Origin of the sequence: Nocardiopsis ansamitocini, from assembly GCF_030268225.1 — a bacterium.
Lineage (GTDB): Bacteria > Actinomycetota > Actinomycetes > Streptosporangiales > Streptosporangiaceae > Nocardiopsis_D > Nocardiopsis_D ansamitocini.
In genome coordinates this window covers 1-56,969 of the sequence record NZ_BSQG01000009.1, presented here as the reverse complement: position 1 = coordinate 56,969, position 56,969 = coordinate 1, and the positions used below count along the sequence as shown (strand labels likewise).

General features: G+C 69.1%; 50 protein-coding genes and 1 riboswitch (1 of these 51 running past the window's edge). Of the genes, 18 read left to right on the top strand and 32 right to left on the bottom strand.

The genetic code is table 11. The features are described 5' to 3' along the window. On the top strand, nt 1–177 hold the 3' portion of the coding sequence (locus QSJ59_RS20355; protein WP_285761321.1) for a GntR family transcriptional regulator. 549 nt of this gene lie to the left of the window's left edge; only the last 177 of its 726 coding nucleotides appear in the window; its start codon lies off the left edge, out of view; its stop codon occupies nt 175–177. 9 nt (nt 178–186) lie between these two features. Here QSJ59_RS20355 and QSJ59_RS20350 read toward each other — a convergent pair whose 3' ends face one another. The 10 genes from QSJ59_RS20350 to QSJ59_RS20305 form a co-directional block, all read right to left on the bottom strand. Then, nucleotides 187–951, bottom strand: coding sequence for a sulfite exporter TauE/SafE family protein (locus QSJ59_RS20350; RefSeq protein WP_285761320.1), 765 nt, complete (start codon nt 949–951; stop codon nt 187–189). Nucleotides 952–979: 28 nt separating this feature from the next. Next, nucleotides 980–2,488 carry a tripartite tricarboxylate transporter permease gene (locus tag QSJ59_RS20345; protein WP_285761319.1) on the bottom strand — a complete coding sequence of 503 codons (1,509 nt, stop codon included), beginning with the start codon at nt 2,486–2,488 and terminating at the stop codon, nt 980–982. 58 nt (nt 2,489–2,546) lie between these two features. After that, nucleotides 2,547–3,092, bottom strand: coding sequence for a tripartite tricarboxylate transporter TctB family protein (locus tag QSJ59_RS20340; protein ID WP_285761318.1), 546 nt, complete (start codon nt 3,090–3,092; stop codon nt 2,547–2,549). Then, nucleotides 3,089–4,087, bottom strand: coding sequence for an aminopeptidase (locus tag QSJ59_RS20335; RefSeq protein WP_285761317.1), 999 nt, complete (start codon nt 4,085–4,087; stop codon nt 3,089–3,091). The genes QSJ59_RS20340 and QSJ59_RS20335 overlap by 4 nt, the downstream gene beginning before the upstream one ends. A 10-nt stretch (nt 4,088–4,097) precedes the next feature. After that, nucleotides 4,098–5,537, bottom strand: coding sequence for an NAD(P)/FAD-dependent oxidoreductase (locus QSJ59_RS20330; RefSeq protein ID WP_285761316.1), 1,440 nt, complete (start codon nt 5,535–5,537; stop codon nt 4,098–4,100). 3 nt (nt 5,538–5,540) lie between these two features. Continuing rightward, nucleotides 5,541–6,542, bottom strand: a complete 1,002-nt coding sequence (locus tag QSJ59_RS20325) for a tripartite tricarboxylate transporter substrate binding protein (RefSeq protein ID WP_285761315.1) — start codon at nt 6,540–6,542, stop codon at nt 5,541–5,543. Between the two features lie 106 nt (nt 6,543–6,648). Beyond that, nucleotides 6,649–7,947, bottom strand: coding sequence for an aspartate aminotransferase family protein (locus tag QSJ59_RS20320; protein WP_285761314.1), 1,299 nt, complete (start codon nt 7,945–7,947; stop codon nt 6,649–6,651). Next, nucleotides 7,947–8,549 (bottom strand): gamma carbonic anhydrase family protein, encoded by a 603-nt coding sequence (locus QSJ59_RS20315; protein ID WP_285761313.1) that lies wholly within the window; start codon nt 8,547–8,549, stop codon nt 7,947–7,949. The genes QSJ59_RS20320 and QSJ59_RS20315 overlap by 1 nt, the downstream gene beginning before the upstream one ends. Nucleotides 8,550–8,562: 13 nt before the next feature. Further along, nucleotides 8,563–9,324, bottom strand: coding sequence for an enoyl-CoA hydratase/isomerase family protein (locus QSJ59_RS20310; RefSeq protein ID WP_285761312.1), 762 nt, complete (start codon nt 9,322–9,324; stop codon nt 8,563–8,565). Beyond that, nucleotides 9,321–10,508 (bottom strand): CaiB/BaiF CoA transferase family protein, encoded by a 1,188-nt coding sequence (locus tag QSJ59_RS20305; RefSeq protein WP_285761311.1) that lies wholly within the window; start codon nt 10,506–10,508, stop codon nt 9,321–9,323. The genes QSJ59_RS20310 and QSJ59_RS20305 overlap by 4 nt, the downstream gene beginning before the upstream one ends. A 116-nt stretch (nt 10,509–10,624) precedes the next feature. On the opposite strand from QSJ59_RS20305, the gene QSJ59_RS20300 reads away from it, so the two are divergent. Both QSJ59_RS20300 and QSJ59_RS20295 read left to right on the top strand, forming a co-directional pair. Continuing rightward, nucleotides 10,625–11,383, top strand: coding sequence for a FadR/GntR family transcriptional regulator (locus tag QSJ59_RS20300; protein ID WP_285761426.1), 759 nt, complete (start codon nt 10,625–10,627; stop codon nt 11,381–11,383). Next, nucleotides 11,380–12,759: an aldehyde dehydrogenase family protein gene (locus tag QSJ59_RS20295; RefSeq protein WP_285761310.1), complete on the top strand. Its 1,380-nt coding sequence runs from the start codon at nt 11,380–11,382 to the stop codon at nt 12,757–12,759. The genes QSJ59_RS20300 and QSJ59_RS20295 overlap by 4 nt, the downstream gene beginning before the upstream one ends. A 39-nt stretch (nt 12,760–12,798) precedes the next feature. On the opposite strand, the gene QSJ59_RS20290 is transcribed toward QSJ59_RS20295, so the two are convergent. Next, complete coding sequence (locus QSJ59_RS20290; protein WP_285761309.1) at nt 12,799–13,500, bottom strand: hypothetical protein; 702 nt, start codon at nt 13,498–13,500, stop codon at nt 12,799–12,801. 232 nt (nt 13,501–13,732) lie between these two features. Here QSJ59_RS20290 and hisC point away from each other — a divergent pair, with 232 nt between their 5' ends. Beyond that, nucleotides 13,733–14,815, top strand: coding sequence for a histidinol-phosphate transaminase (gene hisC / locus QSJ59_RS20285; protein ID WP_285761308.1), 1,083 nt, complete (start codon nt 13,733–13,735; stop codon nt 14,813–14,815). A gap of 57 nt (nt 14,816–14,872) precedes the next feature. On the opposite strand, the gene QSJ59_RS20280 is transcribed toward hisC, so the two are convergent. The 8 genes from QSJ59_RS20280 to fbaA all read right to left on the bottom strand — a co-directional run bounded on the left by QSJ59_RS20280 (nt 14,873) and on the right by fbaA (nt 24,905). Continuing rightward, nucleotides 14,873–16,123: a transcriptional regulator gene (locus tag QSJ59_RS20280; protein ID WP_285761425.1), complete on the bottom strand. Its 1,251-nt coding sequence runs from the start codon at nt 16,121–16,123 to the stop codon at nt 14,873–14,875. A gap of 262 nt (nt 16,124–16,385) precedes the next feature. Next, nucleotides 16,386–17,681, bottom strand: coding sequence for a UDP-N-acetylglucosamine 1-carboxyvinyltransferase (gene murA / locus QSJ59_RS20275; RefSeq protein ID WP_285761424.1), 1,296 nt, complete (start codon nt 17,679–17,681; stop codon nt 16,386–16,388). Nucleotides 17,682–18,044: 363 nt separating this feature from the next. After that, nucleotides 18,045–18,950 carry a phosphoribosylaminoimidazolesuccinocarboxamide synthase gene (locus QSJ59_RS20270; protein WP_285761307.1) on the bottom strand — a complete coding sequence of 302 codons (906 nt, stop codon included), beginning with the start codon at nt 18,948–18,950 and terminating at the stop codon, nt 18,045–18,047. 94 nt (nt 18,951–19,044) lie between these two features. Next, the gene (purB, locus tag QSJ59_RS20265; RefSeq protein ID WP_285761306.1) at nt 19,045–20,352 is read right to left on the bottom strand and encodes an adenylosuccinate lyase; all 1,308 of its coding nucleotides are present in this window, start codon (nt 20,350–20,352) and stop codon (nt 19,045–19,047) included. A gap of 254 nt (nt 20,353–20,606) precedes the next feature. Continuing rightward, nucleotides 20,607–21,857, bottom strand: a complete 1,251-nt coding sequence (gene purD / locus QSJ59_RS20260; RefSeq protein ID WP_285761305.1) for a phosphoribosylamine--glycine ligase — start codon at nt 21,855–21,857, stop codon at nt 20,607–20,609. A gap of 77 nt (nt 21,858–21,934) precedes the next feature. Beyond that, complete coding sequence (locus QSJ59_RS20255; RefSeq protein ID WP_285761304.1) at nt 21,935–23,218, bottom strand: adenylosuccinate synthase; 1,284 nt, start codon at nt 23,216–23,218, stop codon at nt 21,935–21,937. A gap of 157 nt (nt 23,219–23,375) precedes the next feature. Next, nucleotides 23,376–23,804, bottom strand: coding sequence for a DUF3151 domain-containing protein (locus tag QSJ59_RS20250; RefSeq protein WP_285761303.1), 429 nt, complete (start codon nt 23,802–23,804; stop codon nt 23,376–23,378). 78 nt (nt 23,805–23,882) lie between these two features. After that, the gene (gene fbaA / locus QSJ59_RS20245) at nt 23,883–24,905 is read right to left on the bottom strand and encodes a class II fructose-bisphosphate aldolase (protein ID WP_285761302.1); all 1,023 of its coding nucleotides are present in this window, start codon (nt 24,903–24,905) and stop codon (nt 23,883–23,885) included. Between the two features lie 342 nt (nt 24,906–25,247). Here fbaA and QSJ59_RS20240 point away from each other — a divergent pair, with 342 nt between their 5' ends. Further along, complete coding sequence (locus QSJ59_RS20240; protein WP_285761423.1) at nt 25,248–25,631, top strand: DUF4115 domain-containing protein; 384 nt, start codon at nt 25,248–25,250, stop codon at nt 25,629–25,631. Between the two features lie 70 nt (nt 25,632–25,701). Here the strand turns inward: QSJ59_RS20240 and pyrE are convergent, their stop codons facing one another. Continuing rightward, nucleotides 25,702–26,235, bottom strand: coding sequence for an orotate phosphoribosyltransferase (pyrE, locus tag QSJ59_RS20235; protein ID WP_285761301.1), 534 nt, complete (start codon nt 26,233–26,235; stop codon nt 25,702–25,704). 52 nt (nt 26,236–26,287) lie between these two features. Between pyrE and cutA the strand changes: the two genes are divergently transcribed. Continuing rightward, nucleotides 26,288–26,632: a divalent-cation tolerance protein CutA gene (cutA, locus tag QSJ59_RS20230; RefSeq protein ID WP_285761300.1), complete on the top strand. Its 345-nt coding sequence runs from the start codon at nt 26,288–26,290 to the stop codon at nt 26,630–26,632. After that, complete coding sequence (locus QSJ59_RS20225) at nt 26,629–27,219, top strand: hypothetical protein (protein ID WP_285761299.1); 591 nt, start codon at nt 26,629–26,631, stop codon at nt 27,217–27,219. The genes cutA and QSJ59_RS20225 overlap by 4 nt, the downstream gene beginning before the upstream one ends. An 84-nt stretch (nt 27,220–27,303) precedes the next feature. Here the strand turns inward: QSJ59_RS20225 and QSJ59_RS20220 are convergent, their stop codons facing one another. The 3 genes from QSJ59_RS20220 to QSJ59_RS20210 form a co-directional block, all read right to left on the bottom strand. After that, the gene (locus QSJ59_RS20220) at nt 27,304–28,491 is read right to left on the bottom strand and encodes an acyltransferase family protein (RefSeq protein ID WP_285761298.1); all 1,188 of its coding nucleotides are present in this window, start codon (nt 28,489–28,491) and stop codon (nt 27,304–27,306) included. Between the two features lie 33 nt (nt 28,492–28,524). Next, nucleotides 28,525–29,169 carry a TetR/AcrR family transcriptional regulator gene (locus tag QSJ59_RS20215; protein WP_285761297.1) on the bottom strand — a complete coding sequence of 215 codons (645 nt, stop codon included), beginning with the start codon at nt 29,167–29,169 and terminating at the stop codon, nt 28,525–28,527. Between the two features lie 379 nt (nt 29,170–29,548). Next, nucleotides 29,549–30,298, bottom strand: coding sequence for a hypothetical protein (locus QSJ59_RS20210; protein WP_285761296.1), 750 nt, complete (start codon nt 30,296–30,298; stop codon nt 29,549–29,551). Between the two features lie 309 nt (nt 30,299–30,607). On the opposite strand from QSJ59_RS20210, the gene QSJ59_RS20205 reads away from it, so the two are divergent. The 3 genes from QSJ59_RS20205 to QSJ59_RS20195 all read left to right on the top strand — a co-directional run bounded on the left by QSJ59_RS20205 (nt 30,608) and on the right by QSJ59_RS20195 (nt 36,183). Beyond that, nucleotides 30,608–33,418, top strand: coding sequence for a sigma-70 family RNA polymerase sigma factor (locus QSJ59_RS20205; protein WP_285761295.1), 2,811 nt, complete (start codon nt 30,608–30,610; stop codon nt 33,416–33,418). A 504-nt stretch (nt 33,419–33,922) separates the two neighbouring features. Further along, a complete protein-coding gene (locus tag QSJ59_RS20200; protein ID WP_285761294.1) occupies nt 33,923–35,584 on the top strand; it encodes an NYN domain-containing protein in 1,662 nt (553 codons plus the stop codon). 44 nt (nt 35,585–35,628) lie between these two features. Then, nucleotides 35,629–36,183: a hypothetical protein gene (locus QSJ59_RS20195; protein WP_285761293.1), complete on the top strand. Its 555-nt coding sequence runs from the start codon at nt 35,629–35,631 to the stop codon at nt 36,181–36,183. Nucleotides 36,184–36,413: 230 nt separating this feature from the next. Here the strand turns inward: QSJ59_RS20195 and QSJ59_RS20190 are convergent, their stop codons facing one another. Continuing rightward, a complete protein-coding gene (locus tag QSJ59_RS20190; protein WP_349497226.1) occupies nt 36,414–37,037 on the bottom strand; it encodes an HAD family hydrolase in 624 nt (207 codons plus the stop codon). Nucleotides 37,038–37,128: 91 nt separating this feature from the next. Next, nucleotides 37,129–37,351: riboswitch (cobalamin riboswitch) on the top strand. 137 nt (nt 37,352–37,488) lie between these two features. Here QSJ59_RS20190 and QSJ59_RS20185 point away from each other — a divergent pair. The 4 genes from QSJ59_RS20185 (at nt 37,489) to QSJ59_RS20170 (ending at nt 43,756) form a co-directional block, all read left to right on the top strand. Then, nucleotides 37,489–39,990: a ribonucleoside-diphosphate reductase subunit alpha gene (locus QSJ59_RS20185; RefSeq protein WP_285761292.1), complete on the top strand. Its 2,502-nt coding sequence runs from the start codon at nt 37,489–37,491 to the stop codon at nt 39,988–39,990. 106 nt (nt 39,991–40,096) lie between these two features. Next, on the top strand, nt 40,097–41,164 hold the full coding sequence (locus tag QSJ59_RS20180) for a ribonucleotide-diphosphate reductase subunit beta (protein ID WP_285761291.1): 1,068 nt from the start codon (nt 40,097–40,099) through the stop codon (nt 41,162–41,164). Between the two features lie 897 nt (nt 41,165–42,061). Then, the gene (locus QSJ59_RS20175; RefSeq protein WP_285761290.1) at nt 42,062–42,637 is read left to right on the top strand and encodes a putative glycolipid-binding domain-containing protein; all 576 of its coding nucleotides are present in this window, start codon (nt 42,062–42,064) and stop codon (nt 42,635–42,637) included. A 261-nt stretch (nt 42,638–42,898) separates the two neighbouring features. After that, nucleotides 42,899–43,756, top strand: coding sequence for an alpha/beta fold hydrolase (locus QSJ59_RS20170; protein ID WP_285761289.1), 858 nt, complete (start codon nt 42,899–42,901; stop codon nt 43,754–43,756). Between the two features lie 92 nt (nt 43,757–43,848). Here QSJ59_RS20170 and QSJ59_RS20165 read toward each other — a convergent pair whose 3' ends face one another. The 3 genes from QSJ59_RS20165 to QSJ59_RS20155 all read right to left on the bottom strand — a co-directional run bounded on the left by QSJ59_RS20165 (nt 43,849) and on the right by QSJ59_RS20155 (nt 48,392). Continuing rightward, a complete protein-coding gene (locus QSJ59_RS20165) occupies nt 43,849–45,996 on the bottom strand; it encodes an MMPL family transporter (RefSeq protein WP_285761421.1) in 2,148 nt (715 codons plus the stop codon). A gap of 299 nt (nt 45,997–46,295) precedes the next feature. Beyond that, nucleotides 46,296–47,822, bottom strand: a complete 1,527-nt coding sequence (locus tag QSJ59_RS20160; RefSeq protein ID WP_285761288.1) for an SDR family oxidoreductase — start codon at nt 47,820–47,822, stop codon at nt 46,296–46,298. 3 nt (nt 47,823–47,825) lie between these two features. Further along, nucleotides 47,826–48,392: a DUF4383 domain-containing protein gene (locus QSJ59_RS20155; protein ID WP_285761287.1), complete on the bottom strand. Its 567-nt coding sequence runs from the start codon at nt 48,390–48,392 to the stop codon at nt 47,826–47,828. 227 nt (nt 48,393–48,619) lie between these two features. Here QSJ59_RS20155 and QSJ59_RS20150 point away from each other — a divergent pair, with 227 nt between their 5' ends. From QSJ59_RS20150 to QSJ59_RS20140, 3 genes are read left to right on the top strand one after another with little or no spacing between them, the layout of a single operon-like run. Continuing rightward, entirely contained in the window at nt 48,620–49,156 is a 537-nt protein-coding gene (locus QSJ59_RS20150) for a MarR family winged helix-turn-helix transcriptional regulator (RefSeq protein ID WP_285761286.1), read from the top strand. Beyond that, nucleotides 49,128–50,126, top strand: a complete 999-nt coding sequence (locus tag QSJ59_RS20145; RefSeq protein ID WP_285761285.1) for a glutathione S-transferase family protein — start codon at nt 49,128–49,130, stop codon at nt 50,124–50,126. The genes QSJ59_RS20150 and QSJ59_RS20145 overlap by 29 nt, the downstream gene beginning before the upstream one ends. Before the next feature lie 47 nt (nt 50,127–50,173). Further along, a complete protein-coding gene (locus tag QSJ59_RS20140; protein WP_285761284.1) occupies nt 50,174–51,229 on the top strand; it encodes an LLM class flavin-dependent oxidoreductase in 1,056 nt (351 codons plus the stop codon). Nucleotides 51,230–51,240: 11 nt separating this feature from the next. Here QSJ59_RS20140 and QSJ59_RS20135 read toward each other — a convergent pair whose 3' ends face one another. Genes QSJ59_RS20135 through QSJ59_RS20125 form a run of 3 tightly spaced genes read right to left on the bottom strand, consistent with a single transcriptional unit; the run spans nt 51,241 to nt 53,134 of the window. After that, complete coding sequence (locus QSJ59_RS20135; protein ID WP_285761283.1) at nt 51,241–51,864, bottom strand: hypothetical protein; 624 nt, start codon at nt 51,862–51,864, stop codon at nt 51,241–51,243. Further along, entirely contained in the window at nt 51,864–52,475 is a 612-nt protein-coding gene (locus QSJ59_RS20130; RefSeq protein ID WP_285761282.1) for a hypothetical protein, read from the bottom strand. The genes QSJ59_RS20135 and QSJ59_RS20130 overlap by 1 nt, the downstream gene beginning before the upstream one ends. Next, a complete protein-coding gene (locus QSJ59_RS20125) occupies nt 52,472–53,134 on the bottom strand; it encodes a hypothetical protein (protein WP_285761281.1) in 663 nt (220 codons plus the stop codon). Before QSJ59_RS20125 ends, QSJ59_RS20130 begins: the two co-directional genes overlap by 4 nt. Nucleotides 53,135–53,579: 445 nt before the next feature. Between QSJ59_RS20125 and QSJ59_RS20120 the strand changes: the two genes are divergently transcribed. Then, nucleotides 53,580–55,466, top strand: a complete 1,887-nt coding sequence (locus QSJ59_RS20120; protein WP_285761280.1) for a DUF7927 domain-containing protein — start codon at nt 53,580–53,582, stop codon at nt 55,464–55,466. 361 nt (nt 55,467–55,827) lie between these two features. On the opposite strand, the gene QSJ59_RS20115 is transcribed toward QSJ59_RS20120, so the two are convergent. Then, a complete protein-coding gene (locus QSJ59_RS20115) occupies nt 55,828–56,427 on the bottom strand; it encodes a GTP-binding protein (protein WP_285761279.1) in 600 nt (199 codons plus the stop codon). Then, the gene (locus QSJ59_RS20110; RefSeq protein WP_285761278.1) at nt 56,408–56,782 is read right to left on the bottom strand and encodes a DUF742 domain-containing protein; all 375 of its coding nucleotides are present in this window, start codon (nt 56,780–56,782) and stop codon (nt 56,408–56,410) included. Before QSJ59_RS20110 ends, QSJ59_RS20115 begins: the two co-directional genes overlap by 20 nt. Between the last annotated feature and the right edge of the window lie 187 nt (nt 56,783–56,969).

Sequence of the window (56,969 nt, the reverse complement as noted above, 5' to 3'; positions counted from 1 at the left end):
ATCGAGACCGAGCACCGCCCGGTCGTCGAAGCACTGCGCGCCGGCGACCCAGGCGCGGCCGAGCAGGCCATGCGCGACCACCTCACCCGTACGGGACGGCTCCTGGTGGCGCAGGCGCTCGGCGATGCCGACCACACGGACGCGCTGGACCGGTTGTGGACCGAGGTCGTCGGCTGAGCCGACGGCTCACCCCGTCCACCACAGGTGGCCGGCCAGTCCCAGCCCGGCCGCTGCCACGCCCCCGCGCAGCAGGCGGTCGTCCACCCTGCGCACCACCGAGGGACCGATCCAGCTCCCCACGAAGCAGCCCAGGGCGAGGACACCCGCCACCGCCCAGTCGACCGGTGCCAGAAAGGCGAACACCGTCCCGGCGACGACGTTGGCCGCGCCCATCACCACGTTCTTCACCGCATTGCTCACCGCGATGGGCTCCACGGCCGACACCGACAACAGGGCGAGCATGATGATGCCCGCAGCCGCTCCGAAGTACCCGCCGTAGACCCCCAGCACCGCCGCACAGCACAGCAGGCTCCAGGTCGGCCGCCTTCCCGCGTCCGAGCGGGCCAGGAACGGGGCGAGGACCGACCGGAGGCGGTCGCGCGCCAGCAGCGACAGCGCCCCGATCGCGATCAGCCACGGCACGATCCGGGCGAAGACGGCCTCAGGGGTGGTGAGCAGCAGAACGGCCCCCACCGCGCCCCCGGCGCCCACGGCCAGGGAGACGATCGCGAGCCGCGGCCCCTGGCCCCGCAGCTCCGCGCGGGACCCGGCGACGGAGCCCGCCGTGGTGCTCAGGATCGCCACGGTGTTGGTGACCGTCGCGGCCACCGGCGCCAGACCGTAGGCCAGCAGCGCCGGGTAGCTCACCAGAGACGCCAGCCCGGCCACCGATCCGACCAGGCCGGCGCCCACCCCTGCCAGGATCAGGAACGCGAACGACCACGCGTCCACGACTCACCCCGTCCCCACCGTGCCCCGATCACTTCCTGAGCAGGGTCGGGTCCTCCTCGGCCTTCTGCATCCTGCGGATCTTGGACGCCCGCGACAGCAGGTAGACCAGGGTGACCACCAGCACGCCGAGCAGGCCCAGCGAGACGGGGCGCTCGACGAAGATCATCGCCCCGTCCATGGCCAGCGCCTGGCCCAGGCTCGACTCGATCTGCGGCGCGAGCAGGAACGTGATCAGCAGCGGCTCCCGGGGAAGGCCCAGGACCATGAAGACGTAGCCGACCAGGCCGAAGACCATCATCACCACGACGTCGAACAGGGAGTAGTTGATGGCGTAGGCGCCCACGAAGGAGAACAGGATGGCCGCGGCGAGCATGCGGGTGGCCGGGAGCTTGGACAGCATCGCCACGTACTTCAGCGACACCACCCCGACCAGCAACAGCACGAGGCTGCTCAGGATGAACACCAGGAACATCGCGTAGATGACCGGGCCGTGCTCCTGGAAGATGTTGGGCCCCGGAGAGATCCCCTGCACCAGCAGGGCGGCCAGCAGCACCGCGGTGATCGTGTCGCCAGGGATGCCGAAACTGAGCAGCGGGATCATGGACGGCCCGTTGACCGCGTTGTTCGCGGTCTCCGTCGCGGCCACGCCCTTGAGTGAACCCTTCCCGAACTCCTCCGGGGTCGAGGAGCGGCGGCGCTCATTGCTCCAGGCCAGGAAGGACGCCACGATCTGGTTCAGGGCGGGCAGCATCCCCACGGCGGTGCCGATGACCGTGGCCCGGCCCATCGTGGGAAGGGTCGAGACCAGTTCCTTGCGGGTCAGCCGCTCACCCATCGACGTGCCCGAGCTCATCGGCTTCAACGTGGTGGCCCGCCCCATCCGCAGCAGCTCCGCCACCGCGTACAGCCCCAGCACCATCGGGATGAAGTCGATGCCGCTGCTGAGCTCGATCCAGCCGAACGTCAGCCGGCTCGTGCCGTGGATCGGGTCGATGCCGATGGTGGCCAGCAGTAGTCCCAACCCGGCCGCCACGCACCCCTTGGTGAAGGAGCGCCCGCTCAGGAAGGCGATCAGCAGCAGGCCGAAGACCATCACGACCACCAACTCGGGCGGCCCCAGCTTCAACGCGACCGAGGCCACCAGCGACGCCAGGAAGATCGCGACGATGTTGGAGATGATGTCGCCGACCACCGACCCGTAGAGGGAGACCTCCAGGGCCTTGCGGGCCTTGCCCTGCTTGGCCAGCGGGTACCCGTCGAGGACGGTTGCGGCGGCGGCTCCCGTCCCCGGTGTGGACATCAGGATCGCCGGGATCGAACCGGAGTAGAAGGCCCCCTTCGTGATCGCGATCAGGAAGGGGATGCCCACGTGCGGCGGCAGGTAGAACGCGATCGGCAGCAGGACGGTCACCGCCATGGTGGCGGTGAGCCCCGGGATCGCGCCGACGAACATGCCGAGGACGATGCCGACGAACACGTACAGCCAGACCTGTGGATCCAGCGTGAGACTCAGTGCCTCGGTCAACAATTCGGCCATTGAGAATCGCCTCTAACCAGGGATCCCCCCGGAGCGCGCGAAAGGGCGCGGGGGTCGTTCAGAAGGGGAGGGCCAGGTACGGCGACCGTGCGAGCGGCACCTGGAGGAGGACTTCCATGCCGTAGTGCAGGAAGGCGACGTAGACGACCGCGCTGATCAGGATGAACGCCACACCCCGGTCGCGGTAGTAGAGCATCACGGCGATGTAGGTCAGGGCCGCGGCGGGCAGCAGCCCCAGCCAGCCCGCGGAGTAGGCCCCCACGAGCAGGATGGCGAAGACCGGCAGCACCTCCGGGAAGGGAGCCACCCCGCCCTCACCGTCCGGGGCCCGTTTGCGCAGCGCCTGGATGAGCCAGCCGAGAGAGGCGAGGCCGAGCACGGCGGCGGCCAGCAGGATCGCGCCGTGCGCGGGAAACGCCCCCGGCCGTGCGAGAGCGGACTGCGAGATGAGGGACTCGGCGCGCACGAGCAGGAAGACGGATCCGGCCAGGCACACCCCCGCGGTGATCCGCTCGAAGAGGAGACTTCCATGGGTCTGCTCGTCCGGCTCGCCGGCGCCCTCCCCCGCGATCTCCGGCGCCTCCCGGCCGTGCGCGGCCGTCACCGCTGGGACTCCGCGGCAGGGTCCAACAGGAAGACGCCGTCGGCGAAGACCTCGGAGCCGTCGATCGTGATCGTCGGCCGGTGGAAGACCATGTCGAGGTGGATCCCGGCGTTGATCATCTCGATGTCCAGGTCGGCAGGGGTGGAGCCCAGGGCGATGTGCGCCGTCCCGTAGAGGGATTCGGCGCTGGTGACGTTGTCGATCAGCAGGGCGGAGTCGTTGAAGCCGATCCCGACCTCGGAGACGTTGTGGGCGTTGGCGTTGCCGGTCCCCTCCAGGAGGCCCCGTAGTTTCTCGGCCTCGGGCCCGCCCTCGATGCTCACCGCCCGTCCGTTCTCCACCTCGACGGTGATGGGGGTGTCGATCAGTCCCACGCCGACGCAGTAGGCGTCCACGACCACCCGGCCGCTGCTGCCGCCCGGTTTGGGGATCACCCCGCCTTCGAGGCAGGGGGGAGCGCCGAAGGTGGAGGGGGCATCGGCCAGGCCGGTGAGGGCACGACCGTTGCGGCCGACCAGGTCGAAGGTCATGTCGGTGCCGCCGGGCGCGGTGATGCGCATGGTCGAGCCGGCGGTGATGGCCTCCGAGAGCCGGACGATCCGGGGGGCGATGGCTTCGAAGTCGGCGTAGACGGCGCCGGGACCCTCCAGCATCTCGCGGTCGATGTCGCCGATGAAGAGGTAGCGCAGACCCGCACGCTGCGCGGACTGGCGGGCGATGCTGTGGTGGACGAACTCCGAGGTCAGTTCGATTGCCAGGTCGGCGCCGCGCATCCCCTTGGCGAGGATCTCCGGGGGCGACTGCCCGGGGCCGCTTCGGGCGGCCATGGTGGCCACGACGAGGTCGGCTCCCTCCTCGCGCACCGCCTGGGCGAATGCCTCGACGACCTCGGCGTCCATGCGGGTGTCGGTGATGATCAGGACTTCTTCGCCGGGCTTGATGCGTCCGCAGCCGATGAGCCGCCGGGCGCCTTCGAGTAGTCGTGCGTCACTCATATGGTCTCCTTCAGGGGTTGGGAACGGAGTCGGGTTTGCTGTTCACCCGGACCGGGACGAGCCCGGGCGGGGCGAGTTTGGACAGGGCGCGGGTCACGGGCCCGGGGGCGCGTCCCTGGTCCTCCAACTTCTCCTTGTGCTCCAGGACGGCGCCGATGGTGGTGCCGCCGATGTATTTGAAGGGCTCGGGAGGGTAGGTGCCGACGGGGCCCTTGGCGATACGACCGCTGCCCCACTCGTCGTCGAGGCCCAGTGCTCGCGAGGCCAGGATCTTTCCGGCGAGGTGGCTGGGGCCGACACCGTTGCCGGAGAACCCGACCCCGTACAGGACACGGCCGGTGCGGCCGAGCTGGCCGAAGAAGGGCAGCGAGCTGATCGATCGGTCGATCGGCCCCGTCCAACTGCGCACGACCGCGTCCCGGGACAGTTCGGGGTAGAGCTGGACCATCGTCTTGGTCACGGCCTCGGCACGGGCGGAGGCGCCGTTGAACTGTTTGCCGACGCGTCGTCCGAACCCGAAGTTCCCGCCGCCGTGGCCGAAGGCCAGCCGGCCGTCGGCGGTCGTGTGGTAGTAGTTCACGAGCATGCGGGAGTCCGACACCCCGATCCCGCCGCGCGGCCCCACGTGGGAGAGCTCCGGGGGCAGTGGGTCGGTCACCACCATGTCGCTGGTCACGACGATCAGTGCCTTGGCGATCCGGGGCTCGCGTGTCATCCAGGCGTTTGTGGCGAGGACGACCTTGTCGGCCCGGACGCTGCCGTGCGGGGTGCGCACCACCACCGTGCTGCCGTCCTGCCAGCCGGTCATGGGGGAGTGCTCGTAGATCCGCACCCCGCGTTCGATCGCCACCCGGCGCAGCCCGCGGGCGAGCAGCGCGGGCTGTACGGTTGCCGCGTCGCGCTCGAAGACCCCCCCGACGTGGGTGGGCGATCCGGCCGTCTCCGCGACCGTGGCGCTGTCCCAGGCGGCGAAGGGCGTGTACCCGTGCTCGCCGCTGACGCGTACGGCCTCGTCCCAGGCTCCGATCTGGGCCTGGTTCGTGGCCGCCCACAGCCATCCGTCACGCCGGTAGTGGGCGTCGATGCCGTTCTCTTCGCAGAACGCGCCGATCTCCAGGATGGACCGGGTGGAAGCGGCGGCCAGCCGGACGCCTTCGTCGGTGCCGAAGAGCTTGATCAGGGTGGCGAGCTTGGGCCACCAGCTCAACATGAACCCGCCGTTGCGACCGCTGGCGCCGCTGCCGCAGGTCTGGGCCTCGATCAGCGCGACGTCGGCCGAGGGGTCGACGGCCTTGATCCGCAGGGCCGTCCAGAGGCCCGTGTATCCTCCGCCGACGATGCACACGTCGGCGGAGATCGTTTCGGTCAGGGAGGGGGCGTCCGGTTCGGCGCCTGGTGTCGCCTGGTCGAGCCACCAGCTCAACTCGTTCGGCGGTCCGTGGAAAAGCACAGGTCAGCCCAATTCCTTCACTAGCGTGTCGAGAGCAGCGGCGTCGGTGGCGATGCGCTCTTGAAGTTCCGGGCCGGTCAGGAGTTCGACCTCCTCGCCGAGGCCCTCGATGATCGTGACGAACTCCTTGTTCTCGGCCAGTTCGGTGAAGTTCTGCTCCAGGACCTCCACGACCTCGTCCGGGGTGTCCTTGGGGGCGAAGACGGTGCGGAACATCGCCCACTCGACCTCGTAGCCCTCCTCGGTGAGGGTGGGGACGTCGGGGAGACCCTTGTGCCGTTCGGGCGAGGTGACCGCCAGCGCCTTGAGGCGGCCTTCCTCGATGTCCTTGGTCACCGCTGCGGGGAAGAGAGGGGCCATGTCCACGTCTTTGGCGAGCAGGGCACGGTAGGAGGTGCCGCCGCCGTCGAACGGCACGTGGTTGAGGTCGATCCCGGCCGCCTGGATGAACAGTTCGACGGGGATCTGGTCGGGCCCCAGGCCGGTGACCGATCCGTAGCTGAGCGCTCCGGGGTCGTCCTCGGCGGCCGTCACGAAATCCTCGACGGAGTCGTAGGGGCTGTCGCCGGGCACGACCAGGACGATCGGACTGTCGTTGATCTGGGCGACCGGGCGCAGGTCCTCCCAGGTGTAGGGCAGTTCCTCGACCATGGGGCGGGCGATCACACTGGTCTGGTCGCCCAGCAGCAGGGTGTAGCCGTCGGGCTTGGCCCGCTTGGCGACGTCGGAGGCCCCGACGCTGCCCGCACCGCCGGACTTGATCGAGACGGTCATCGGTTTGCCCAGGATGCCCTGGATCTCCGAACCGATGGCCCGGGCGTGCGCGTCGTGGGATCCGCCGGCGGCCCAGGGGTTGACCAGTTCGACGGGGCGGGTGGGGAAGTCGGCGCCTCCTGCACCCGCTCCGCCGGACGGCGCGCATCCGGCCAGGAGCAGGCTGGAGGCGGCCAGTGCGGCGAGTGCCGTGGCCGAGGTGCCGGGCTTCATGCGTCGGGGGCCTGACATGAGCTCTCCTTTGGGATGACCGGATAACCGTTTGGTCAGTTGGTCTTGATGTCGATGGTCAGACCAAAAATGTATTATGTGGCTACCGTCACATCAAGACATTTAACTAAAATCGTGCGGAAATGTCGCTGGCCAGCACAGATTCCACTCCAGAGCGGAACACGGACAGCGCGAAAGCCAACTCGTCGTCACTGACGGTGAGCGGCGGGATCAGTCGGATGACGTTGCGATCGGGGCCGCACGGCAGCAGCAGCAGGCCCTCGGACTCGGCGTGCGCGCGCAGCAGCGCCACCGTCTCGTGGTCGGGCACCCCCGACCCGTCCAAAAACTCCACCCCGATCATCAGTCCGGTCCCGCGCACGTCGACCACCCCCGGGTACGCCTCCAGGATCGTGCGCAACTCCTCCAGGAGTCGGTCGCCGACCTGGCGCGCCCTCGCGAGCAGCGGTTCGTCGAGCAGGTCCAGCACCGCCAGCGCCGCCGCGCACGACACGGGGTTGCCGCCGTAGGTCCCGCCGTGGGCGCCGGGGGGCCACTCCAGCATCAAGTCCTCACGGGCGACCACGGCGCTGAGCGGCATGCCGTTGGCGATCCCCTTGGCCAGGACCAGGACATCGGGGGTGATCCCGTAGTGCTCGTAGGCGAAGAGCCGCCCCGTGCGGCCGAACCCCGTCTGGATCTCGTCCAGGACCAGGGGGATGTCCAGTTCGGAGCAGCGTCGAGCCAGCTCGCGGAGGAACTCCACGGGAGCCGGGAGGTAGCCACCCTCGCCCTGCACGGGCTCCACGACCACCGCCGCCACCTGTGAGGGGTCGGTGACCAGTTGGAGGTGTTCGTCGAACGCGCGCAGGCACTCGCGGACCTCCTCGGCCTCGGTCCGTCCGCTGCGAAACGCATAGGGGAAGGGCAGGTGCTGCACACTCGGCAGGGCCTCGCCGTAGCCGATCCGGTACTTGGCGCTGGACGTGCTCAACGACGTCGTCCCCAGCGTCCTGCCGTGGAATCCGCGGCGAAACGCGATCAGCCCGCCGCGACCTGTCGCCCGCATGCACATCTTCAGCGCGGACTCCACCGCCTCGGCTCCACTGTTGCTGAAGTAGGCCCGGTAACGACCGGGGACGGCCGCGACCAGACGCTCCGCCAGTTCGACATAGCTCGGGTAGTAGCTGACGTTGTGCCCGGCGTGTACGAGGGAGTCGAGTTGCTCCCGCACCCTGGACATGACGCCGGGATGGTTGTGGCCGACGTTGGTCACCCCCACGCCACAGGTCAGGTCAAGGTAGCGCCGTCCTGTCTCGGACCACACGTAGGAGCCCTCGGCCCGGGTGATCCCCAGACGGGTCACCCGCGACGCGGTGGGCGGCAGGACGGCGTCAGCGCGTTCGGCCAGTGAAGGGTCGGACATCACAGCTCCTCTCGGCCTTCTCCGCCATCGGGCGCCGCGGACCGCGGAACCGGACCGCGTGCGCGGGGGTCCACGGGCACGACGCGGCGGTGGCGGTCGGCCTTGTCGACGTATTCGTGCCAGGACTCGGTGATCAGCGCGCTCTCGGCGTCGCCGACCGGACGTCTGACGGTGGCGGGCATGCCCGCCACGAGCGAGCCGGGCGGCACCACCGTCCCTTCGCGCAGGAGGGCGCCGGCGGCCACGAGCGACCCGGCGCCGACCCGGCAGCCGTTCAACAGGACGGCACCCATCCCGATCAGGCAGTCCCGCTCCACCACGCACCCGTGCAGGACCGCGCGGTGGCCGACGGTGACGTTCTCCGCGATGTGCAGGGGGTACCCGGGATCGGCGTGCAGGACGGAGCCGTCCTGCACGTTGCTGTTCGCGCCGATCGTGATCGGCGCGTCGTCGCCGCGGACCACCGTGCCGTACCAGACGCTCGCGCGGGCGGCGAGGCGGACGTCGCCGATGACGGTCGCCCCGTGCGCGACCCACGCGCCCGGGTCGATCCGGGGGACCCGGTCCTCGAAGGCCAGCACCACCGCTCCCTGGACGTTCATCGCCTCTCCTCTCCTACCGGCCCTCGAACGACGGCCGGCGTTTCTGGAAAAACGACTCGATCGCGTGCTTGTGGTCCCAGGTGTTCTGGAGCGCGACGAAGTGGTCGATCTCCCGCTCCATGGCCTGCTCGTAATGCAGATCCGCAGCTTCCGCGAGCGCGGACTTGGCCCGCCGCACAGCCAAAGGAGCACGTGAGGCGATCTCCTGGGCGACCTCCAGTGCCGCGGCCCGGACATCGGCGCGGGGCGCGGTCCGGGTGACGACGCCCAACTCCCGGGCCTCGTCACCGGTAAAGGTGCGGCCGGTCAGGACGATGTCTTTGGCCGCTGCCAGCCCGACGAGGCGGACGAGGCGGGTGGTGCTCACGACGAGACCCACCTTGACCCCGGCCGCGCAGAACTTCGCGTCCGCGGCGGCCACCCTGATGTCGCAGGCCAGAGCCAGTTCGAAACCGCCGCCCATGCAGTGCCCGTTGACCGCGGCCACGACGGGGACCCCCAGGGCCTCGACATCGTCGTAGACCTGGTTGTCCTCGGCGATGAATCTGCGCACCGTCTCGGGGGTCAGTTCCTCTTCCTCGTTGAGGTCGGCACCCGCGCAGAAGGCGCGCTCGCCCGATCCGGTCAGGACCACGCAGCGGACGTCGGGGGCGAGCGCCAGACCGCTGAGGTGGCGGTGCAGGTCGGTGCGGGTTTCCTGGTCGATGATGTTGAGTGGGGGATTGTCGATCTCGACCACGGCGACCGCGCCCTCCCGGCGCAGGGAGGCGCTCATCGCAGCGCTCCCTCTGCGCGCAGCGTCTCGATGTCGCCGGGGGTCCGGCCGAGCTCGCGTGCGAGCTCGTCGGTGTGTTCGCCCAGGTCGGGGGCCGGACGGTAGATCTCGGCGGGGGTGTCGGAGAACTTCACGACCGGTCCCAGCGAGCGGGTCGTCCCCAGCCGGGGGTGCTCGATCTCCACCACCATGTCGCGTGCCCGGGCGTGCTGGTCCTCCAGGGCTTCGGGGACGCTGTAGATCGGGCCGGCCGGGATGCCGGCCTCTTCCAGGAGCGCCAACCAGTGCTCGCGGTCGTGCTCGACCATGCGCTTCTCGACCGCTTCGACCAGGTTCGGCAGGGATCGCAGCCGCTCGGCATTGGTGGCGTAGCGGGGGTCCTCGGCGAGCTCGGGAAGGCCGATGACCGCGCAGAAGGACGGCCAGTGCCGCGGCCCGTCGGCACCCACTGTGATGTGGCCGTCGGCGCACCGGAACGCCTGGTAGGGAGCGGAGAGCCGGTGGGCGGAGCCCGTGGGGCGAGGGGTACGGCCGGTGTAGAAGTACTCGGTCGCCTCCCACACGGAGAACCCGAGCCCCGTCTCCAGGAGGGAGGTGTCCACCCGCTGTCCCCTGCCGGTGCGCTCACGCGCGGCGAGAGCGGCGAGGATCCCGTAGACGGCGAACATGCCCGCCCCGAGGTCGGTGATCGGCGGTCCGCATTTGACCGGGGTCCCATCGGGCTCCCCTGTCACGCTCATCAGCCCGCTCATGCCCTGGGCGATGAGGTCGAAGCCGCCGCGCCTGGAGTAGGGCCCGGTCTGCCCGAAACCGGAGATCGAACAGTAGACGAGCCTGCTGTTGCGCTCGGCCAGTTCGTCGAAGTCCAGGCCCAATCGGGCGGCCACCCCCGGGCGGAAGTTCTCGACCAGGACGTCGGCGGTGGAGACCAGGTCCAGGACGAGCGCGCGACCGCCCTCGGACTTCAGGTCGGCCGAGATCGACCGCTTGTTGCGGTTGACGGTGAGGAACGCACCGCTGGTCGTGTCGTCCAGCTTGGGGTCCATGCCCCGGCTGATGTCGCCGTTCGCCGGCGACTCCACCTTGATGACGTCGGCGCCCAGATCCGCAAGCAGCATCGTGCAATACGGGCCCGCGAGCACCTGGCTAAAGTCCACGACTCTCACACCGGAGAGGGCTGCCATAGGAAATTCTCCCTTTTGGTCAGTTGGTCAGACCACATGCAGGACTGACCTATTGGTACCATGTGCCTATCTCGCTGTCGAGGATGTCCAGAGAAAAGGAAGTGCCCTCCGTGACCATGCCGGAAGAGCCTTGGGGCGGTGCGCGACTGAGTCCGATCGTGCAGGTAAGGGCCCATGAGGCGATCGTCAAGCAGTTGCGGGAGGAGATCCTCGCCGGTCGGTTGCACCCCGGTTCCAGGCTCCCCGGCGAGCGTCAGCTCAGTGAGGCGTTCGGTGTCTCCCGGGCGTCGGTTCGCGAGGCTCTGCGCGTCATGGAGGCGCTGGAAGTCGTCCAGGTCAGTCGCGGCGCGCGCAGCGGTTCCGGGCTGGTCATCAGCACCGAGCCGGGAGAGGCGCTCTCCACGCTGCTGAGCTTCGGGGTCGCCCTCGGCCACTTCTCCATGCGCGACGTCGTGCAGATGCGTGCCCTGCTCGAACGCTCGTCCGCCCAGTCGGTCATCGAGCACCTCACCGATGAGCGCCGGGAGTACCTGCAGGGGCTGGTCGATGCGATGCGCGACGGGGAACTGACCCGCGAGCAGTTCCACACGCTGGACACCGACTTCCACGTCTACCTCGTCGAGACGGGCGGCAACGGCCTCGTCGCCCACCTCATGCACGCCCTCCGTGACTCCATCCAGCGACAGATGATGGAGCGCTTCGAACGGGAGGACTGGACCACGCTGTCTTCCCAGCTCGCCGACGAGCACCAGGCGCTCCTGGACGCCGTCGTCGAGAAGGACGCCGAACGAGCCCGGAGCATCATCGACGCTCACATCGCAGACTTCTACGACGCGTGGGTGTCGTCCATGGACGAGAAGAGGGAAGCCGAGTGACCAGTACTTTTCAATCGGTCTCGCCGCAGCGCCCCGACACCGTCGTCGGGGTCTTCCAGACGGCCACCGGTGACGACGTGCGCAAGGCGGTGCGGCGCGCAGCCGACGCGACCCCTGACTGGGCGGGTGCCAGCGCGCTCGACCGGAGCCGCGCGCTGGACAGGGCCGCCGCGGAGGTTGACCGGCGCACCGACGAGATCGTGGAGCTCACGGTCCGAGAGGTCGGCAAACCGCGGTCCGAGGCAGCGGGCGAACTGCGGCGGGCCGTGGACATCCTGCGGTTCAACGCCCAGGTGGCGCTGCAACCCGTCGGGGAGGTCCACCCCACCGACGGCGCCCAATTGCGCCTCACCACCCTGCGCCGTCCGCACGGAGTCGTCGGGCTCATCACCCCGTGGAACTTCCCGGTCGCCATCCCGCTCTGGAAGGCGGCTCCCGCACTGGCCCTGGGCAACAGCGTCGTCGTCAAGGCGTCCCCGGACTCCGCGGCGGTCACCGAGCTGGTCATGGGGATCGTCGCCGAGCAGTTGCCCGCCGGTGCGGTTCAGGTGGTCCACGGCTACGCCGAAGCCGGCCAGGCGCTCGTGGCGAGCGCGGACGCGATCTCCTTCACCGGGTCCACCGCCGTGGGGACGGCCGTGGCGGCCGCCTGCGCCCAGCGTTGCGTTCCGGTCCAGGCCGAGATGGGCGGGCTCAACGCCTCACTGGTCCTGCCAGGGGGAGACGTCGCCGCGGCGGCCCGAAAGGTCGCCTACTCGATTGCCGGATACGCGGGACAGAAGTGCACCGCCACCCGCAGGGTCATCACGATCGGCGACGGTACCGAGTTCGTGGAGGCCCTCGCCGCTGCTCTCGACGATTACCGCCTGGGCGACCCCGTCGATCCCGACGTCGCGGTCGGCCCCCTGATCGCTTCCGCTGCCAGGGACCGGGTGGCCCAAAACGTCGAGCGCGCGATCGAGCACGACGGTGCGGTCAGGTACACGCGTCGGACCGACACGCCCGCTGACGGCTTCTACCACGCACCGGCCCTCGTGGGACGTCTCGCCCCGGACTCCCCTTTGCTCCGGGACGAGGTCTTCGGCCCACTCGCCTGCGTGATCGAGGCCGCGGACGACGACGACGCGGTCCGTATCGCCAACGGGGTCGACTACGGACTCACCGGGGCCGTCATCGGCACCGACCTGGAACGTGCCCAGGAGTTGGCGCTGCGTCTGCACGTGGGGATGGCCAAGGTCAACGAGCCCACGACCGGGGCCAGCCATCACGTCCCGTTCGGCGGGGAGGGGATCTCCAGCTTCGGTCCCCGCGAGCAGGGTCTGGCCGCGGTGGAGATGTACACCTGGAAGCAGACCCTGGCGGTCAGCCGCCTGTAGCGGGAGCCGCCTCTGAAGCGCGGGGACGCGCAGCCCCTGTCAGCCCAGTACCTTGCCCTCGCGCTTCAGGGCGGCGGCCGAGAATCCGGCCAGCCGCTCCTCTCCCTCCTCGCTGCTCAACAGGGAGGTCGTGGCCAGATAGTCGCCGCTGCGGTAGAGCATGCTGTAGAGCATGACCTTCTTCCCCTCCAGTTCGGTCTCCACGACGAACGCCCGCGACTCGTCGCCGACCGTTTCCAGGTCGAGGTCGCGCACCGTGTACGTGGCCGCGGTGCCGTCCTCCACGGACGCCGTGTAGCTGTCGCACTCCTCGGGGGGCGTGGTCGAGATCGCCTTCTTGGCGACCTCCTCGGGGACCTGGACCAACATGTGGGTGATGGTCTCGGCCTCGCTGCCGAACGTGGCCAGCGAGGTGGGTGCCTCCCGCACCTCCGGCAGACGTCCCCACTGGTTGACGGCGTCCATGCACTGCGGCTTGTCCAACTCGGTGACCTCGCGCAGCTCGTCCATCTGCTTCACCGCGACGAGCTCCCCGTACGCCCCGGTCTCGCTCTGCTCGGTCAGCAGCTTGGCGTCGCCGTACTCGACCATCTGCGCCTGGTGCAGGCGCTCCGCCACCGATCCGCTTTCGTCGGGCGGGGCCGCCGCGTCGCCCCCGCCGCACCCGGCCAGGCCGCTCAGAAGAATCGTGGCGCCCAAGGCTGCCAGCGATGCGCTCCGGAGCTGAGGGGGGTGGTCCATGGTGGTGTTTCCTGTTCTGTGCGATATTGCGACGTGGGGCGGTCGGCGGATCGCCGGTGGTCGCCAGTCGGCTCGGCCGGCGTACTGCCGTGCGGTGTGGTTCGCCGATGCCCCTGGTCATGCGGCGGCGCGGCGCTCACGGCGACGGGACGGCTGCCGGTGGTGCGGGTTCGCCCCCGACGGTTGTTGCTGAAAGTAGCCTTTGCCTTGCACAGAGTATCGAGGAAGGACGATGGTGTCGGAGCGGAATTCGCCATATTTCCGGGCGGTGCTCGGTTCTATCCCCCCGTATCGGCCTGGCCGTAAAGTCGTCGGCCCGGAGGGGCAAGCCGTCAAGCTCTCCTCCAACGAGAGCCCGTTCGGTCCGCTGCCCTCGGTCCGAGAGGCGGTGGCCGCCGCCGCGGCCGACCTCAACCGCTATCCCGACAGCGGAGCGGTCGAACTGACCGCGGCCGTCGCCCGACGCCTCGACGTCCCGGAGGAGCACATCGCGGTCGGGGCCGGCTCGGTGGGAGTGCTCCAGCAGCTCCTGGAAACCGCGGCCGAGCCCGCGGCCGAAGTGGTCTACGCCTGGCGCTCGTTCGAGGCGTATCCGCTGCTGGTGGGGCTGTCGGGGGCGACCCCGGTACCGGTCCCGCTGCGCGACGAGACGCACGACCTCGACGCGATCGCCGCTGCGATCACCGAACGGACCCGCCTGGTGTTCGTGTGCAACCCCAACAACCCCACCGGAACAGCGGTGCGCGAGGACGAACTCGTGGCGTTCCTGGACGCGGTTCCCGACCACGTCCTGGTCATCCTGGACGAGGCATACCGTGAGTACGTGAACGACCCCGACGTCCCCGATGGTGTGCGCCTGTACCGCGACCGCCCCAACGTCGCGGTCCTGCGCACCTTCTCCAAGGCATACGGCCTCGCCGCCCTGCGGGTCGGCTACTTGGTCGGCCATCCGCACGTGGCGGAGGCGGTCCGCAAGACGATGGTCCCCTTCGCCGTGAACCACATCGCCCAGGCCGCCGCGATCGCCTCGCTGGCAGCGGAAGACGAGCTCCTGACCCGTGCGGCCGCCACGGTGAGCGAACGCGAGCGGGTCCGCGACACCCTGCGCGCCGACGGCTGGACGGTGCCCGAGACCGAGGCCAACTTCGTCTGGCTGCGGTTGGGCGAGGCGACCCTGGACTTCGCCGAGACCTGCGCTGCCGTGGGAGTGGCGGTGCGGCCCTTCGACGGGGAGGGCGCCCGGGTCAGCATCGGTTCCCCGGGTGAGAACGACGCCTTCCTCGCTGTCGCCCGGGACTACCCGACGCGCAACTAGCGGGCCGGGCCGGGCGGGGCGCGGACGGACCGGCGCCCCGCCTCGGCCGGGGCCCGACTACTTCCCGGCCTTGTCCTTGTCCAGCTTCTCGATGATGAGCCGGTAGAGCTGCCGGGGCCGACCCGGCTGGAGGGTGCGGTTCGGAGGAAGCGGCCAGGCCAGGCCCTCCTCGACCAGGGTGCGCAGCAGACGGCGGGCGGTACGCGGAGTCACGCCCAACATGCGGCCGGCGCCCTCGGCGTCGACCACCAGCGGGCCGTCCTCCTCCGCGATCTTCTCCGACAGGCGAAGCAGGGTCTCCCGGCCCTTGGTGCGCAGCTGCTCGCTGCTCTGGCGCTGTGGAGCACGCTGAGCCGGGACGAGGGAGCGGCCCTCCCGGTCGACCGCGAAGCTCTGCCGGGTCGCCTGGGCGCGGCTCAGCGCCGCACGGGCGTGCGCCTCGGCGTCCTGGGTGGTGCGGCCCATCCCGATGCCCACCTCGATGGCGATGCCGAGCTCCGCCTTGATCCGCTCCACGAACGGCGGCTGCCGGAACCCCTCGGTCGCCGAGACCAGCGAGCCGCGGGTGGCCGTCACCATGAAGGTGTGGTCGTCCACCGGGTGTGCGGTCGCGTTGATCCGGTGGGCCTCCTGGAGGAGCAGCCGGTGCAGTGCCAGCCTGAGCTCGTCGCGCCAGTAGCGCGGGGTCGAGCGCCGACTGGAGTCGCGCAGTGTGGGGACGTCGACGATGACGACGCCCAACTGGGCCTCTTCCAGGCGGTGGTGTGCACCCAGCAGGCCCGCGGTCTGCAGGGCACTGCGTACGCCGGAGTTCGTGGGGCGCAGGCGGAGGTTGGGGACGCCGATGGCGTCCAGCCGCTCGGAGACACCACGCACGCAGGTGATGGCCATCTTGGTGACCTTGCGCCGCCACAAGCCCTCGTGGAACGAGGTGAGCGCTGCTGTGCCCGTCAGCTCCTCGTGGACGTGGATGCCGTCTACGGGGAGATCCACCTCGGAGTACGCCTCGACCACGTCAGCGCGGCTGAGGACGTCCAGACTCGCCCGGGTGGGGTCGAATCTCTCGTCCAGGGTGGCCCGCAAAAGTGCCTCGTGCAGGCTCGCCCCGCCCAGCGGCACGAAGGTGGCCGGCATGGTCAGGACACCGGCCTTGCGGGCGAACTCGTAGGGGACCGGGCTCGCGAAAAGGTAGGCGTCGATCGCCGACCCCAGCCGGAGCACCTTGTCGGTGGCTTCCTGCTCGTCTCGATAAGCAGCGGCGATGAGTCTGGCGTTGAGCGGACCCGTCGACCCGGGGCCCATGAGCATGACGCGCTCGACAACCTCGTGCGGCCCGATGACACCAATCGTCAAATCGCCAGTACGCTGCGCACTCACCTCGGGCTGCTCCCCGCTACCATTCCACGCTCTTCACTATGTGCGCCCACTGGTCCCGACCAATTATTTTTCCGTCACGGCATTGCCGAGATCGTACCCATTGTTGAGCGCCAGTGATGATCGTTTGACATAGAACGTCAAAAGGCCCGGGCGGGAGCCGCTGCCCCCGCCCCGGCATCGAACTGAGCCCCGGTTAGTCGAGCTCTTCGCGGACCACGTCCGCTCCGAGAGCGGTCAGACGCGTGGCGAACTGCGAGTGTCCACGGTCGACCGGGTAGCCCGGGGAGACCACGGTCTCGCCCGTGGCGGCCAGACCGGCCAGCACCACGGCCGCGCCGCTGCGCAGATCGTGCGCGACGACCTCGGCACCGTGCAGCTGGGTGGGGCCGTGCACGATCGCGCGCGTCCCGTCCACCTCGATCTTGGCGCCCATCTTGTTGAGCTCGTCGGCCAGCGCGAAGCGGCCGTCGTAGATGGCCTCGTGGATGTAGCTCTCACCGTCGGCCAGCGTCGCCAGCGCCATCAGCGGCGACTGGAGGTCCGTGGCGAAACCCGGGTAGGGCGAGGTCACGGCGTTGATCGGACGCAGCGTGGTGTTGGGGTCGCGGTGCACGTGCAGGACGGCGCCCTGCTGGGCGAACTGCACGCCCATCTGCTCCATCTTCCAGCGCGCTACACCCAGGTGGTCGAGGTTGGCCCCGACGAGGCTGACGTCGCCACCGGTCGCCGCGGCCATCATCGCGAACACGCCGGCGTCGATGCGGTCCGACATGATCGTGTGCTCGACGGCGGCAAGCTCCTTGACGCCCTCGACGGTGATCAGGCCGGTACCGCCACCGGAGATCTTGGCGCCCATACGGCCCAGGAACTCGATGACGTCGAGGACCTCGGGCTCCAGGGCGGCGTGCTCGATGACGGTGGTGCCCGGGGTGAGCACGGCGGCCATCAGCAGGTTCTCGGTGCCGGTGTGCGACGGGGTGTCGAGGTAGAGGCGGCCGCCCTTGAGGTTTCCGGCCTCCACGTTGATGTGGTTGCGCTCGGCGTCCTCGGTCACCTCGGCGCCCAGCCGGGCGAAGCCGCGGTAGTGGAAGTCGAGGTTGCGGCTGCCCAGGTTGCAACCGCCCACGCCCTCGATACGGGCGTGGCCCATGCGGTGCATGAGAGCCGGCACGAAGAGGACGGAGCCGCGGAAGCGTGCGGCGATCTCAGCCGGGAGCACGGCCCGCTCGGGGTCATTGAGCTGGGAGGCGTCGATGACGATGGTGCGCTCGGCCTCGTGGAACTCGACCTTGGCGCCGATGTACTCGGCGAGCTCCAGCGCGCGGCGAACGTCCTGGATGATGGGGACGTTGCGCAGGACGGTGCGTCCCTTTGACGCGAGAAGGGCCGCGCCGATCATCGGCAGGACGGCGTTCTTCGCGCCCTGGATGAATGCGGTCCCGTTGAGGGGACGACCGCCACGGACGCGGTAACGAACCTCCTGGCCCATGCTCATTGGCTCCTTCGTGAGGCGAAAATTACAGGCGTTGGTGTCTCGCCGGCGTCACCTGTGCGGTGTCAGACGCGGGTCTTCCGCGCAACGTTGCGACGATAAGTGCTCGGTCAGTGGCCAACTGGCGACGACTCTATAGCAAAGGGTTTCCATTTCCGCCGTTTCGGCGGCTATGTGTCCCAAAGTGCGCGAATCGCCTCAAGGATCGTGGATCAGATTCCCGGCTTGCGGTCAGACGGCCGTCCTGTCCGCTTATCCGGGCTTTTCCCCCGGTGCGGGACGTGCAGGACACCGATGACCACTGTACGTCCTACCGGCGCGGGCGGCGACACCGCGACACGGATGATGTCGCGTGGCGACTCATCCCAGATCCGGTGCCGTCCCGGTGAGCCGCTCGAACACCTCCGCGTACGTCCCGCGCGTGTACTCCACCACGTCGGCGGGCAACGGCGGGGGCGGGGCGTCCGAAGCACGGTCCCAGCCCGACTCCGCCGAGGTCAGCCAGTCACGGATGTACTGCTTGTCGAACGAGGGCTGGGACCGTCCCGGTGCCCAACCGTCCCTCGGCCAGAATCGCGAGGAGTCGGGGGTGAACACCTCGTCGGCGAGCAGCAGGCCATCGGGGCCGTGCCCGAACTCGAACTTGGTGTCGGCGAGCAGGATCCCCCGCTGCTCCGCGATCTCGCGACCGCGTGTGTAGATCGACAGCGTCAGGTCCCGCAGCCTGGTGGCGAGCTCCTCTCCGTGCAGCTGCGCCACGGTTGCGAAGGAGACGTTCTCGTCGTGCTCGCCGACCTCGGCCTTGATCGCCGGGGTGAAGATCGGTTCGTCCAGCCGGGAACCGTCCACCAGCCCCTCGGGAAGTGAGACGCCGCACACCGCGCCGCCGGCCCGGTACTCGGAAAGGCCGGAACCGGTCAGGTAACCGCGGGCCACGCACTCCACCGGAACCATGTCCAGCGTGCGGCACACGAGGGTGCGCCCGGCCCAGTCCGCGGGGGCGCCGGAGGGCGGGGTGTCGGAGACCACGTGGTTGTCCACCAGGTCGGAGAGGCGTTCGAACCACCACAGCGACAGCTGGGTGAGCAGCCGCCCCTTGCCGGGGATCTCGGTGGGCAGCACCCAGTCGTAGGCCGAGACGCGGTCGGTGGCGACCATGACCAGCTCGCCGGACGCGTTCGCGTAGAGCTCGCGGACCTTGCCGGTGTGCAGATGAATGAGTCCCGGAACCTCGACGGGCACGGGCTTTTCGACGAAACCGCTCATGGGGTGACCTCGGCTGCTGGGGTGGGCGGGGCGAAGAACTGCGGAGACGGGCCGCGGCCGTCCCCGCCGGAGCACCGGCGGGGACGGAACCGGGTCAGCTCAGGGACTTCAGCTTGTCGAAGACCCGGTCGAGCCGCCGGACGAACCGCTCGGGGCGGCACACCTCGTCCAGTCGGGCCTCGTCGAGCTGCGCACCGCGGGTCGCGGCCTCCTCCCGCAGCGTCTCGCGGAAGGGGGTGTCCTCTTGCCACGTACGCATGGCGGCGGTCTGCACCAGCGCGTAGACGTCCTCGCGCGACATCCCGGTCTCGATCAGCTCCGAGACGACCGTCGAGGAGTAGATCAGCCCGTGCGTCGACTCCAGGTTGTGGCGCATCCGGTCGGAGTCCACGACCAGGCCGCGCATCAGCCGGGTGGTGAGGTGCAGCAGGTAGTCGGTGGCGATGGCCGCGTCAGGGAGCGAGATCCGCTCGGTGGAGGAGTGCGAGATGTCGCGCTCGTGCCACAGCGGGATGCCCTCCATGACCGGAACGATCTGGGCGCGCACGTTGCGCGCCATGCCGCAGATGCGCTCGGACATGATCGGGTTCTTCTTGTGGGGCATGGCGCTGGAGCCCTTCTGCCCCTTGCCGAACGGCTCCCACAGCTCCCGGACCTCGGTGCGCTGCCCGTGCCGGACCTCCAGCGCGATGGCCTCGCACACCGTGGACATGATCGCCAGGGAGCCCACCCACTCGGAGATACCGTCACGGATGACCACCTGCGTGGACACGTCGGCTGCACGCAGACCCAGCTTCTCCGCGACGTACCCCTCGATGCGGGGGTCGATGTTGGAGTAGGTGCCGACGGGACCGGAGATCGCCATCACCCCGACCGCCTCGCGGGCGCGGTGCAGCCGGTCGCGCGAGCGCGCCATCGCGAACGCGAAGTCGGCGACCCGGTGGCCCCACACATCGGGTTCGCCGTGGATGCCGTGGGTGCGTCCCACCCGCAGCGTGGCCTGGTGCTCCAGCGCGTGGTCGCGCAGCACGGCCACGAGGTCGTCGGCCTTGGCGAGCAGGATGTCGGTGGCCTCGACCAGCTGCGCGGCGAGCGCGGTGTCCAGCAGGTCCGACGAGGTCATGCCGAAGTGGACCCACTTGGCGGCGTCGCGGGGCTCGGTGTTGTCGGCCCATGCGGTGAGGAAGGCGATGACGTCGTGCTGGGTCACGGCCTCGATCTCGGCCACTCGTTCAGGAGTGGGCGGTGGCGCTTGACGCACCGGTTCCACCACGTCGGTGGGCACCGTGCCTGCCACCGCGTGTGCCTCGAGTACCAGGGTCTCCACCTGGCACCAGAGCTCGTACTTGTGGGCGTCGCTGAATACGCGGCCCATTTCCGGGAGGGTGTAGCGCTCGATCACCTGACCATTTTGGCAGGTGTACCCCGCGGTAGGTCAGGCGGTGACGGATTTGCCGGGAGGCGGTCGCGGCTTCTGGGCGAACGGACCGCCTACGGCGGGCGGGGAAGCGCAGGTGCGGGCCGCTGGAACGGTACTTCGTCCGGCCGTGCCGGTGCGGCGTGTCCGGTGCCGGCGGGTCGTCGTCCCGAGGCCGGTGAACGACGAAGGGCGGTGGTGCGTCCGACAACCGGGATCGACCACCGCCCTCATCACTGTTACTGCCCCAACGCCGCCTTCTCCGCGATGTCGTTGCGATAGAACGAGCCGCGCAGCTCGATTTTTGCGGCGGACGCGTAGGCACGTGTCCGGGCCTCGGCCAGATCGGTGCCGGAGCCGACCACGCTCAGGACCCGACCGCCATTGGACGTGACGTCGCTCAGCCCGCTCCAGGCCGTTCCGGCGTGCAGGACGTAGGCGCCCTCCACCGCGTTGGCCGCGTCGAGGCCGCCGATCAGGTCGCCCTTCGCGGGTTCGCCGGGATAGTTCTCGGCCGCGACCACCACGGTGACGGCCGCACCAGGGTGCCAGTCCAGGCCGGACACGCCGGCCAGTCCGCCGGTGTCGGTGGCTTGCAGGAGCACGCCGAGCGGCGTGGCCAGGCGGTCCAGGACGACCTGGGTCTCGGGGTCGCCGAAGCGGGCGTTGAACTCCACGACGCGCACCCCTTTGGAGGTCAGCGCCAAACCGACGTAGAGGAGTCCCTGGTAGGGCGTACCGCGTCGCGCCATCTCGGCGATGGTCGGGCGCACCACGGTGTCCATGACCTCGTCCACGAGACCGTCGGGCGCCCACGGCAGCGGGGCGTATGCGCCCATGCCGCCGGTGTTGGGGCCCGCATCGCCGTCGCCGGCTCGCTTGAAGTCCTGGGCCGGGAGGAGCGGGACGACGTTTCGCCCGTCGCTGAGCACGAACAGCGACACCTCGGGGCCGTCGAGATACTCCTCGATGACCACCCGACCGCATTCGCGGGCGTGCTGCTCCGCGACCTGGAAGTCGGTGGTGACGACCACGCCCTTGCCCGCGGCCAGCCCGTCGTTCTTCACCACGTACGGTGCGCCGAAGGTGTTCAGTGCCTCGGTCACCTGGGCGGCGGTGCGACACACCTTGGCTTTGGCGGTGGGCACGCCCGCGGCTTCCATGACCTCCTTGGCGAACGCCTTGGAACCCTCCAGCCGAGCCGCTTCGAGGTCGGGGCCGAACACCGGGATGCCGCGTCGCCGGAGCTCGTCGGCGACTCCTGCGACCAGCGGGGCCTCGGGTCCGATGGCCACCAGTTCGGCGCCGATGCGCGCGGCCAGTTCGGTGACGGCCAGCCCGTCGGTCACGTTGATGACGTGGTTCTCCGCCAGCTCCGAGATCCCGGGGTTGCCGGGGGCACAGTGCAGGCTGGTCACGCCGGGGTCGAGGGACAGCGCGCGGGTGAGCGCGTGCTCGCGGCCTCCGCCGCCGATCACGAGGGCTTTCACAGCTTGGACCCTATTGGTTGTGGGGGGTGGATGGGGGAGAAGCGGTGCGGTGCCAGGGCACCGCACCGCCGTGCGGACTACACCAGGGAGCGCAGTTCCAGGGTCTGGTCGCGGCCGGGGCCGACGCCGATGGCCGAGATCGGGGCGCCCGACATCTCCTCCAGGGCGCGCACGTAGTTCTGCGCGGCCTTGGGGAGCTCCTCGAACGACCGGACGTTGGTGATGTCGTCGTTCCAGCCCTCGAAGTGTTCGTAGACCGGCTGTGCGTGGTGGAAGTCGGTCTGCGTCATCGGGATCTCGTCGTGACGGGTGCCGTCAACGTCATAGCCCACGCAGACCGGGATGCGCTCCAGGCCGGAGAGCACGTCGAGCTTGGTGAGGAAGAAGTCGGTGATGCCGTTGACCCGGGTGGCGTACCGGGCGATGGGGGCGTCGAACCAACCGCAGCGGCGGTTGCGTCCGGTGGTCACCCCGTACTCGTGGCCCTGGGTGCGCAGCCACTGGCCCCACTCGTCCTCCAGTTCGGTGGGGAAGGGGCCCGAACCCACACGGGTGGTGTAGGCCTTCAGGATGCCCACGACCTTGGTGATGCGGGTGGGGCCGATGCCCGAGCCGGACGACGCGCCGCCCGCAGTGGGCGAGGAGGAGGTGACGAACGGGTAGGTCCCGTGGTCGATGTCCAGCAGCGTGCCCTGGGAGCCCTCCAGGTAGACCGTCTTGCCCTCGTCCAGCGCCTTGTTGAGGACCAGGCTGGTGTCGGCCACGTAGGGGCGCAGCAGTTCGGCGTAGCCGAGGTACTCGTTGAGGATGATGTCGAGGTCCAGGCCACGGCGGTTGAACACCTTGGTCAGGATCTGGTTCTTCTCGTGCAGCGCCAGTTCGAGCTTCTTGCGCAGGATGCCCTCGTCGAACATGTCCTGCACCCGCACACCGGCGCGCGAGATCTTGTCGGCGTAGGTGGGGCCGATGCCGCGACCGGTGGTGCCGATCTTGCCCTTGCCGAGGAAGCGCTCGCTGACCTTGTCCAGTGCCCGGTGGTAGGGCATGATCAGGTGCGCGTTCGCCGAGATCAACAGGCGCGAGGTGTCCACGCCGCGCTCGTTGAGGCCGTTGAGCTCCTCGAACAGCACACCCGGGTCGATGACGACGCCGTTGGCGATCACCGGTACCACCTCGGGCGACAGAATGCCCGAGGGCAGCAGATGCAGCGCGTACTTCTGGTCGCCGATGACGACCGTGTGGCCGGCGTTGTTGCCGCCCTGGTAACGCACTACGTAGTCAACGCGGGAACCGACAAGGTCGGTCGCCTTGCCTTTACCCTCGTCACCCCACTGGGCTCCAACGAGCGTGATCGCCGGCATCGCCGTCTACCTCTTCATTCTCTTCATTCTTCGGATCAGACCGGGGACGGGCCGCTCGCGGTGTATCCCGGGCAGCATGAAGCCCCTGGCGCAAGAAACGACAGGGGCCCTTGCGTCTAGAGGCTACACGAACGGTCCGCGCACGTTAAGTGCTGCTTCAGCCGTTCGGGCGTCCGTTGAGCACCGCGGCGGCCTCTTCGCTGCTGTCCTGCAGGAAGGTCGCGCAGCGCTGGGCTTCCTCGGTCTCCTCGATCCCCTCGGCGGCCTTGCCGAGGAAGTACAGCGAACGCAGGAAGCCGCGATTGGGCTCGTGCTGCCACGGGACGGGGCCGTGGCCCTTCCAGCCCGAACGGCGCAACTGGTCGAGACCGCGGTGGTAGCCGGTGCGCGCATAGGCGTAGGTGGCGACGTCGTCACCGGCCTCGTAGGCACGCTCGGCAAGGGCCGCCCAGGCGGCGGAGTACTCGGGGAACCGGGCTGCCACCGGCGCGGGGTCTGCGGAAGCGGCCAGCGCCTCGCGTGCGGTCGGGTGGTCGGGGAGCTCGGTGGGGGGCGGTCCGCCGAGCAGGTTCTGATGCAGGTCCATGACCCCATCCTGCCCGTCCGCGCCCGGCAACGCGAAAACCCCCGGCCGATCGGCCGGGGGTTCGTGGGGAGCGGGTCCCTACTTCATCTGGTTGCCCGCGGACTTCAGCCACTGGGCGGCCTCGACGACGCGGGCGGCCATGCCGGCCTCGGCGGCCTTGCCGTAGGCGCGCGGGTCGTAGGCCTTCTTGCTGCCGATCTCGCCGTCGACCTTGAGCACGCCGTCGTAGTTGCGCAGGACGTGGTCGACGATCGGGCGGGTGAAGGCGTACTGCGTGTCGGTGTCGACGTTCATCTTCACCACGCCGTAGCTCAGCGCCTCGGTGACCTCTTCCTGGGTGGAGCCGGAGCCACCGTGGAAGACGAAGTCGAAGGGGCGGTCCTTGCCGTACTTGGCGGCGACCGCGTCCTGGGCTTCCTTCAGGACGGAGGGGCGCAGCTTCACGAAGCCGGGCTTGTAGGCGCCGTGCACGTTGCCGAAGGTCAGGGCCGTCATGTAGTAGCCCTTCTCGCCCAGGCCGAGGACCTCGGCGGTGCGCAGGGCGTCACCCGGAGCGGTGTAGAGCTTCTCGTTGATCTCGCCGACGATGCCGTCCTCCTCGCCGCCGACCACGCCCACCTCGATCTCCAGGATCGTCCGCGCGGCCTTGGAAGCGGCGAGCAGCTCCTCGGCGATCTGCAGGTTCTCCTCCAGCTCGACCGCGGAACCGTCCCACATGTGCGACTGGAACAGCGGCTCCTGGCCCTTGGCCACGCGCTCCTTGGAGATCTCCAGAAGGGGGCGCACGAACCCGTCCAGCTTGTTCTTGGGGCAGTGGTCGGTGTGCAGCGCGATGTTCACCGGGTACTTGGCGGCCACCACGCGGGCGAACTCGGCGAACGCCACCGAGCCGCTGACCATGTCCTTCACGGTCGAGCCGGAGAGGTACTCCGCGCCGCCGGTGGACACCTGGATGATGCCGTCGCTCTCGGCCTCGGCGAAGCCGCGCAGCGCCGCGTGCAAGGTCTGGCTCGACGACACGTTGATCGCCGGGTAGGCGAAGCCCTGGGACTTCGCTCGGCCCAGCATCTCGGTGTAGACCTCTGGCGTGGCGATAGGCATGGTGATGACTCCCTGATTGGCCTGGAGTGTTGTGGGACCCGGTCGCGATGGTCCGCGACACCGAGTCTTCCACGGCGGATTTCGATCGGGTTACCGAGTAAGTATTGCGAAGACCGCGGCCCCGCGAAAGGTCTAGACCAAAATGCCCTGATCGGTGCCGCTGCGCAATCCGGGCGGTCCAGTCGGGTTCGGTGCAGCCCGTAAGCGTATGTTTGCCCTGGGTAGTCATAAAGCTGCTCAAAGTGAAGTGAGTCAGCCCACCGTCGATTGTTATGGGTGATTCACGCTACATTCAGCACCGTGGGACGACATCGCAATGATCCGCGGGGCGTTGGCCAGGTATTGGCCATCGTCGGAGCGGTCGTGCTGTTGATCACCCTCGTCGCGCTCGGCGGCTACTTCTTCTATCGCTCACTTCCGGGCAATGGAGACCGCGTAGTGCCCAACGAGTCGAGTGCCCTCGCCACCACCAAGACGGATATCGGCGACATGCAGGTGCTCTACATCCGGGTGGTCGGCGAGGCCAGCGAGGTACTCGTACGGGTACCGGGCGGCGAGGTGCTCACGGACACGACCATGACCAAGGGCCAGCACGTCACATATGCCCGACCGCGCCTGGACGTCACCATCGGTGACCCGGCCGCGGTGGAGGTCTATGTGAACGGCAGGCCCAAAGACGTGAGTGGGGAGGCCCCCGACTACACCTTCACCGCCGTGGAGGCGTGAGCCGCTCCGGCCGACCAGACCTTGACCGCCCCCGCGCGAAGAGCGGGGGCGGCTTCCTGCCCTGCCCCGACTAGATGTCCAGATCCTCGGCCGTGTAAGCGGTGCGGTACTCCAGACCCTCGGCGACAACCGCGTCCCGCGCGCCCCGGTCGACGATGACCGCCACGCCGACGACCTCGGCCCCGGCCTCGCGCAACGCCTCGACCGCGGCCAGCACCGATCCCCCGGTGGTCGAGGTGTCCTCCACCGCGAGGACTCGCCGCCCCCTGACGTCCGGGCCCTCCACGCGGCGCTGGAGACCGTGCGCCTTCCCGGCCTTGCGCACCACGAAGGCGTCGAGACGGCGTCCGCGCGCGGCAGAGGCGTGCAGCATGGCGGCTGCCACCGGGTCGGCACCCAGGGTCAGACCGCCCACGGCGTCGTAGTCCAGGTCCGCTGTGGCCTCCAGCAGTACCCGCCCCACCAGCGGCGCGCTTTCGCCGTCCAGCGTGATCCGACGCAGGTCCACGTAGTAGTCGGCCTCGCGGCCGGAGGAGAGGGTCACTTTGCCGTGCACCACGGCTTTATCGTTGATCTGTCGAAGGAGATCGTCGCGGTCGCTCATGGGACCGAGCCTAGGACGTGCCGGTCACCCCTGAGCAGCCGAGGAGGCACCAATGGCGTTTGGCGACGGTGGCGACGATTACCTGCGCGTGGAGGTCGCGGCGGGCAGCCGGGACGAGGCCCGCCGTCTGGCCGACGGTGTCGTCGCGGCGCGGCTGGCCGCCTGTGCCCAGATCAGCGGCCCCATCACCAGCGTCTACCGCTGGGCCGGTCAGATCCAGGCCGAAGAGGAGTGGCGCCTGGTCCTCAAGACCACGGGTGGCCGCTTCGCCGAGCTCACCGCGTACCTCGCCGACCACCACTCCTACGATGTGCCGGAGATCATCGCCGTGCCCATCGAAGGCGGTCACCCCGAGTACCTGGACTGGGTAGCCGAGAGCACCCGGGGCGAGGAGTGAGCGGCTACGAGGCACCCGGACTCCTGGTATTGCTCCACAGCCCCCTGGGTGATGCGGCGGACTGGGCGGAATTGCCGCGCGACCTCGCCGACCTCGGAGCCCAGACCCTGATCGCGGAGATCACCGACGACGACCGTCCCCCGTTCGCGGCCCGCTACGTGGCCCGTGCCGCTCTGGAGATCGCGGCTGCCGAGCCGGCCGGACCGGTCCTGCTGGTCGCCGCAGGCGCCGCAGGGCCACTGCTGCCCCTGGTCGCGGCCGCACAGCGGGCAGCGCACCGCCAGATCGCGGGTTATGTGCTGGTCGACGCCCTGCTCCCGCAGCCGGGAGCGGCGACCAGGGCCGAGTTGGCCACCGCCCAACTCCACGTCGAGACGGCCTCTCCGGAACGTCCTCGTCCTCCGGAGTTCTTCACCGAGCCGCTGCCGTCCGCGCACGACTGGCCCGACGCCCCCTGTGGCTACCTGCGTACCGCCGAGCGCTATGCGCACTCGGCCCATCTGGCCGCCTTGCGCGGTTGGCCGGTTCGGGAGGCCGCCGGCCGACCTCTTGCCGGCGAACTGCTCGCCCTGGTCGCCGAGCTCTGAGCCCCCGTCCGCGCCGGTCCGGCCTTTTGTGCCCCGAACACGCGGGTCCGGGGCACAAAAGGCCATGACCAGCGGGGTCCGGAGTCAGAACACCCGTTTGGCGTAGGGCAGCGACCGAACGAGGGCGCCCAGCGCCCAGCACAACGGAAGAGCCAGCAGGCCGACCACGGCGAACTTCGCGACGGCGATCGCCTGCCATCCGCCGAACGCGTAACCGAGTCCGACCAACACCAGCGGGTGGAAGACGAACACGGCGAAGGCGTTCTCGGTGAGGAAGCGGGCCAACCGTCCCTGGCGGTTGAAGTACTCGCGGAACAGCACGACCAACCCCAGGATCACCCCCGTGGTGAAGGCGCCCTCGACGGTGATGCGGACGAGCGTCTGCCAGCTCGCGGGCTGGGTCGCCGCGTCGCCCAGGAGCGAGAGCAGGCCGAGGTACCCGGCAAGCGCGACGGCGGCCACGGCGAAACCGGCCCATCCCGCTGAGCGGGGGACCCGTCGGAACCAGTCCTGGCGGAAGGCGATCAGGCCGACCACGAACAGCGTGACGTACTGCGGCAGGTACTGCGCGCTGGGCAGGCCGACCACCGGCCAGTACTGCGCAGGTGCCACGATGCGCCACACGTAGGTGAACAGCGCGAGTCCGGCGACGAAACCGACCACCGACCACGGGCCGGGCAGTCTTTCGGGCCGGGGGGAGGGGGCAGCGGTCGCCGGGGTGGTGGACCGGTTTCTCCTGAAGCGCCGCACGAGCACATAGCCGAAGGAGAACACCAGGAGCACCTCCACGAACCACAGCGGCCCCGGGTTCCAGGTGACGATGTAGAACAGCCAGAAGGGCATCTCCGCGCCTTCCGCCGCCGCCATCTCCTGGACCATCGGGTAGACCCCCATCATGAGGAGGGGACGCAGCAGCAGGAGGAAGAGCAAAAGCGGGATGCCCAGCCGGATCAGCCGCTCGCGCACGAAGGCCCTGGTCCCCCTCCGGTCGTGCGAACCGGGGACGAAGTAGGCCGAGATCATGAAGAAGAACCCCATGAAGAATGCCTGGTTCACTATCACCAGTACGTCCAGCGCCGTACCGGAGGGGTCCTGTGCGGGCTCGGCGTAGAACCAGAATCCGATGTTTCCGTAGGTGACGGCGACGTGGTGCAGGACCACCAGCACCGTCAGCAGGATGCGCAGGTTGTCGACGAAGAACAGTCGTTCGGGTGGAGCAGGGGCGGCGTCCGCGCGAGCGGCGTCCTTTGTCGGCTCGATCTGTTCGGTCATGGGGGAGGACCTTTCCGTTCTGCTGGGGACCGGTCAGGGGCCGGGCGACTGCGGGCGGACCGCGTACTCGAACAGGTCGGCCAGTTCGCGGGCGTGTATGTCCAGGTCGTGGTCGGGGTGTGTGGCCCAGTAGTCGAACATGCTGTCGATGCCGGCCTGCTGGCTGACCGCCATCACCCTGGTGTCGAACGGGCGGAACTCGCCGCTGTCCTGGCCCGCGCGGTAAAGACCTTCCAGGGCCTCGTAGATCCCTTCATTGGCCGTGATCCCGTAATGGGGGCGACCCTCGGGGGTGCGGAATTTGGTGAAGATCTCCCGCAGGGCCATCAACTGCTCGCGATGGTCGCGCATGTACGCGGCGATGGTCAGGATGTGCGTGCGCAGCATCGCGATTGCGCTTTCCTGTTCCAGGACCCGCGGCAGCGTGGACTCGGTGACGGAGGTGTAGACCTGGGTCACTACCTGCTCCATCAGTTCGTCCTTTCCGGCGAAATGGTAGGAGATGACGCCTTTGCTGATCCCCGCCCGCGCGGCGATCTGCGCCAGCGATGCCGCGTCGAACCCCGTCTCGGCGATGGTGGTGATGGCGGCTCCGATGATCTGCGCCCTCCGGGCCTCTTCGATGAATGAACGCCGAGGAGGAGTTTCCTGACCGTCTGAATTATTTTCTGGCCACATGGCCAGAATTTAACACGCCGGGTCGAAAGGCAATCAGGGTTTACCTGTATGCGTCCCTGAACCACCCCCGGCCGGAGTGGGGGCTGTGAGCGTGGTGGTTGTCGGAGCGCGCCCGCACTCCCCTTCGCGGGCGCACTCCGACACGGGCACCGGGCGGTGTCCCCACACCGCCCGGTGCCATGGGAAACGCCGATCGGGCGAGCGGCCGCCCTGATGAGCCGGGCCAGAAGACCGCTGCTACCGCCTCGGCGGCGTTTCCATCGGGACCGGTCCAGGCCCCCGTCCCCTCTGCGGGGTACGCCTGGACCGGCCGGGCCGCCGACGCCGGGTCCCGCCCCCTCTGCGGGACCGCACGACATCGACGGCGTAGGGGGGTCGGTTATCTGAGCATGGGGGGTTTCCCCACGTCATCGAGGAAAGACAGTGCCTCCGAGTGGGTCGGGGGCATTGGGACGCTCCAGAGCTCCGCCCCGTGCGCACGCGACAGCTCGACGCGCAGGACGCGGACATGCGCGTCGAGATCGGGGCCGGTGGGGGCGAGCACTCCGATCCGGGTACGGCTCAGCAGCGACAACGTTTCCCCCCGCGGAAAACGGCGCCGCATCTCGTGCCCCAGCATGATCAGCCGCGCGGTCCGCCGCCACGGATCGATCCCCGCCTCCAGTCCGATGATCAGCAGGCGGTGGGTCAGCTCCGGGGCGGTGCTCCGATACAACTCGCCCAACCTGGTCCGCAGGTAGGCCATGGTGGTCAGCCCGGTCAGCGGGTCCAGGCAGTCGTCGCTGGACCGGCCCCCGTCGACCCATCCCTCCACCAGGGCTTTCACCAAGGAAGCCGGAGGTCTGGGCCAGCGCAGCACGTCGCCGAGGGCGAGGAAGTCGTCCAGTGCCGCGCCGACGCCCACTCCGGAGCGGGCGCGTGCCCGGCCGAAGCGCGTGCACGCTTCCACCAGACCGTTTCCGGTCTCCGCCGCCCGGCACACGGAGTCCACCGCGGGCGTCCACCAGTCGTCGGGCGGCTCCCAACCGGTTTGGCGACTGCGACGGCACCAGAGCGCGCGCAGTCTCCCGGTGGTGCCCGCGTCCGCGTGGCCCACCAGGTTCGGGCCCTCCGTGCCGGAACCCTCCATGCCTGCCTCCTGATCCTGACGGTCCGATGAGGGGTTCGGACGGGCCCTGCCCCCGACGCATACGGGCCCGTCCGAACGCCTTCACCCCTAAACACGGAGATCGGTGGCGGCTATGACGCGAGATACGGGATATTTTCTTTCGGACGCACTTTTCGAACCACCTGGCCCGCGCGGTTACCGGGAGCAGCCGACCCACGGCGGTTCCGGGCACGCCGCCGCGGCCCGGCGCCGCGCCCCTCCCGAGGGGGCGTGCGCCCGCAATCCACGATGTGACCGGCAGCGGACGTTGCCGCCGAAGGGGTACGGGGCATGACTGACGCGTTGAACGATCACGTTGAGTCGGCCATTGGTGACAATCAGCTCATAGCTGCTGTTCGAGGCGGTGACACGGAGGCTTACGCCGCGCTCTACGAGCGTCACGCCGGTTCCGCGCGGGGCCTGGCACGCCAACTGGTGCGCGGCGAATCCGAGGTGGACGACACCGTCTCGGAGGCGTTCGCCCGCGTGCTCAGCGTCGTCCAGCGAGGCGGGGGCCCCGAGGACGGGTTCCGCCCCTATCTGCTCACCGCCGTGCGCAACGCCGCCTACGACCGGTTCCGCGGTGAGAAGCGCCAGTTCGTCACCGACGACATGGAGGCGTTCGACCGCGGCGAGCCCTTCGTCGACCCGGCGCTCGACGGTCTGGAGCGCTCGTTGATCGCGCGGGCCTTCTCGTCCCTGCCGGAGCGGTGGCAGGCGGTCCTGTGGCACACCGAGATCGAAGGGGAAAAGCCCGCCGAGGTCGCCGCGGTCCTGGGAATGAGCGCCAACAGTGTGGCCGCGCTGGCTTACCGGGCACGCGAAGGGCTGCGCCAGGCGTACTTGCAGATGCACCTGGCGGGCGGGGCTCCCGCCGAGTCCTGCCGTCCTGCTCTGGACCATCTCGGCGCCTACGTGCGCGGCGGCCTGGCCAAGCGCGACACCGCCACAGTGGACCGCCACCTGGACGGGTGCGCCGACTGCCGTGCCGTCTATGCCGAACTGATGGATGTCAACGTCGCACTGCGCGGAGTCATGGCACCGCTCGTCCTGGGGCCGGCCGCGGCGGCCTACCTCGCCGCACTGCCCGGCGGGGTGCTGGCGGGAGGGTGGTGGGGACGGTTGCCCAAACGTCAGCAGCAGGCCGTGGCAGCGGGCACCGCCGTGGCCGTGGTCGCCGCGTCCGCCGCTCTGGCCGTGGTCAGCAACGAAGAGCAGGTGCGGCCGAGTCCCGCGCAGCCTCCGGTCGCCGCGCCGCCCGCCCAGCCCCGCTCCGACCAGGAGCCCGCCGACCCACCGGTACCCGATGTCCCGGCCCCGCCCCCGCCAGGCGATCCCGCCCCGGCGGCCCCGGCTCCACCGTCACCTGCTGGGGCACCGCCGCCGGCACCCGAGGAATCCGTGGTGCTCCAGCCGCCGCTGCCGTCCCCGGACCCCGTCGAGGAACCGGACCGACCCCGACCTCCGGTGGGCCCCTCGGCCCCGTCCGAACCGAGCCCTCCGCGCTTCGTCGCCGACATCGACCCGGTTGGTGCGCTGGTCCCCGGTCGGCCCGGGATCGTCGTGCTCGGAGTGCTCAACGAGGGCGGGACCACCGTCGACGACGTCGTCGCCGACGTCACCCTTCCCGCGGGCGTGACCCTGGTCTCCTCGGGGCGGGCGGGCAATGCCTTCCCCGTCAACCCCGCCGATCCGACCGTCCTGGACGGATGGAGCTGTACCGCCACGGTGACCGGAGCCGAGTGCGTGCGTTCGGCTCTGGACGCGGGGGCGGACAGCAGCGCCTATCTCGACGTCGACGTGGCCAACAGCGCTGTCGAGGGCGGTCGCCCCGGAGTCTCGGTGCGCTCGGGACGAGTGACCGCGACCGCGGAGGCAGCCAACGGGGTCGATCCCTCGGGGAGCGCCGCCCGGTACGCCGCGGCCGGCAGAGTGCGCGGCCTCGCCGTCGGCAACTCCCTGATGACCTGTGTCGATCAGGACGACGAGGCCGCGTCGGCCGATTGGCCGTGGGGCGTCTTCCCGCGCACTGCGCCCGCACCCGCCGACGAACGTCCTGCACCGGTTCGGGGCCTCGTCGAGGACGCCGCCCCGTCCCCGTCCACCGGCCCCGAGGGCGGTGGTGAGGACGAGGGCGAACCCGGGAAGGCCGACCCGGGCCACGGCGCGGACCCCGCGCCCGGAGCGCTCCCCGCCCCCCAGCAGGTGGAGCCCACACCCGACCCCACCACCGCACCCGGCCCCGCGCCGACGCCCGAACCCGGGCCCACGCCGAGTGCCCGGCCCCTGCCGGAACCGGAGGGCCCGTGCGCACGGGCCCTCCAGCGGGAGGGCGACCGACGCAACAACGACCACTGGGACATGCAGCACCTCGACCTGGACGACGACCGTGCGACCGCCTCCTCCAGTTCGGCGGTCTGGGATCTGCCGGCCGGTGGTTCCGTCCGCTGGGCGGGGCTGTACTTCTCCGGGGTCGGTACGCCGCACAGTCCCAGCGCGAAGGTCCGTGGTCCCGGGGCGGACTCCTTCACCACCGTGCGGGCCGAGGAGGTCGGCACGGTCCGTTTCCCGGGCTTTGCGGCCTACCAGGCGTTCGCCGACGTCACCGAGCTGGTGCGCGGTCACGGTGGCGGTGAGTGGTGGGTCGGCGACGTTCCCACCCGAACCGGCTATGCCGCCTACGCGGGATGGAGTCTCGTAGTGGTCGTGGAGGACCCGTCGGCCACCGTCAATCAGGCGATGGTGCTGGACGGCACGTCACTGGTGTTCCAGGGAGAGACGATGGAGTTCCCGCTCAGCGGCCTCCTGCCGGCCGGTGCGCAGGCCGACATCGACGTGGTGGCCTTCGAAGGGGACGCGGGCATCGCCGGTGACCAGGTTCTGCTCAACGGTGCAGCGCTGACACCGCAGGGCGGAGACCGCGATCCGGCGAACGCTTTCGCGAGTTCCTCGACCGGTGCGGTCGGGCCACCGCTGACCTTCGGCACCGACGTCGTCAGATTCTCGGCGCCGTTGCCGCGGTCACCGGTCCTGCGCCTGGTCTCCCGGGGCGACGCCTACCTGGCCGGCGCCGTGGCGGTGACCGCGGCCATCCGGCCCTAGACCCCGTGCGTCCGACTGCCGAGCGCTCCGCAGCCGTTATGGGGGAGGTCGCCTTCGGCTGTCTTGTCCGTGGCCCCAGGGCGTGTCGGTCCGATCCGGAGAAGTCGTCGTGTCGGAGGCGAAATACCGTTGGTGCATCAGATCCGCGTCCACGGATAATCGTCAGGTTCCGGACCGCTTGTACGCGACCCGCCTCCGACCAGGGAAAGACGTTCCTCGGTCCCGAAGGGACGTGTGCGTTCGGACACCGCCCGTAGCCGCACCTCGGGAGAAGGCGAGGAAGAATTTCTTACAATCCCGCACCACTAGGGTATTTCGGCTCTGGTTCGTTCCTCTTTCTTTACCTAGCTCACAGGAGCTAAGTGTGCTGGGTCGCACACAAAACGGCACAGACTTGGCTAGGCTGTGGCCCGGCCTGACTTTGGCCGAATGCCGACTGACAGGACGAACCCCGGGCACGGGCCCAAGCCCCCGGGGACCAGACCGAGGAAGGGGCGGTGTCGCGTGGATCGCTGCGCTCTGTTCGTTGACGCCGGCTACCTCCTGGCCGACGGTGCGATGGCTGTACATGGGACGCGCAACCGCGATTCCGTGTCATGGGACTACGCGGGACTCGTCCAATTGCTCGACGAGGTCGCCCGCGACCGCACGGGACTGCCGCTGCTGCGTTGCTACTGGTATGAGGCGGCCGCCGACGGCCGCCGCTCCCAGGAGCAGGACGGCATCGCTGACATCCCCGGCGTGAAGTTCCGCGCAGCCCGTATCCGCCCCGGTCGCAGGGAGGGTGTCGAGACCTACGTCCAGCGCGACATGCTCGCGCTGGCACGCAGCGGAAACCTGTGCGATGCCGTGCTCATCAGCGGCGACGAGGACATGGCCCCCATCGTGGCCGAGATCCAGGAGTTGGGCGTGCGGGTCACCGTCGTCAACATCTCGGTCGAGGGCAACTGGACCATCTCCCGTGCGTTGCGCCGCGAGTGCGACGACCTCATCGAGATCGGTGCGGGGCACCTGCGTCCGCACGTCAACCTGGTTGCCGGCGCCGGAGGCCCCGCCGACGACACCGTGCCGGCCGCGCACACCGGACCGCTGGCCAACGGGAGATCGCGCCCCAGTGTGGGGCAGGTCACCCGGCAGCCGGTCACCGCGCACGCGGGCGCCTCCCGGGTCGAGCCGGCCGCAAACGCCCAGCTCGATGTCATGTTCGCCCAGACCGGTGCGCAGCAGGCTGCCACCGGGGGCACCGCCATGGATCAGTTGCGCGCCATGCGCCAGACCATCGCCCAGCAGCGCGCCACCGGTGACCACCTCGCCCCTCAGGGCACCTCCGGCATCGAGCCGCGCACCGGCCCGGTGGACGTGTCCGGCTATCAGACCGGCGGCGTTCCGCCCCAGTCGCAGACCGGCGGGCACCCCAGCCTCGCGGCACGCCCGCCGACCGGGGAGCACCCCGGACTCGCTGCGCGCTCCGGCACGGGGCCGCAGCCCAGCATGTCCCCCAGGCAGTCCACCGGCCCGCAGCAGGGCATGCGCGGCGGCCAGCCGGGTGGCTACCAGCCCCCGCAGGGGGGCTATCCCGTGCCTGGGCAGGCCGGTCAGCACCAGTCCAGCGGGCACCGCGAACCCATGATGGGCGGCGGATACGACCGCGAGGCCCCACCGCCTACGCGGGGTGGGCCACCGGACCCCCGGTTCGGTTCCGGAAACGGTGAGAATCCCGGTTACGGGGGTAACACCGGACCAAACCCTACTTTTGGGGCCAGTACGGGAACTGATCCCGGATACCGGAATACGCACGGAGCCTCCGGAGGCTTCGAGCCGGTTACTGGCCCCCGCCGCCGAGCCGAGCGGATCCAGCACGGGCCCTACACCAACCCCACGCCCAGGGTCGGCTACACCCCGCAAGACCCCTCGGCCACCCGGACCGTCGACGAGGCCGTGGCCCTGGCGGCAAAAGAGGGCAGCGACTTCGCCGAGTCCATCGCGCGTGACGCCCCCATCCTCTGGTTGGAGGCGGTCCTGGCGCGCAAACCACGGATGCCCTCCGACCTGGAGGCACGACTGCTCCAGGGGTCTGCGCTTCCCATCGACTTCCTGTTGCGCGACGAGGTTCGACACGCCCTGCGCCAGGGCTTCTGGGATGCTTTGGAGCGTTCCCGCGCGTGAGTGACTGGGGCCTGGGCGCCGGCAAGGATCGAGGGAGGACCGCGATGACCCGCGTGACGACTGCCGACCTCGATCGGCTGGAGTTCCGCGCCGTGCAGTCCGGCGACCACATAGCGGTGGCCAGAGAACTGCTCGACCTCGCCAACCAGGTCGAGGCCGACAGCGAAATCTGCCGTGCCGAGTTATTCGTGCGCGCCGGAGAGCAGTGGGAGATGGCACAGGAGCCCGAACGCGCGGCTGCTGCCTACCAGCGCGCCATCGACGACGGCGGGCCCACCATCATCGGCGCCAGGGCGCTGCTGTGCGGGGCACTGTTGGAGCTCGACCTGATCGATGACGCCTACGCCCAACTGGAGCGCCTCAGCGCCTCGGGCGCGCGCAACCTGCCCACCTACATCCACATCGCCGAGACCCTGCTCGCCCACGACGACCTCGAGGGCGCGCACGAGTGGGCGACCCTGGGGGTGCGGCGGTTCCGCCACCAGGACGTCTCGCCCTACGTCCACGACCTGCTCATGGAACTGCTGCGCATCAGGTTTCGCATCCGCATGGATCTGGGGCTGCGCGAGGACGAGTTCGACCGGATGCTCGACGAGTAATCCCCGACGGCCGACCCCGTGCCGCCGGAGGCCCCGCCCGTCGAGGGAGGCGGCCGTGCAGGCGTCCGTCCATGCTCAGCCGGTCGGCACCGGCTTCGAGAGCTTCGTCCACCGACGCCTTGGTCGGCGCGGTCCGGACGAGACCCTGCTGAGTCGTCTCGCCTCCGGGTCGCGGCGTTGCGCAGGACACGCCAGGCGAGAAAGTTCGGAATTTTCGGCATCGGTGCTGCTCAGCGTGCATCGAGCAGCATCCTGCCCAGTGCGCAGGCTCCCGGGAGGCTGGTGCCCCGATAGTCTGCATCGGCCTGCTCGGTGAGGTGCCGGTCGCTGTTGACGGCCACCGTGGTGCCGAAATGCCGAAACAGCGGGACGTCGCTCATCGAGTCGCCGTGGGCCACGCATCGCTCAAGGGCGATCCCCTCGCGCAACCGGACCTCCTCGGCGAGCCGGACCTTGTCAGCGGGTGTGAGGATGCTCTCCGCGACCACCGGGGCGGTGAACGGCGGTGCGGGGAAAGCGGAGGCCCTGACCTCGTCGAAGCCGTGGCCGAGAAGAAGCGTGGCGGAGAAGTCGGGGGACACCTCGGCGATCCCCGTCAGGAAGGGGCTCCGGGCGTATGCCTGTCGCACCTGCGCCATGGTCAGCCCTCGCCACAAGGCGGGCGGCCGGGTGGCGAATCCGGGCGGACCGAGGGCTCCCGAAACGAACAGGCGTTCCAACTCGGTAAGCTCCGCTACGGTCCGGTTCACCCGGGAGGTCTCCAGGCTCGCCGTGGATCCGCGCAGCAGAGTGCCGTCCATGTCGAAGATGTGTGGGCAGGTCACCGGACCCAGTTCGGCACTGCAACGCGACACGCCGTGCGACATACAGCCGAAACACACTATGTGGTGCTGACTTGGTGAAGAGCCCACTAGATGTTGAGGGAAATGGGGTCCCGGTTGTTGTAGGGTTTCCCTCGTTGGTGGTTCACCAGGAGGAGTGAGTTCCTGGTGGGGCAAGAGGGAACTCGGTGTGATTCCGGGACTGTCCCACAACGGTGAGTGGGAACCAGGGCCGTCATCGGAGCTCCGGGTTCGGGGAGAACCCCGGAAGCGGCGGCCGACAGGCCGGAGTGCTTGCGCGCTCGGTGCCCGCGAGTCCGAATACCTGCCACCAGTGCGCCTAAACCAACGCACAGAACGGGGCTCCGAGGGAAAGCCGCCGCGCATCAGGGGAGAGGTCCGTGGCCGAGGTCGCGCCCCCTGGTCGTACGCGCCCCGACTCTCGAAACCCCAACCGGTTGTCGTCTACCTGGTTGGAGCCACCATGACCCTCGACACGGACATCGCGCCCGCATCGCACTCGCCCGCCACCGACCCCATGGAGCGGATCCGGGTCGTCGTCGGAGAGGCGTGTGCCGGTCTGCGCGGTGTCACCGCCGAGACGGTCATCAACGAGACGCGACGCAACCTCTATCCGGGAATCAGCGCGGCCGAGACCGAGCTCGCCCTGGTCATGGCGGCCCGCACCTACGTGGAGACCGACCCCGACTACTCCTACGTGAGTTCGCGCCTGCTGCTGGACAAGCTGCGCCGCGAGGCCCTGACCTTCCTCGACGGCGAGTTCGCCGAGGCCACCCAGGCCGGGATGGCCGAACGCTACGCCGACTACCTCAAGGCGTACGTGCGCCGTGGCATCGAGCTGGAGCAGCTCACTCCTGAGCTCGCCTCGTTCGACCTGGACCGACTCGGCGCGGCCCTGCACCCCGAGCGTGACCTCGACTTCACGTTCCTGGGTATGCAGACGCTCTACGACCGGTACTTCCTGCACAACGACGGCACCCGCTACGAGCTCCCGCAGGCGTTCTTCATGCGCGTGGCCATGGGCCTGTCGCTCAAGGAGGACGACCGCGAGGCCCGTGCCATCGAGTTCTACGAGCTGCTGTCCTCGTTCGACTTCATGTGCTCCACGCCGACCCTGTTCAACTCCGGGACCACGCGCGCCCAGCTGTCGTCCTGCTTCCTCACCACGGTGGGCGACGACCTCCAGCAGATCTTCCACGGCATCAGCAACAACGCCCTGCTGTCCAAGTACTCCGGCGGCCTGGGCAACGACTGGACGCCCGTGCGCGGTATGGGCGCCCACATCAAGGGCACCAACGGCCAGAGCCAGGGCGTCGTGCCGTTCCTCAAGATCGCCAACGACACCGCCGTCGCGGTCAACCAGGGCGGAAAGCGCAAGGGCGCGGTCTGCGCCTACCTGGAGACCTGGCACATCGACGTCGAAGAGTTCCTCGACCTGCGCAAGAACACCGGTGACGAGCGGCGCCGTACGCACGACATGAACACCGCCAACTGGGTGCCCGACCTGTTCATGCAGCGGGTCGAGATGGACGCCCAGTGGACGCTGTTCTCCCCCAACGAGGTCCCCGACCTGCACGACCTCTACGGCGAGGAGTTCGCGCGCCGTTACGCCGCCTACGAGCGCGCCGCCGACCGCGGCGAGATCAAGGTGTTTCGCCGGGTGCGTGCGGTCGACCTGTGGCGCCGCATGCTGACCATGGTGTTCGAGACCGGCCACCCGTGGATCACCTTCAAGGACCCGTGCAACCTGCGCTCCCCGCAGCAGCACACCGGTGTGGTGCACTCCTCCAACCTGTGCACCGAGATCACCCTGAACACCAGCGCCGACGAGGTCGCGGTGTGCAACCTGGGCTCGGTGAACCTGGCCAACCACGTCGGCCCCAACGGGCTGGACGCCGAGCGGCTGCGCCGGACCGTGCACACCGCGGTGCGCATGCTCGACAACGTGATCGACGTGAACTTCTACACGATCCCCGAGGCCGAGCGCGCCAACATGCGTCACCGCCCGGTCGGCCTGGGCCTGATGGGTTTCCAGGACGCGCTCTTCGAGCTGCGGCTGCCGATGTCCTCCGACGCGGCCGTGGAGTTCGCCGACGAGAGCATGGAGCTCATCAGCTACCACGCCATCTCGGCCTCCGTGGAGCTCGCGGCGGAGCGCGGCTCCTACGCTTCCTTCGACGGATCGCTGTGGAGCAAGGGCGTCCTGCCCATCGACTCGCTCCGTCTGCTCGACGACGCGCGCCGCGGCGACCTTGAGGTGGACACCACCCAGCGCCTCGACTGGGACGCCCTGCGCGAGCGGGTGCGCACCGTCGGGATGCGCAACTCCAACGTGATGGCCATCGCGCCGACCGCGACCATCGCCAACATCACCGGCGTCGGCCAGTCGATCGAGCCGATCTACCGCAACCTCTACGTGAAGTCGAACATGTCCGGCGACTTCACCGTGGTCAACCCCTACCTGATCCGCGACCTCAAGGACCGTGGACTGTGGGACGACGACATGGTCTCGGCGCTGAAGCTCTACGACGGCAGCCTCGGTGCGATCGACCGTGTCCCGGCCGACCTCAAGGAGCTCTACGCCACGGCTTTCGAGATCGACCCGTCCTGGCTGGTGGACGCCGGCTCGCGGCGGCAGAAGTGGATCGACCAGGCCCAGTCGTTGAACCTTTACATGGCTGCTCCGAGCGGTCGCAAGCTCGACGAGCTGTACCGTCGTGCCTGGCGCAAGGGCCTCAAGACCACGTACTACCTCCGTTCGCAGAGCGCCACGCACGTGGAGAAGAGCACGCTGAAGGGGACCGACGGCAAGCTCAACGCCGTCTCCGCCTCCTCGGCCCCGGCCGCCCCGGCGCCCGCCCCGGTTCCGGCTCCCGCGGCGGGAACCGCCTCGGTGCCCGACATCGACCCCGACGCCGGTTCGTTCTGCTCCATCGACGACCCCGAGTGCGAAGCCTGCCAGTAGTACCGGCCCCCGGTGCCGGGGCCTCGACGACCGATCGCCGGGGGCGGTGCGCGCGTACGGTGCGCACCGCCCCCCGGCTTTGAACAGACGCGGAAGAGAGCCGATTATGACCACCACCTCAGACGCCACCGGGCTCGGGGAGATCCAGTCCGGCGCGGGCCGGGTCGACGTCGCCGACAAGGCGATGATCAACTCGCGCGCCGACGTCAACCAGCTGCTGCCGCTGAAGTACCGCTGGGCCTGGGAGAAGTACCTTTCCGGGTGCAACAACCACTGGATGCCCACCGAGGTGGCCATGCAGGCCGACATCGCGCTGTGGAAGTCCGCCGACGGCCTCACCGCCGACGAGCGGCTGATGCTCAAGCGCAATCTCGGTTTCTTCGCCACGGCCGAGTCGCTGGTCGCCAACAACATCGTGCTCGCGGTGTACCGCCACCTCACGAACCCCGAGTGCCGCCAGTACCTGCTGCGTCAGGCGTTCGAGGAGGCCGTGCACACGCACACCTTCCAGTACATCTGCGAGAGCCTCGGCCTGGACGAGGGCGAGCTGTTCAACATGTACCGCGAGGTCCCTTCGATCACCGAGAAGGACGCGTGGGCGCTCAAGTACACCCAGAACCTGGAGAACCCCGACTTCACGACCGGGACGACCGAGGCCGACCAGGCGTTCCTGCGTGACCTCGTCGCCTTCTACGTGGTGTTCGAGGGCATGTGGTTCTACACCGGCTTCGCGCAGATCCTCTCGTTGGGCCGCCGCAACAAGATGGTCGGCATCGCCGAGCAGTACCAGTACATCCTGCGCGACGAGTCGATCCACCTGAACTTCGGTATCGACGTGATCAACCAGATCAAGATCGAGAACCCGCACCTGTGGAACGAGGAGTTCCAGGCCGAGGTGCGCGCCATGCTCACCGAGGCGTGCGCTCTTGAGGTCGCCTACGGCAAGCAGACCATGCCGCGCGGGATTCTCGGTCTCAACGCCGAGTCCTGCGAGCAGTACATGCACTTCATCACCGACCGTCGCGCCGAGCAGATCGGCCTGGCCCCGATCTTCGGGCAGGCCGAGAACCCGTTCCCGTGGATGTCGGAGATGATGGACCTGAAGAAGGAGAAGAACTTCTTCGAGACTCGCGTGATCGAGTACCAGACGGGTGGCGGTCTGGACTGGGACTGATGTGCGCCCGGCTGCGGCCCGTCCCTCTTCACGAGGTGGCGGGCCGCAGCCGTTTACGCGATGCCGGGCCCGTGCGCTCTTATTCGCAGCCGGCCCCGTCACCGTCCGGGCGACGGTCTCCGTAGCGGTGACCGTTGCGCCCGTCCCCAGCGTCGACGTTGCCGTGACGGTCGCACTCGGTGCGGGGGAGGTCATGTCGAGACCGGCCCCGCAGCCGACCATGAGCACAAAGCAGCGGCGACTCCACCGCAGCCGATTCCGACTTTCGCGCCGGCCGACATCGGTGCCTTGTGCGACGGAGGAGGTGGGAATGGCGGGTAGGCCATGGGGGACTCCACGAGACCGGGAAACTCCAAGAGCTACCAAATACCGTGAAAAATAATGACTTCTTGGCTTTTTCATTAGAAATAGGGAAGGCCGCGTTCGTCGGTGTGAGACCGTCTTTCACGGGGCGGTCGCACGGTCGGTGTGCGCCAGGCGCTTCCAGGCGCTGTCCGTCCCCTCCGGCGCGGGAACGCGCGGGAATATGGTGTCGCGGCCAGCGGGGCGTGCACGGCAGCTTCGCCTCATGGGGAACAATCACCAGCAGGGAGAGGCTGCCGGACGCGCCGGGACATCACGCGGCGGTCCGCTCGCGCCCAGGCCCCGAGGCGGGCGGGATCGGCAGGCTTCTTCGAGTCCCGTGCGATCGGAATCCGGACGGGTGGCGGCCCGGACGGGGACGGTCCCGCCGGATCATGGAAAAAGGCGGTCCGGAACGACTGGTGCGCGTTCCGGGCCGCTATCGCGTCCATGTCCAGGTCGTGAGGCTTTCGTCGCTTTGGGACTTCTGTCGCCGTGTCACGAAGCGGACACTTGGTGTGGCATCAACGGGGCGGTACCGATAGAACGGTCGCTATGGCCTCCACCAATGAGCTGCCCGCCGCCTGGTCCCGGCTCGACGTGTCCGCCGGACTGTGCGTGGGAACGCTCATCACCGAGCCGCACGGGTTCCGCCTGGAGGCCAGTGAGGTGGTCGTAGTGGACGCCCACGAGCGTTTCTCCTGCCGCTATACCGTGTGCACGGATCTGGCCTGGGTAACCCGTGAACTCCGGGTGGACGCGATCAGCGACGACGGGGTGCGCACCCTGGAACTCGTCCGCACCGCCGGCCAGTGGTGGGCGGACGGTGCACGGGTCCTCGAACTGGAGGGATGCGTGGACGTCGACGTGGCGGCCGCCCCGCTCACCAACACCCTCCCCATCCGCCGGTTGGGGCTGGTCCCGGGTCAGTACCGTGACATCAACGTCGCCTGGGTCGACGTGCCGACCCTTCGGGTCCAGCGCATGCGCCAGCGCTACACCCGGCTCGCCCCTTCGGGAGGGCTGGACCGTTACGAGTACAGCGACACCGACTTCGGATCGTACGAGTTCACGGTGGACCACCACGGACTCGTCATCGACTACGAGCGCCTGGCACGTCGGATCCGCTGACCGTGTGCCGGCAGCCGGGCCGTTTCGCGCAACCCGGTGGAGTGCCCTCCCCGCGCGGCACGTCCCGAACGAAGCGAGCGGCGTGACCGTCGTGCGACGGGTAATTTTTCGGCGGGCCGAAGACCCCGACGGTCGGGCGTCGACGGCCCACCATGACGCGCCTGTGCCCCGAATTCCCTCGCGACGGTCATCTGCGGTGCAAGAAGATTCATAGTCGTGCAGGTCAGCGGCGATTCTTCTGATCGGGTACACCTTGATTTCATGAAGATGTCTCACATCGTCTACGACCGTATGGGACGGGGCAGGCCCCTGGTCCTCCTGCACGGGCTCGGCCATCGCAAGGAGGCGTGGCACCCGGTGCTGCGCACTCTGGCTGCCGAACACGATGTCATCGCCCCCGACCTCCCGGGCTTCGGGAAGTCCTCGGCACCCGGTCGGGCGGAGCCCTACGACATCCGGTGGTTGGTGGACTCCGTCGCCCAGTTCTGCGAGCGTGCAGGAGTGGAGCGCCCCCACCTGGTCGGAAACTCGCTCGGCGGGGCGATCGCGCTTGAACTGGGGGCCCGCGGATTCGCCGCGTCCGTCACCGCGTTCTCCCCCATCGGGTTCACCACGGTGCGCGAAGGGCTGTTCAACCGGATCCTCACCCTGGGGATGTGGGGAGCCGCCCGCCTCCCCGGGCAGTTGCTGGCCGCCGCTGCCGGTACTCCGCCCGCGCTCGCCATTGCCCGGCGGGTGCTGCGCGGTGAGGAGGCGGAGCCGTCCGGCCCCGGACCGCGCTTCGACACCACGGCCATCGCGGTCGGTTCCCCGTTCACCCGGCTCGCACCCGAAGTCGCCACCTACTCCTTCGGTCCGAAGGAGCTCTCCTGCCCGGTCACCATTGCGTGGGGCCGCCAGGACCGCGTGCTGGCGCCGCGAGCGGCCCGCAGAGCCGTGGAGCGCATCCGCTACGCACGGCTGGTGACCCTTCTGGGATGCGGTCACGTGCCGATGCTGGATCGGCCCGACCTTGTGGCCGGGGTCATTCTGGAGACCACGCGCGCAGCGGTCCGGGAACGGCGCCATCCCCTTCCGCCGATGGCCCCCTTGGCCGTTCCGGCGACTGTCGGCGCCTGAGCCCGCACGGCGGCCACCCGGCCCGCCCTCGGGTGCGGATGATGACGCGTCCCGGCGGGGCCGAAACCCCCGCCGGGACGCGTGCACCGTGGTCAGGACTTCGTCGGCGACCGCCCCAGCTTGCTGGGCCACCACATGGCACGTCCCACGTCCAGACTCAGGGCCGGGACGAGCAGGGAACGCACGATCAATGCGTCCAACAGCACTCCGAACGCCACCAGGAACGCCAACTGGAGCAGGAACAGAACGGGGATCACCGCCAGTGCGGCGAAGGTCGCGGCCAGCACCACGCCCGCTGAGGTGATCACCCCACCGGTCACGGTCAGCCCCCGCAGCACGCCCTCCCGGTGGCCGAAACGGATCGACTCCTCGCGGACCCGGGTCATCAAGAAGATGTTGTAGTCGATCCCCAGTGCCACAAGGAAGACGAACGCGAACAGCGGTACCACCGGGTCGGCGCCGGGCAGCCCCAGCACGTGGTTGAAGACGAGCGCGCCCACCCCCAGCGCCGATCCGAAGGACACCACCGTGGTGAGGGTCAGCAGTACCGGTGCCACGATCGAGCGGAGCAACAGGCACAGCACCAGAAGCACGACCACCAGTACCAGGGGGACCACCACACGCAGGTCGCGCGAGGAAGTGTCCAGGGTGTCGAGGTTCACCGCGGTCGGGCCGCCCACCATGGCGTCGGCGCCGTCGACGCCGCCCACAGCAGTGCGCAGGTCGCGCACGATCTCGATCGCCGCAGTGGATTCGGCGGACTCGCCCAGTGTCGCCTGGAGCAGCACCCGATCGTCCACGACCATCGGCTCGACCGGAGCTCCGACAGGCGGGCCTTGAGGGCCTTCTCCCCCGGACACGCCCGGGGGCGGGCCCTCGCCTTCGACCACGCCCGGGGGCGGGCCGTCGCCTTCGACCACGCCTGGGGGCGGGCCGTCGCCACCCCCGTCGGTCACCGGTGTGACGCGGACGATGCCGGGCACCTCTTCGGCGGTCGACACCACGTCGTCGACCCGGTCAGCGGAGGCCACGATGACCGCCGGTTGGGCGGTCGCCTCGTTGCCGAAACCGCGCTCCAGCACCTCCTGGCCCAGCACCGAGTCCACCTCGGTGCGGAAGATGTCGGTCTCGGAGGTTCCCGATGCGCGGAACTGCGGGACGAACGCCGCGGCGATCACCAGAACGGCCATTGTCGCCAGCCAGTAGGAGCGGGGGCGACGTCCGACGGCCGAGGCGACGGACCCCCACAGCCGGTGCCGGCGCAGCATCGTCTCGGTGCTTTCCGGTTCGTCGGTGCCCTCCACCCCCTCGAATTTGGGGCGGGACGGCCAGAATGCGGCCCGCCCCAGCAGCAGGAGGACCGCGGGCAGGAATGTCAGCGCCGAGATGAGCGCCGCACCGATGCCCAGGGCCGCTACGGGGCCCAGGCTGCGGTTGGAGGCGAGGTCGCTGGCGAGCAGGCAGAGCACACCCAGGATGACGGTTCCGCCGGAGGCCAGGATGGGCTCCACGGTGCCGCGCAGCGCCGTGCGGATCGCGTCCACCGGCGAGGAGTGCTCGTAGAGGGCCTCGCGGTAGCGCGCCACCAGCAGCAGCGCGTAGTCGGTGCAGGCGCCCACCACGAGGATGAACAGGATTCCCTGGCTCTGGCCGTTGAGCTGGAGCAGGTCGGCCGAGGCCGCCGCGTACACGACGGCCGCCGCGAGCACCAGGGCCAGCAACGACGCCATGATCACGACGATCGGTAGCAGCGGTGACCGGTAGACCACGAACAGGATGACCAGGACCGCGCCGAGTGCCACGGCGAGCAGCGTGCCGTCGATTCCGGCGAACGCCGCCGTCAGGTCGGCCACGAAACCGGCGGGCCCGGTGACGTAGACGTCCACTCCGTCGATCGTCCGGTCGGCCAGCAGCTCGCGCAGGGCCTCCGTGGACTCCTTGACGTCGCTTCCTGCGGCGAGGGGAACGATCACCTGGGCGATCGAGTCGTTCTCGGTGCCGGGCAGAGGGCCGATCGCCTCCCCACCGGAGTAGGGCGCGTCCTTGATGGCCGAGACGTCATCGGAGATCTCCGCCAGTTGCCCGGGGGACAGGGCGGAGCCGGCCGAGTAGACGATGATCGCGGGGATGCGCTCGCTCTGCGCGAAGTCCTCTTCGATCTTCTGGACCTCGGTGGACTCGGCTCCGATGGGCAGGAACGTCGCGTTGTCGTTGCTCTGGACCTCCGACAACTTGCCCATGAACGCGCCCAGCGGGCCTGCGCCGAAGATCCAGACGAGGGCCAGCACAATCGCGATCCCGTACCAGGTGCGTCGGCGACCCGTGCGGGGGCGCTGCCCGGGCACGGGGGTGTCGGCGGGCCGACGCGTCGATGTTTCGCTCACCGGGTCTCTCCGGAGTGCGGGTGCGGCACGGGGATGGAGGGGAGGGACATCATGACCGTGGGGCTCCTGATCGAAGGAGGGATAAACCGAACGTAGTTCGGAGCTGCACTTCACCGCGGATTGCCAGAAAACGGATATTCATCGAGTGATGCCGGTCACTTTTGGATGGCGGGCGTCCCTCGCTGCTGTCCGGGCTTCCCGTCCCCTGTCCGCGCGGACTCCTTTCGGACGTTCTCCTCGTGCTCGGCCTTGGCGGCGATGTTGCGTGCCATCGATCCGAAGATGATCCCGTGGAACGGTGTCACGCCCCACCAGTAGAGGTGCCCGCCCAGCCCGCGCGGGTGGAACAGCGCTCGCTGCGAGTAGACGGTGGCACCGTCCCGCTCGGCCGCGCGCAGTTCGAACCACGCGAGGCCGGGTAGCCGCATCTCCGCGCGCAGCCGAAGCAGTGAGCCCCGTTCGATCGCCTCGACCCGCCAGAAGTCCAAGGATTCCCCGTTGCGCAGCCGGGTGGGGTCGCGGCGGCCCCTGCGCAGACCCACTCCGCCGCTGAGCCGGTCCAGCCACCCGCGTGCCGCCCAGGCCAGCGGCCACGAGTACCAGCCGTTGTCACCGCCGATCCCTTCGATCACCCGCCACAGCGTGTCGCGTGAAGCGGCCACGACGCGTTCCCGTTTGTCCTCGTACAGTGATCCGCCGGCCCAGTCGGGGTCGGTGGGAAGCGGATCCGACGGTGCGGTGGGCCAGGCTGCCGACGACCACCGGGTCGCCACCCGGGCCTCGCGGATCCGGGCCAGCGCCAGCCGTACCGCCTCGTCGAAGCTCAGCCGCTCGTGGTCGTCGAGCAGGTCCGCGAGGTCGTCCTCGCGGCACACGACCTCGTGGCGCAGCGATTCCACCAATGGTCGCGCGATTGAACCGGGGACCGGGGTGATGGTGCCCACCCACAGACTGGACAGTCCCGGAGACAGCACGGGGAGCGGGATGATCATTCGCTTGGGGATCGATGCCACCCGAGCGAACCGCTGAATCATCTCCGTGTAGGTGAAGACGTCGTGGCCACCGATGTCGAAGGCGCGGTTCACGTCCTCGGGCAGGCTCGCGGACTTCACCAGCAGCCGCAGCACGTCGCGCACCGCGATCGGCTGGATCCGGTTGGACACCCAGCGCGGTGTGGTCATCACCGGTAGCCGCTCGGTCAGGTAGCGCAGCATCTCGAACGACGCCGACCCCGAGCCCAGGATGATCGCCGCCTTGAGGACCACTGCGGGCACGGAGGCGGCCAGGAAGATCTCTCCCACCTGGGCGCGTGAGCGCAGGTGCGGCGAGAGCTGCTCGCCCTGTGGGGTCAGGCCCCCCAGGTACACGATGCGTTCGACCCCCGCGGAGCAAGCGGCGTCGGCGAAGGTCTGGGCGCTCTCCCGGTCCAGTTGGGCGAAGCTCGGGCCGCCGCCCATCGCGTGCACCAGGTAGTAGGCGACGTCTACGCCGTCGAGAGCGGCGTCCAGGCTCGTGCGTTCCAGCACGTCGCCCTGGACGACCTCGACGTCCGCACGCCAGGGGTGGTCCCGCAGCCGCTCCGGTGAGCGTGCCAGGCAGCGGACCTCGTGGCCGGCCTCCAACAGTTCCGGGACCAGGCGTCCACCGATGTAGCCGGTCGCCCCGGTCACCAGCACTCGCACGGGTTATCGCCTCGTCCGGCTCTGGGGGGCGGGGCGCGGTGGGACCACGCGCGGAGACGTTCCCGGTCCGCGCTTCTCCTCGGGCCCCTTCTCCTTCTCGGCCTTCTCCTTTTGCGCATGACGGGCACGCCAGAACGGATTGTCGTCGGGGAGGCCGCCGGTGAAGCGGCCGTACATCCCGAACGTCATCACCATCAGCCCGACCACGAAGCTGAAGATGACGTTCGGGATCCGGAAGGCCAGCAGGTTGAACGAGGTGTCCATGACCGCCAGGTTGACCATCCCGCTGATGATGAAGCCGATTCCGATGACGGTGTTGAGTGTGGAGGCGAACGTTCCCCCGATGGCCGCGCCACCCACCAGCAGCGATCCGATGGACACCGAGATGACGCTGAGCGCACCGTTGGTCGACAGGCCGGCGATGACCTGTCCCGTGGTGTCGAAGAAGGCCAGTTGGTTGAACAGCCCCAGGATTCCGAAGATGATCAGCACCGCTCCGGTCAGTCCCGAGCCGAACCGGTAGACGTTGCTGAGCCGGTGGTCCACCGGCCGGTTCTCGTTCAGTTTCATGGCGCTCCTCCGGGCCGCGGTTTTTTGGCCTGCCCCCTCCTATTACCCCTGGTCAGAACTCTCAAAGATCGACTGTCCAGTGCTGTTGCCCGGTGGATTCCACGGTGATGCCTCCCCGGTCCCGCCTGCCTTTTCTGCGATCGGTGCAGCCGGCGCGGCCCCGGCGCGACCCTCCTATTGGTTGACAAGGAAGATACTGTAGGTGCAGACATTGGAGGGGGGAAACGGTGCGCGAGCGTCCCGACACCGAACGGCTGCGCGTATGGCGGCACTTCCTGTCCGCGCACAGCCGGGTGATGGCCGAACTGGAGCGCGAACTCAAAGAGACCGTCGGGATCTCGTTGGCCCAGTACGACGTCCTGCTCAAGCTCGGCGAGGCCCCTGACCGCGAACTCCGGATGAGTGCCCTCTCCGCGGCTGTCCTCTACACCACGGGCGGGGTCACCCGACTGGTGGACCGGATGGAGGCGGCCGGCCTCGTGGTCCGCGAGCCCTCGCCCAGCGACCGGCGTTCGGTGCTGGCGCGGCTCACCCCGGAGGGCAAGGCCCTGCTGACGCGCGCGGCACCTATCCATCTGGCCGGTGTGCGGCGCCACTTCACCGACTTCCTTCCCGACGAGGAACTCGCGGTCGTGGACCGGTTCACGACCCGCATCGCCCTTCCCGACGCCCGCCCGGCATCGGGACGCTGCGCACCCACTCGCCCCGGAGCCCTCGACGACGAAAGGCAACCCGATGAGCGCGAACGATCAGTCGACGCCTGAGTTCAAGCGATCCCCCAACCACTTCACCGACCGCATCACCGCCGACGGTGGCGAAGGATGGCCGGCAGAGTCGGGACGGTACCGCCTCGTCGCGAGTCGCGCGTGCCCCTGGGCCAACCGGGCGCTCATCGCCCGCCGCCTCCTCGGTCTGGAAGACGCGATCTCCCTCGCGGTCGTCGACCCGATTCAGGACGACAAGGGCTGGCGCTTCACCCTCGACCCGGACGGGCGCGATCCCGTGCTCGGCATCCGCTACCTCTCCGAGGCCTACCTCGCCCGGGAGCCCGGGTACACCGGCGGGGTGAGCGTCCCGGCCGTCGTCGACGTCCCCAGCGGCAAGCTCGTCACCAACGACTACCCCCGTATCCCCGTGGACCTCGCCACCGAATGGACGTCCCTGCACCGCGACGGCGCCCCCGACCTCTACCCGAGCGAGTCGCGCACCGAGATCGACGCCCTCGCCGACGACATCTTCCGCGACGTCAACAACGGCGTCTACGTTTGCGGTTTCACCCGTAAACAGGACACCTACGAGCGTGCCCACGCCGCGCTCTTCGACCGCCTCGACGCACTGTCGGAACGCCTGGAGAACCAGCGCTACCTCGTCGGCGACAGCATCACCGTCGCCGACATCAGCCTGTTCGTCACGCTGGTCCGCTTCGACGCGGTCTACCACGGGCACTTCAAGTGCAACCGCAACAAGCTCACCGAGATGCCGGTCCTGTGGGCCTACGCCCGCGACCTCTTCCAGACGCCCGGGATCGGCGACACGATCGATTTCGACCACATCAAACGGCATTACTACGTGGTCCACGAGCAGATCAACCCCTCGCGCATCGTCCCGGCCGGCCCCGACCTCTCGGGGTGGGCCGCTCCCCACGGCCGTGAGGCCCTGAAAGGGACGCCCTTCGGACACGGAACCCCGCCCGGCCCGCCGCCGGAGTCCGAAACCGCCCCGGCCCAGTTCTGAACCGGGAGTCGTTCCCCCATCCGACCAGCGGTTCACGTAGGAGAGACATGGCGTTCCAGCTCGGTATCTACACCTTCGGTGAGATCACCTCCGACCCTGCGACAGGGGAGGTCGCCACCGCCCGGACCCGTATCCGGGACCTGATCGAGCAGGCGGCCCTCGCCGACGAGGTCGGGTTGGACGTGTTCGCGCTGGGAGAGCACCACCGCTCCGACTTCGCGGTCTCGGCCCCCGCTGTGGTCCTGGCGGCTATGGCCGAGCGCACCCGCGACATCCGATTGAGCAGCGCCGTGACAGTGCTCAGCTCCGAGGACCCCGTACGCGTGTTCCAGCAGTACGCGACACTGGACCTGATCTCAGGGGGCCGCGCGGAGATCATCGCCGGCCGGGGTTCCTACACCGAGTCCTTCCCCCTGTTCGGTTACGACCTGGAGCAGTACTCGGAGTTGTTCGCGGAGAAACTGGACCTGCTGCTGGAGCTGCGCGAACACAACCCCGTCACCTGGTCCGGGCGTACGCGCCCATCGCTGCGCGGCGCCGATGTCGCGCCGCGCCCCGTGCAGCAGCGTCTGCCCGTCTGGGTCGCCGTCGGCGGTACCCCCGCCTCGGTGGTGCGCGCGGCGGTACGCGGGCTACCGCTCGCACTCGCCGTCATCGGCGGAGAACTGGCACGGTTCGCGCCTTTCGTCCAGCTGTACCGACAGGCGGCGGGCGAGGCGGGACACGATCCGTCCGCACTTCCGGTCAGCGTGAACTCGCCCGGCTTCGTCGGCGCCACCAGCCAGGGGGCGCGCGACCTCTCCCACCCCTATTTCGACCAGGGGATGCAGGAGAACTTTCACCGCAGGGGACACGGTTTCCACACGTCGCGCGCAAGCTACGACGCCCAGAGCACCCTCGGTGGCGCTCTGCTCGTGGGAAGTCCGCAGGAGATTGTCGACAAGCTGCTTTACCAGCACGAACTGCTGGGGCACCAACGCCAACTGATCCAGTTCGGGTTCGGCGCAATGCCGCAGAAGGAGATGCTCAAAGGCATCGAACTGCTGGGTACCGAGGTCGCCCCGGTCGTCCGCAAGGAGATCGCTGCCCGCGAGGCGTCCTGAGCGCCGCCGTCTCACCGCTCCAGCCGGGCCACCGCCGCCTCGGCCAGCGCGAACGACAGCTCCTCCAGCCGGCCCCGGTCAGTGGAGCCCTTGTCGACGACGTTGACCCTGACGGTCACGTTGGCCGCGCGCAGTTCGAGCACGACCGCGTCCGGTTCGACCGTGCCGGCCTGCACCAATGCCTCGTCCACGTCGGGGCCCAGGCCGGTTTCGGCGCCGGTCCGGTGTTCGGGGACCCGGTCCGGCGGATTGTCGGACTGCCCTGAGCGCACGGTGTCGGCGAACTCCTCCTCGGCCTCCGCCTCCGATGTCGCGGTGAAACCCAGGACGATCCACGCGTCCGGTTCCTGTACGTCGTTCTCGGCGGCGGGGACGACCCAACGGCATTCCCGCGCGGATTCCCCCATGGGCTCGCCCTCGGCCAGGAACTCCTCGGACAGTGCGGGATCGAGCAGGTCACAGGCGGTCGAGGCCGAGTAGGGGCCGGCCGCGGGAATCTCCACGGCGGTCGGTTCCTCGTCGTCGACAAGGAGCAGAAGGGAGGCACTTCCCGCCGACAGCAGACCGACGAGGAAGAACACGGCGAAGCCGTGGACGTGCGCTCTCCACCGATCCGGCTCATGGGCGTTCGCCATCAGGCACCCTTCTCTCGTTCCCGGGCGCGGAGCCGCTCCACCACGTGCTGCCCGATGCCCAGGGCCGCGATGTCGGACGGCGCGCCCTCGGGACCTTTCCGGACGGTCACCTCGACCAGCACGTTGGAGGAAACGCGCAGGACAGTCGCCGGAGCCGTCCCGGACCGGCCGGACACCAGGGAGGAGGGGGCCGCGGACATCGCGTCGACGACCTCGGCCCCCGCCGTCTCGGCGGTGCGTCCCGCCCACGCGCGTCGGGCACCGGCCGGACCGGTTCCGCGCAGGGACGCACCGTAGCGCTGTGCCTCCACGGTCACCACCGTCGCGCTTCCACCGACACCTGATCCGCCCCATACGCAGACGGCACGGTCGGGCGCCACATCGGATTCCGTGGCGTCCGTCGAACCGGATGCGGTGTCGATATCGATCCCCGCCAGGCCGGCGCCCCTGAGTTCCAGCAGGTCACCACAGTCACGCCAAGGCTGCTGGTACTGGCCGGACAGCACACGCTGCCACGGAGGCGAACCCAGCAGCGCCGCAGAGGCGGCCACGGCCGTCACCAACAACAGACACAGCGCCCACCAGACCCCGTGCCGACAGAGCGTCCTCATCGCAGCCGATCCAACGCCTCGGCCACCACGTCGGCGGTCCGGCCCATCAGTTCGGGGTCGGCTTCTTCCCCGCTGGGAATCCAGTGCCGCAGAGCCGCGCGGACGACGACATTGTCCTGGCGCGCGGCCGTCGTCGAAAGAACCTGGTCCCATTCGGTACCGTCCCAGTGCAGCCCCTGATAGGAAACGCCGACGTCGCCGAGGTCGGGGCGCGGTTCCGAGCGCGCTGCGGAATCGGTCGGGAACAGGGCCAGCTGCATCGGGGAGAGGATTCCACCGCCGGTGCCGCCTTCCCGGTGGAAGGACCGCTGCGCGGTCTCCTCGGAGTCCAGCGCGTTCCCGCGGTGAAACACCTCGACGTGCAGCCACAGGGTGGGATTGGTGCTTTCCTGGCCACTGAGGGAGGTGCTGCGCCAGCGGCACTCCAGCCCCTGGTAGCGCTCGAACACGGTGTGGGCCACCAGTTCGGCCTCGGCGTGCTCCACCAGTGCGGTCACAACGGTGTCGGGTACGAGCCCGCAGTCGGCGGGGACCCCGGCGACGACCGCATCGTCCCCGGCTGCCCGCAGCTTCAGCACGACCGACTCCCCGGTGAACAGCAGCACTGTGACCGCACCCGCGACCAGCCCCGCCATGCGGGCGCTCCATGCCTGGCTCACGATCACCTCCACGTTCTGCCGAGAGTCTGGCACCGCTCGGGGGAACGCGATATGCGCATTCCTACTCAGATGAGGCGGGGAACCGGACACACCAAATGGTCGCCTTCGCGGTGCCGCGGAGCAGGAGGGGGCCATTGGGCCGGGGGCTGCGGTTCCGTCAGGCGCCGACTGGCCGAGCGACCGGTCGCGGTATCGATCCGGGCACCCCCGACGCCGCTTCCGTCGGGACGAGGGGCCCGTTCACCTGGCGGTTGGTGGCCCCGGCCGCGCGTCCGGAGCAGGCTCGTACGGGCGCGGGCCGGAACCACCGATGAGTGGCATACCTCCGGTTGAGTCCGCACAGTCCCATAAGTACTCCAATTTTATTTTCCCCCGTTCCGCCAAGTGGCGTGCTTCCGTTTCGCTCGCCGGGTCGCTTTCATGACAGCAACCGAAGGGGGATTGAATGCCGCACCGTGTCCGCTGGCCGCATATCGCTCTCGCGGTCCTGCTTGCGCTCGGTGCGCCACCCGCACTGGTCGGTAAGGCCGGCTCCGCACTCGCCCGGGAAACCGCCGTGCTCTCGCCCAAGGAAGCGGCCGGCGCCTGCGACGCCGCCCGTTATGACGCCGACCACGCGATCGGTGGCTCCGCCCGGGTCGACACCACTCGTTCCGGCTGCCACGCCATCAGCAGTATCACCGGAACGGTTTATGAGGACCGCGCCTTCGACGGAGAGACCTCCGGGGACCCCGGCTGGGAAGGGGTCGGCGTGGAACTCTACGCCGGTGCCGGCGAGACCCCGGTCGCCACCGCCACCACCGGTGCCGACGGCTACTACGGGTTTCTCCTCAGCGGGGACATGACGGGACGGACGTACTGGGTGCGCGTGGCCGCCCCCAGCGAACAGGGGCGCAGAGCCCAGCAGAGTTGGGCGGCAGCAGGAGGACGCGGCACCGGAGTCGCCACGGCGTCGGCGCTGTGCGCAGGGGAGTACCGATCCGCGACCGGTCTGTGCCCGAAGGCGGAAACGACGACGACCGATCGGGATGCCGTGGGCCCGGCATTCGCCGCCGCCCAGCACATCACCAGGGTGGATTTCACCGGGAGTGGAGCAGTCGACAACGTCGACTTCGCCTTCGGATCCCCGATCCGGGTCGTCAAGACCGTGGACACCGTGGAAGCGAAGGTTCGCGGCCGGGTCGGCTACACGCTGGAGATCACCAACACCGGACCTCGTGAGCGTGTTGCCGCCGTCACCGACGATCTGGCCGGTGTCCTGGACGACGCCACGTTCGCCGGTGACGCCAAGGCTGCGGCCGGAACGATCGTCCGTACGGGAACCGACCTGATCTGGTCGGGAACGCTGGGCCCCGGTGAGAGCACGACCGTGACCTATTCGGTGACGGTGAACATCCCGGTATCGGGGGACGCGCTGCTCAACGGGAGCGTTACCAGCGTCGGATCCAACTGCTCCTCCGGCGCGGACACGCAAGAATGCGCCGCGACCACCACGGTCACCCCGCCGCAGCCGTTGCTGCAGATCACCAAGACCGCCACGAGCGAGACCGTCCAGGCGGGGCGGACGCTCGGCTACACGATCACCGTGGTCAATGACAGCGGGGCCGCTGCCACCGGTCAACAGATCACCGACGACCTGGCCGAAGTCCTCGACGATGCCGTCTACAACGGCGACGCCAAGGCGAGCAGCGGAACAGTCGGGGGTACCGCGAGGACCTTGAGCTGGACCGGGGACATCGCCCACGGTCAAAGCGTCACCCTCACCTACAGTGTGACCGCCCGCAGCCGTGCCACCGGAGACGGCGTGCTGTCCAACACGGTGGTCGCCGATCGGTCCAACTGCGTGCGCGGCAGCCGCGACATGGACTGCTCTACCGATACTCCAGTGGGTCCGCCGTCCCCGCCCCCGCAACTGACGGTCGGCAAGACCGCGGACACCGCGAAGGTGGCGCCGGGCGGCACGGTCACCTACACGATCACCATCGCCAACACCGGTCAGGTCGCCGGGGTCGACCAGGTGGTCACCGACGACCTGACCGGAATTCTCGACGATGCCGTCTACAACGGCGATGCCGCGACCAGCAGCGGCTACGTCAGGGTTCGTGGCGACACGCTCACGTGGGACGGCGATATCGCTCCGGGGGAGAAGGTGACCGTCACCTACAGCGTTACGGTCAACGACCGGGCAACCGGAGACGGGCGGCTCGACGGTGGGGTCAGCGCCAAGAACGGCAAGTGCGACGGGGAATGCGAAGCCGTCACCCTGGTGACCGCGCCGTGCGACTGCTCCGGTCCACCGCCGGATTCGCGGGCCGTGACGGCCCGGGAATGAAGAAGCGCGCCCGTCCGCGGGATTGTCGGACGGGCGCGCTGCCGAGTCAGGGAAGAACCCGCGGGAGGGAGCGGGTCCTGCACTTTTGCCCGATGGGCCCGACTCGGCGCATTCGACGAGTGCCAGGGAACCTGAGCGGCGGGCCAGCGCGCACGGCCGGGAGGGGAGGAGGACGGTGCGCTGCCCGGGGTCAGGTCCATCGCCGAATTCGTGTCCAAGATAGCCCGATAAGCCACAAGTAACCAAGTAAATCCAACCAGAAAATCATGCCAAGCCAATTTGTGGTTGGGTTTTTTCTATCGAGGCTGGTCAAACGGCGTGCCCGAGAACGCCGTTTCGGATCCGTGCCGACGGTCGCCGGTCAGGAAACGATCGACAACAGTGCCTCGACCTGCCTGATGAGCATGATCAGCACCTGTTTGCTGGACTGGCGCCGGCGTGCGTCGCACATGATGATCGGCACGGAAGGCGAGGTGCCGAGGGCTCGGGCGACCTCCTCCGGGTCGTAGGAGTCGGCTTTGTCGTCGTCGAAGCAGTTGACGGCGACGACGAAGGGGATGCCGCGGCGCTCGAAGAAGTCCACGGCCGAGAAGCAGGTGTCCAGGCGGCGGGTGTCGGCCAGGACCACGGCGCCCAGGGAGCCGGTGGCGAGTTCGTCCCACATGAACCAGAAGCGTTGCTGGCCGGGGGTGCCGAAGAGGTAGAGGACGAGTTCGGGGTTGATGGTGATCCGGCCGAAGTCCAGGGCCACCGTCGTGGTCCGTTTGGCCTCCACCCCGTCCAACGCGTCCAGTCCGAGGCTGGCCTCGGTCATGATCTCCTCGGTGCTGAGCGGGGTGATCTCGCTGACCGAGCCGACCAGCGTCGTCTTGCCCGCGCCGAAGCCCCCGGCGATCAGGATCTTGACCGCCTGGGGGATCAACGGCTCGTCAGGCGGTCCGTCAGAGTCTGCGAATGCCATCGAGTACCGCCTGAAGTATGTCCCGGCCGACCGGGCTCTGGCTGGTGTAGGGGGCGCGGGCGAGGACGTGGCCCCGGCCGATCAGATCACTGATCAACACCTTGACCACGGCCACGGGAATGTCCACGTGCGCCGAGACTTCCGCCACCGACAGAGGACGACCGCAGAGTCTCAGTATGGCGAGTTGTTCGGGTTCCAACGCCGTCTCGTCGACATCTGAGCGGGCCGCGATGACCACGCTGATCATGTCCAGCCGGACCACGTCACAGTTCTGTCGTCCCCAAGTCAGGATGTAGGGCCTGACCGGGGACCCGGTTTCGTTGGGTTTCGCGTTCGAAGAGCTCTCATCGGGCATGCGCGACACCGCTACCGGGTGCTGTTCGTCGACACCGGGAGATCCTTCTTCCCGGGCGGCTGGCGGGGGGCGGAGTCGAGTGAGCGGCCGACTTGGTCGACGAGGACGTTCATTTCGTAGGCGATGAGGCCGACGTCGGATTGTTCTTCGGCGATGAGGGCGAGGCAGGCGCCTTCGCCTGCTGCGG

What these genes read in the sequence shown, in the direction of transcription:
- QSJ59_RS20130 (WP_285761282.1), bottom strand. Translation starts at nt 52,475, where the DNA reads ATGAGGACGCTCTGTCGGCACGGGGTCTGGTGGGCGCTGTGTCTGTTG.
- QSJ59_RS20335 (WP_285761317.1), bottom strand. Translation starts at nt 4,087, where the DNA reads ATGAGTGACGCACGACTACTCGAAGGCGCCCGGCGGCTCATCGGCTGC.
- QSJ59_RS20250 (WP_285761303.1), bottom strand. Translation starts at nt 23,804, where the DNA reads ATGGACCTGCATCAGAACCTGCTCGGCGGACCGCCCCCCACCGAGCTC.
- QSJ59_RS20205 (WP_285761295.1), top strand. Translation starts at nt 30,608, where the DNA reads ATGACTGACGCGTTGAACGATCACGTTGAGTCGGCCATTGGTGACAAT.
- QSJ59_RS20145 (WP_285761285.1), top strand. Translation starts at nt 49,128, where the DNA reads ATGAGCGCGAACGATCAGTCGACGCCTGAGTTCAAGCGATCCCCCAAC.
- QSJ59_RS20270 (WP_285761307.1), bottom strand. Translation starts at nt 18,950, where the DNA reads ATGAGCGGTTTCGTCGAAAAGCCCGTGCCCGTCGAGGTTCCGGGACTC.
- QSJ59_RS20210 (WP_285761296.1), bottom strand. Translation starts at nt 30,298, where the DNA reads ATGGAGGGTTCCGGCACGGAGGGCCCGAACCTGGTGGGCCACGCGGAC.
- QSJ59_RS20280 (WP_285761425.1), bottom strand. Translation starts at nt 16,123, where the DNA reads ATGCTCATGGGCCCCGGGTCGACGGGTCCGCTCAACGCCAGACTCATC.
- QSJ59_RS20185 (WP_285761292.1), top strand. Translation starts at nt 37,489, where the DNA reads ATGACCCTCGACACGGACATCGCGCCCGCATCGCACTCGCCCGCCACC.
- QSJ59_RS20325 (WP_285761315.1), bottom strand. Translation starts at nt 6,542, where the DNA reads ATGTCAGGCCCCCGACGCATGAAGCCCGGCACCTCGGCCACGGCACTC.
- QSJ59_RS20140 (WP_285761284.1), top strand. Translation starts at nt 50,174, where the DNA reads ATGGCGTTCCAGCTCGGTATCTACACCTTCGGTGAGATCACCTCCGAC.
- fbaA (WP_285761302.1), bottom strand. Translation starts at nt 24,905, where the DNA reads ATGCCTATCGCCACGCCAGAGGTCTACACCGAGATGCTGGGCCGAGCG.
- QSJ59_RS20290 (WP_285761309.1), bottom strand. Translation starts at nt 13,500, where the DNA reads ATGGACCACCCCCCTCAGCTCCGGAGCGCATCGCTGGCAGCCTTGGGC.
- murA (WP_285761424.1), bottom strand. Translation starts at nt 17,681, where the DNA reads ATGGGCCAGGAGGTTCGTTACCGCGTCCGTGGCGGTCGTCCCCTCAAC.
- QSJ59_RS20155 (WP_285761287.1), bottom strand. Translation starts at nt 48,392, where the DNA reads ATGAAACTGAACGAGAACCGGCCGGTGGACCACCGGCTCAGCAACGTC.
- QSJ59_RS20135 (WP_285761283.1), bottom strand. Translation starts at nt 51,864, where the DNA reads ATGGCGAACGCCCATGAGCCGGATCGGTGGAGAGCGCACGTCCACGGC.
- QSJ59_RS20305 (WP_285761311.1), bottom strand. Translation starts at nt 10,508, where the DNA reads ATGGCAGCCCTCTCCGGTGTGAGAGTCGTGGACTTTAGCCAGGTGCTC.
- QSJ59_RS20180 (WP_285761291.1), top strand. Translation starts at nt 40,097, where the DNA reads ATGACCACCACCTCAGACGCCACCGGGCTCGGGGAGATCCAGTCCGGC.
- QSJ59_RS20315 (WP_285761313.1), bottom strand. Translation starts at nt 8,549, where the DNA reads ATGAACGTCCAGGGAGCGGTGGTGCTGGCCTTCGAGGACCGGGTCCCC.
- QSJ59_RS20320 (WP_285761314.1), bottom strand. Translation starts at nt 7,947, where the DNA reads ATGTCCGACCCTTCACTGGCCGAACGCGCTGACGCCGTCCTGCCGCCC.
- QSJ59_RS20255 (WP_285761304.1), bottom strand. Translation starts at nt 23,218, where the DNA reads ATGCCGGCGATCACGCTCGTTGGAGCCCAGTGGGGTGACGAGGGTAAA.
- QSJ59_RS20115 (WP_285761279.1), bottom strand. Translation starts at nt 56,427, where the DNA reads ATGGCATTCGCAGACTCTGACGGACCGCCTGACGAGCCGTTGATCCCC.
- QSJ59_RS20220 (WP_285761298.1), bottom strand. Translation starts at nt 28,491, where the DNA reads ATGACCGAACAGATCGAGCCGACAAAGGACGCCGCTCGCGCGGACGCC.
- cutA (WP_285761300.1), top strand. Translation starts at nt 26,288, where the DNA reads ATGGCGTTTGGCGACGGTGGCGACGATTACCTGCGCGTGGAGGTCGCG.
- QSJ59_RS20110 (WP_285761278.1), bottom strand. Translation starts at nt 56,782, where the DNA reads ATGCCCGATGAGAGCTCTTCGAACGCGAAACCCAACGAAACCGGGTCC.
- QSJ59_RS20345 (WP_285761319.1), bottom strand. Translation starts at nt 2,488, where the DNA reads ATGGCCGAATTGTTGACCGAGGCACTGAGTCTCACGCTGGATCCACAG.
- QSJ59_RS20195 (WP_285761293.1), top strand. Translation starts at nt 35,629, where the DNA reads ATGACCCGCGTGACGACTGCCGACCTCGATCGGCTGGAGTTCCGCGCC.
- QSJ59_RS20165 (WP_285761421.1), bottom strand. Translation starts at nt 45,996, where the DNA reads ATGGGCAAGTTGTCGGAGGTCCAGAGCAACGACAACGCGACGTTCCTG.
- pyrE (WP_285761301.1), bottom strand. Translation starts at nt 26,235, where the DNA reads ATGAGCGACCGCGACGATCTCCTTCGACAGATCAACGATAAAGCCGTG.
- QSJ59_RS20300 (WP_285761426.1), top strand. Translation starts at nt 10,625, where the DNA reads ATGCCGGAAGAGCCTTGGGGCGGTGCGCGACTGAGTCCGATCGTGCAG.
- QSJ59_RS20170 (WP_285761289.1), top strand. Translation starts at nt 42,899, where the DNA reads ATGAAGATGTCTCACATCGTCTACGACCGTATGGGACGGGGCAGGCCC.
- QSJ59_RS20215 (WP_285761297.1), bottom strand. Translation starts at nt 29,169, where the DNA reads ATGTGGCCAGAAAATAATTCAGACGGTCAGGAAACTCCTCCTCGGCGT.
- QSJ59_RS20120 (WP_285761280.1), top strand. Translation starts at nt 53,580, where the DNA reads ATGCCGCACCGTGTCCGCTGGCCGCATATCGCTCTCGCGGTCCTGCTT.
- QSJ59_RS20310 (WP_285761312.1), bottom strand. Translation starts at nt 9,324, where the DNA reads ATGAGCGCCTCCCTGCGCCGGGAGGGCGCGGTCGCCGTGGTCGAGATC.
- QSJ59_RS20175 (WP_285761290.1), top strand. Translation starts at nt 42,062, where the DNA reads ATGGCCTCCACCAATGAGCTGCCCGCCGCCTGGTCCCGGCTCGACGTG.
- hisC (WP_285761308.1), top strand. Translation starts at nt 13,733, where the DNA reads ATGGTGTCGGAGCGGAATTCGCCATATTTCCGGGCGGTGCTCGGTTCT.